Annotated in this window: 59 protein-coding genes (1 of these 59 cut by a window edge); 30 read left to right on the forward strand and 29 right to left on the reverse strand. The window is 71.4% G+C overall.

Features of this window, described 5'->3' with window-relative positions; genetic code table 11:
* A protein-coding gene (locus ABIA38_RS32130; protein ID WP_424642403.1) for a GNAT family N-acetyltransferase crosses the window boundary here: on the forward strand, positions 1-176 show its end. 253 nt of this gene lie to the left of the window's left edge; the window shows 176 of its 429 coding nt (coding positions 254-429); the start codon falls outside the window, past its left edge; its stop codon occupies positions 174-176.
* Between the two features lie 45 nt (positions 177-221).
* On the opposite strand, the gene ABIA38_RS32135 is transcribed toward ABIA38_RS32130, so the two are convergent.
* Entirely contained in the window at positions 222-719 is a 498-nt protein-coding gene (locus ABIA38_RS32135) for a hypothetical protein (RefSeq protein ID WP_424642404.1), read from the reverse strand.
* Between the two features lie 202 nt (positions 720-921).
* Between ABIA38_RS32135 and ABIA38_RS32140 the strand changes: the two genes are divergently transcribed.
* Positions 922-1,275 carry a hypothetical protein gene (locus ABIA38_RS32140; protein ID WP_424642405.1) on the forward strand — a complete coding sequence of 118 codons (354 nt, stop codon included), beginning with the start codon at positions 922-924 and terminating at the stop codon, positions 1,273-1,275.
* A 100-nt stretch (positions 1,276-1,375) separates the two neighbouring features.
* Here the strand turns inward: ABIA38_RS32140 and ABIA38_RS32145 are convergent, their stop codons facing one another.
* Positions 1,376-1,861 carry a carboxymuconolactone decarboxylase family protein gene (locus ABIA38_RS32145; protein ID WP_424642406.1) on the reverse strand — a complete coding sequence of 162 codons (486 nt, stop codon included), beginning with the start codon at positions 1,859-1,861 and terminating at the stop codon, positions 1,376-1,378.
* A 185-nt stretch (positions 1,862-2,046) separates the two neighbouring features.
* Here ABIA38_RS32145 and ABIA38_RS32150 point away from each other — a divergent pair, with 185 nt between their 5' ends.
* Positions 2,047-3,111: an RNA polymerase sigma-70 factor gene (locus tag ABIA38_RS32150; RefSeq protein ID WP_424642407.1), complete on the forward strand. Its 1,065-nt coding sequence runs from the start codon at positions 2,047-2,049 to the stop codon at positions 3,109-3,111.
* 159 nt (positions 3,112-3,270) lie between these two features.
* On the opposite strand, the gene ABIA38_RS32155 is transcribed toward ABIA38_RS32150, so the two are convergent.
* Positions 3,271-3,978: a TetR/AcrR family transcriptional regulator gene (locus tag ABIA38_RS32155; RefSeq protein ID WP_424642408.1), complete on the reverse strand. Its 708-nt coding sequence runs from the start codon at positions 3,976-3,978 to the stop codon at positions 3,271-3,273.
* 236 nt (positions 3,979-4,214) lie between these two features.
* On the opposite strand from ABIA38_RS32155, the gene ABIA38_RS32160 reads away from it, so the two are divergent.
* Positions 4,215-4,508, forward strand: coding sequence for a hypothetical protein (locus tag ABIA38_RS32160; protein WP_424642409.1), 294 nt, complete (start codon positions 4,215-4,217; stop codon positions 4,506-4,508).
* A gap of 88 nt (positions 4,509-4,596) precedes the next feature.
* Here ABIA38_RS32160 and ABIA38_RS32165 read toward each other — a convergent pair whose 3' ends face one another.
* On the reverse strand, positions 4,597-5,334 hold the full coding sequence (locus ABIA38_RS32165; RefSeq protein WP_424642410.1) for a TetR family transcriptional regulator: 738 nt from the start codon (positions 5,332-5,334) through the stop codon (positions 4,597-4,599).
* Positions 5,335-5,467: 133 nt separating this feature from the next.
* Here ABIA38_RS32165 and ABIA38_RS32170 point away from each other — a divergent pair, with 133 nt between their 5' ends.
* The gene (locus tag ABIA38_RS32170) at positions 5,468-6,361 is read left to right on the forward strand and encodes an SDR family NAD(P)-dependent oxidoreductase (RefSeq protein WP_424642411.1); all 894 of its coding nucleotides are present in this window, start codon (positions 5,468-5,470) and stop codon (positions 6,359-6,361) included.
* A gap of 221 nt (positions 6,362-6,582) precedes the next feature.
* Here ABIA38_RS32170 and ABIA38_RS32175 read toward each other — a convergent pair whose 3' ends face one another.
* The 3 genes from ABIA38_RS32175 to ABIA38_RS32185 all read right to left on the reverse strand — a co-directional run bounded on the left by ABIA38_RS32175 (position 6,583) and on the right by ABIA38_RS32185 (position 9,138).
* On the reverse strand, positions 6,583-7,758 hold the full coding sequence (locus tag ABIA38_RS32175; RefSeq protein ID WP_424642412.1) for a serine hydrolase domain-containing protein: 1,176 nt from the start codon (positions 7,756-7,758) through the stop codon (positions 6,583-6,585).
* Between the two features lie 100 nt (positions 7,759-7,858).
* Positions 7,859-8,014 carry a hypothetical protein gene (locus ABIA38_RS32180; protein ID WP_424642413.1) on the reverse strand — a complete coding sequence of 52 codons (156 nt, stop codon included), beginning with the start codon at positions 8,012-8,014 and terminating at the stop codon, positions 7,859-7,861.
* 209 nt (positions 8,015-8,223) lie between these two features.
* Positions 8,224-9,138: an SDR family oxidoreductase gene (locus tag ABIA38_RS32185; protein WP_424642414.1), complete on the reverse strand. Its 915-nt coding sequence runs from the start codon at positions 9,136-9,138 to the stop codon at positions 8,224-8,226.
* A gap of 743 nt (positions 9,139-9,881) precedes the next feature.
* Here ABIA38_RS32185 and ABIA38_RS32190 point away from each other — a divergent pair.
* From ABIA38_RS32190 to ABIA38_RS32200, 3 genes are all read left to right on the forward strand, one after another.
* Positions 9,882-10,346: a hypothetical protein gene (locus ABIA38_RS32190; protein ID WP_424642415.1), complete on the forward strand. Its 465-nt coding sequence runs from the start codon at positions 9,882-9,884 to the stop codon at positions 10,344-10,346.
* 129 nt (positions 10,347-10,475) lie between these two features.
* Positions 10,476-11,594, forward strand: coding sequence for a PLP-dependent cysteine synthase family protein (locus ABIA38_RS32195; protein ID WP_424642416.1), 1,119 nt, complete (start codon positions 10,476-10,478; stop codon positions 11,592-11,594).
* 110 nt (positions 11,595-11,704) lie between these two features.
* A complete protein-coding gene (locus ABIA38_RS32200) occupies positions 11,705-12,937 on the forward strand; it encodes an MDR family MFS transporter (protein ID WP_424642464.1) in 1,233 nt (410 codons plus the stop codon).
* On the opposite strand, the gene ABIA38_RS32205 is transcribed toward ABIA38_RS32200, so the two are convergent.
* From ABIA38_RS32205 to ABIA38_RS32215, 3 genes are all read right to left on the reverse strand, one after another.
* Positions 12,921-13,370, reverse strand: a complete 450-nt coding sequence (locus ABIA38_RS32205) for a phospholipase (RefSeq protein WP_424642417.1) — start codon at positions 13,368-13,370, stop codon at positions 12,921-12,923. The genes ABIA38_RS32200 and ABIA38_RS32205 overlap by 17 nt on opposite strands.
* Positions 13,371-13,800: 430 nt before the next feature.
* Positions 13,801-15,219 (reverse strand): glycoside hydrolase family 25 protein, encoded by a 1,419-nt coding sequence (locus ABIA38_RS32210; RefSeq protein WP_424642418.1) that lies wholly within the window; start codon positions 15,217-15,219, stop codon positions 13,801-13,803.
* Positions 15,220-15,896: 677 nt separating this feature from the next.
* Complete coding sequence (locus tag ABIA38_RS32215) at positions 15,897-16,469, reverse strand: exonuclease domain-containing protein (protein ID WP_424642419.1); 573 nt, start codon at positions 16,467-16,469, stop codon at positions 15,897-15,899.
* A 509-nt stretch (positions 16,470-16,978) separates the two neighbouring features.
* Between ABIA38_RS32215 and ABIA38_RS32220 the strand changes: the two genes are divergently transcribed.
* The gene (locus tag ABIA38_RS32220; RefSeq protein ID WP_424642420.1) at positions 16,979-17,824 is read left to right on the forward strand and encodes a M55 family metallopeptidase; all 846 of its coding nucleotides are present in this window, start codon (positions 16,979-16,981) and stop codon (positions 17,822-17,824) included.
* 126 nt (positions 17,825-17,950) lie between these two features.
* Here the strand turns inward: ABIA38_RS32220 and ABIA38_RS32225 are convergent, their stop codons facing one another.
* Positions 17,951-18,634: a heme oxygenase (biliverdin-producing) gene (locus ABIA38_RS32225; protein WP_424642465.1), complete on the reverse strand. Its 684-nt coding sequence runs from the start codon at positions 18,632-18,634 to the stop codon at positions 17,951-17,953.
* A 675-nt stretch (positions 18,635-19,309) separates the two neighbouring features.
* Between ABIA38_RS32225 and ABIA38_RS32230 the strand changes: the two genes are divergently transcribed.
* From ABIA38_RS32230 to ABIA38_RS32245, 4 genes are all read left to right on the forward strand, one after another.
* Positions 19,310-19,516, forward strand: coding sequence for a cold-shock protein (locus ABIA38_RS32230; RefSeq protein WP_020554951.1), 207 nt, complete (start codon positions 19,310-19,312; stop codon positions 19,514-19,516).
* A 431-nt stretch (positions 19,517-19,947) separates the two neighbouring features.
* The gene (locus tag ABIA38_RS32235) at positions 19,948-20,355 is read left to right on the forward strand and encodes a GntR family transcriptional regulator (RefSeq protein ID WP_424642421.1); all 408 of its coding nucleotides are present in this window, start codon (positions 19,948-19,950) and stop codon (positions 20,353-20,355) included.
* The gene (locus ABIA38_RS32240; protein ID WP_424642422.1) at positions 20,352-21,233 is read left to right on the forward strand and encodes an ATP-binding cassette domain-containing protein; all 882 of its coding nucleotides are present in this window, start codon (positions 20,352-20,354) and stop codon (positions 21,231-21,233) included. Before ABIA38_RS32235 ends, ABIA38_RS32240 begins: the two co-directional genes overlap by 4 nt.
* Complete coding sequence (locus ABIA38_RS32245) at positions 21,230-21,973, forward strand: hypothetical protein (RefSeq protein WP_424642423.1); 744 nt, start codon at positions 21,230-21,232, stop codon at positions 21,971-21,973. The genes ABIA38_RS32240 and ABIA38_RS32245 overlap by 4 nt, the downstream gene beginning before the upstream one ends.
* Before the next feature lie 144 nt (positions 21,974-22,117).
* Here the strand turns inward: ABIA38_RS32245 and ABIA38_RS32250 are convergent, their stop codons facing one another.
* Positions 22,118-23,323: an acyl-CoA dehydrogenase family protein gene (locus ABIA38_RS32250; RefSeq protein WP_424642424.1), complete on the reverse strand. Its 1,206-nt coding sequence runs from the start codon at positions 23,321-23,323 to the stop codon at positions 22,118-22,120.
* 669 nt (positions 23,324-23,992) lie between these two features.
* Between ABIA38_RS32250 and ABIA38_RS32255 the strand changes: the two genes are divergently transcribed.
* Together ABIA38_RS32255 and ABIA38_RS32260 are read left to right on the forward strand one after the other, a co-directional pair.
* Positions 23,993-24,142 carry a hypothetical protein gene (locus ABIA38_RS32255; RefSeq protein WP_424642425.1) on the forward strand — a complete coding sequence of 50 codons (150 nt, stop codon included), beginning with the start codon at positions 23,993-23,995 and terminating at the stop codon, positions 24,140-24,142.
* Positions 24,139-24,384, forward strand: a complete 246-nt coding sequence (locus tag ABIA38_RS32260; RefSeq protein ID WP_424642426.1) for a hypothetical protein — start codon at positions 24,139-24,141, stop codon at positions 24,382-24,384. Before ABIA38_RS32255 ends, ABIA38_RS32260 begins: the two co-directional genes overlap by 4 nt.
* 107 nt (positions 24,385-24,491) lie before the next feature.
* Here ABIA38_RS32260 and ABIA38_RS32265 read toward each other — a convergent pair whose 3' ends face one another.
* The gene (locus tag ABIA38_RS32265; RefSeq protein ID WP_424642427.1) at positions 24,492-25,229 is read right to left on the reverse strand and encodes a chitinase; all 738 of its coding nucleotides are present in this window, start codon (positions 25,227-25,229) and stop codon (positions 24,492-24,494) included.
* Positions 25,230-25,583: 354 nt separating this feature from the next.
* On the opposite strand from ABIA38_RS32265, the gene ABIA38_RS32270 reads away from it, so the two are divergent.
* From ABIA38_RS32270 to ABIA38_RS32285, 4 genes are all read left to right on the forward strand, one after another.
* On the forward strand, positions 25,584-26,090 hold the full coding sequence (locus ABIA38_RS32270) for a hypothetical protein (protein ID WP_424642428.1): 507 nt from the start codon (positions 25,584-25,586) through the stop codon (positions 26,088-26,090).
* Positions 26,083-26,820 (forward strand): class F sortase, encoded by a 738-nt coding sequence (locus tag ABIA38_RS32275; protein WP_424642429.1) that lies wholly within the window; start codon positions 26,083-26,085, stop codon positions 26,818-26,820. The genes ABIA38_RS32270 and ABIA38_RS32275 overlap by 8 nt, the downstream gene beginning before the upstream one ends.
* A gap of 161 nt (positions 26,821-26,981) precedes the next feature.
* Positions 26,982-27,908: a LysR family transcriptional regulator gene (locus ABIA38_RS32280; protein ID WP_424642430.1), complete on the forward strand. Its 927-nt coding sequence runs from the start codon at positions 26,982-26,984 to the stop codon at positions 27,906-27,908.
* Between the two features lie 410 nt (positions 27,909-28,318).
* A complete protein-coding gene (locus tag ABIA38_RS32285; RefSeq protein WP_424642431.1) occupies positions 28,319-29,167 on the forward strand; it encodes an inositol monophosphatase family protein in 849 nt (282 codons plus the stop codon).
* A 36-nt stretch (positions 29,168-29,203) separates the two neighbouring features.
* On the opposite strand, the gene ABIA38_RS32290 is transcribed toward ABIA38_RS32285, so the two are convergent.
* Both ABIA38_RS32290 and ABIA38_RS32295 read right to left on the reverse strand, forming a co-directional pair.
* On the reverse strand, positions 29,204-29,743 hold the full coding sequence (locus tag ABIA38_RS32290; RefSeq protein ID WP_424642432.1) for a hypothetical protein: 540 nt from the start codon (positions 29,741-29,743) through the stop codon (positions 29,204-29,206).
* A gap of 135 nt (positions 29,744-29,878) precedes the next feature.
* On the reverse strand, positions 29,879-30,835 hold the full coding sequence (locus tag ABIA38_RS32295; protein ID WP_424642433.1) for an AraC family transcriptional regulator: 957 nt from the start codon (positions 30,833-30,835) through the stop codon (positions 29,879-29,881).
* A 91-nt stretch (positions 30,836-30,926) separates the two neighbouring features.
* Between ABIA38_RS32295 and ABIA38_RS32300 the strand changes: the two genes are divergently transcribed.
* Positions 30,927-31,874 carry an NAD(P)H-binding protein gene (locus tag ABIA38_RS32300; protein WP_424642434.1) on the forward strand — a complete coding sequence of 316 codons (948 nt, stop codon included), beginning with the start codon at positions 30,927-30,929 and terminating at the stop codon, positions 31,872-31,874.
* 23 nt (positions 31,875-31,897) lie between these two features.
* Here ABIA38_RS32300 and ABIA38_RS32305 read toward each other — a convergent pair whose 3' ends face one another.
* Complete coding sequence (locus tag ABIA38_RS32305) at positions 31,898-33,052, reverse strand: isochorismate synthase (protein WP_424642435.1); 1,155 nt, start codon at positions 33,050-33,052, stop codon at positions 31,898-31,900.
* A 502-nt stretch (positions 33,053-33,554) separates the two neighbouring features.
* Between ABIA38_RS32305 and ABIA38_RS32310 the strand changes: the two genes are divergently transcribed.
* Positions 33,555-35,369, forward strand: coding sequence for a hypothetical protein (locus ABIA38_RS32310; RefSeq protein WP_424642436.1), 1,815 nt, complete (start codon positions 33,555-33,557; stop codon positions 35,367-35,369).
* An 80-nt stretch (positions 35,370-35,449) separates the two neighbouring features.
* Positions 35,450-35,803, forward strand: a complete 354-nt coding sequence (locus ABIA38_RS32315) for a VOC family protein (protein ID WP_424642437.1) — start codon at positions 35,450-35,452, stop codon at positions 35,801-35,803.
* A 464-nt stretch (positions 35,804-36,267) separates the two neighbouring features.
* Here the strand turns inward: ABIA38_RS32315 and ABIA38_RS32320 are convergent, their stop codons facing one another.
* The 3 genes from ABIA38_RS32320 to ABIA38_RS32330 all read right to left on the reverse strand — a co-directional run bounded on the left by ABIA38_RS32320 (position 36,268) and on the right by ABIA38_RS32330 (position 39,832).
* Positions 36,268-37,533 carry a GDSL-type esterase/lipase family protein gene (locus ABIA38_RS32320; RefSeq protein ID WP_424642438.1) on the reverse strand — a complete coding sequence of 422 codons (1,266 nt, stop codon included), beginning with the start codon at positions 37,531-37,533 and terminating at the stop codon, positions 36,268-36,270.
* 94 nt (positions 37,534-37,627) lie between these two features.
* On the reverse strand, positions 37,628-38,572 hold the full coding sequence (locus ABIA38_RS32325; RefSeq protein WP_424642439.1) for a phytoene/squalene synthase family protein: 945 nt from the start codon (positions 38,570-38,572) through the stop codon (positions 37,628-37,630).
* A gap of 18 nt (positions 38,573-38,590) precedes the next feature.
* On the reverse strand, positions 38,591-39,832 hold the full coding sequence (locus ABIA38_RS32330; protein ID WP_424642440.1) for a sensor histidine kinase: 1,242 nt from the start codon (positions 39,830-39,832) through the stop codon (positions 38,591-38,593).
* A 504-nt stretch (positions 39,833-40,336) separates the two neighbouring features.
* Here ABIA38_RS32330 and ABIA38_RS32335 point away from each other — a divergent pair.
* Both ABIA38_RS32335 and ABIA38_RS32340 read left to right on the forward strand, forming a co-directional pair.
* On the forward strand, positions 40,337-41,563 hold the full coding sequence (locus ABIA38_RS32335; RefSeq protein WP_424642441.1) for an MFS transporter: 1,227 nt from the start codon (positions 40,337-40,339) through the stop codon (positions 41,561-41,563).
* 138 nt (positions 41,564-41,701) lie between these two features.
* Positions 41,702-42,385 carry a FadR/GntR family transcriptional regulator gene (locus ABIA38_RS32340; protein ID WP_424642442.1) on the forward strand — a complete coding sequence of 228 codons (684 nt, stop codon included), beginning with the start codon at positions 41,702-41,704 and terminating at the stop codon, positions 42,383-42,385.
* A 27-nt stretch (positions 42,386-42,412) separates the two neighbouring features.
* Here the strand turns inward: ABIA38_RS32340 and ABIA38_RS32345 are convergent, their stop codons facing one another.
* From ABIA38_RS32345 to ABIA38_RS32365, 5 genes are all read right to left on the reverse strand, one after another.
* A complete protein-coding gene (locus ABIA38_RS32345; protein ID WP_424642443.1) occupies positions 42,413-43,210 on the reverse strand; it encodes a GNAT family N-acetyltransferase in 798 nt (265 codons plus the stop codon).
* Between the two features lie 53 nt (positions 43,211-43,263).
* Positions 43,264-44,337, reverse strand: coding sequence for a terpene synthase family protein (locus tag ABIA38_RS32350; protein ID WP_424642444.1), 1,074 nt, complete (start codon positions 44,335-44,337; stop codon positions 43,264-43,266).
* Positions 44,338-44,480: 143 nt separating this feature from the next.
* Positions 44,481-45,425, reverse strand: a complete 945-nt coding sequence (locus tag ABIA38_RS32355; RefSeq protein ID WP_424642445.1) for a ribosome-inactivating family protein — start codon at positions 45,423-45,425, stop codon at positions 44,481-44,483.
* Positions 45,426-45,618: 193 nt separating this feature from the next.
* Positions 45,619-46,173: a PadR family transcriptional regulator gene (locus tag ABIA38_RS32360; RefSeq protein WP_424642446.1), complete on the reverse strand. Its 555-nt coding sequence runs from the start codon at positions 46,171-46,173 to the stop codon at positions 45,619-45,621.
* 159 nt (positions 46,174-46,332) lie between these two features.
* Positions 46,333-46,707 (reverse strand): STAS domain-containing protein, encoded by a 375-nt coding sequence (locus ABIA38_RS32365; RefSeq protein ID WP_424642447.1) that lies wholly within the window; start codon positions 46,705-46,707, stop codon positions 46,333-46,335.
* Between the two features lie 251 nt (positions 46,708-46,958).
* Here ABIA38_RS32365 and ABIA38_RS32370 point away from each other — a divergent pair, with 251 nt between their 5' ends.
* The 3 genes from ABIA38_RS32370 to ABIA38_RS32380 all read left to right on the forward strand — a co-directional run bounded on the left by ABIA38_RS32370 (position 46,959) and on the right by ABIA38_RS32380 (position 48,802).
* Entirely contained in the window at positions 46,959-47,369 is a 411-nt protein-coding gene (locus ABIA38_RS32370) for a helix-turn-helix transcriptional regulator (RefSeq protein WP_424642448.1), read from the forward strand.
* Positions 47,370-47,477: 108 nt separating this feature from the next.
* Positions 47,478-48,314, forward strand: coding sequence for an MOSC domain-containing protein (locus ABIA38_RS32375; RefSeq protein WP_424642449.1), 837 nt, complete (start codon positions 47,478-47,480; stop codon positions 48,312-48,314).
* A gap of 308 nt (positions 48,315-48,622) precedes the next feature.
* A complete protein-coding gene (locus ABIA38_RS32380; RefSeq protein ID WP_424642450.1) occupies positions 48,623-48,802 on the forward strand; it encodes a hypothetical protein in 180 nt (59 codons plus the stop codon).
* Positions 48,803-48,878: 76 nt separating this feature from the next.
* Here ABIA38_RS32380 and ABIA38_RS32385 read toward each other — a convergent pair whose 3' ends face one another.
* The gene (locus tag ABIA38_RS32385; RefSeq protein WP_424642451.1) at positions 48,879-49,430 is read right to left on the reverse strand and encodes a cysteine hydrolase family protein; all 552 of its coding nucleotides are present in this window, start codon (positions 49,428-49,430) and stop codon (positions 48,879-48,881) included.
* 106 nt (positions 49,431-49,536) lie between these two features.
* Complete coding sequence (locus tag ABIA38_RS32390) at positions 49,537-49,896, reverse strand: MarR family winged helix-turn-helix transcriptional regulator (protein WP_424642452.1); 360 nt, start codon at positions 49,894-49,896, stop codon at positions 49,537-49,539.
* A gap of 19 nt (positions 49,897-49,915) precedes the next feature.
* On the opposite strand from ABIA38_RS32390, the gene ABIA38_RS32395 reads away from it, so the two are divergent.
* Both ABIA38_RS32395 and ABIA38_RS32400 read left to right on the forward strand, forming a co-directional pair.
* A complete protein-coding gene (locus ABIA38_RS32395) occupies positions 49,916-50,038 on the forward strand; it encodes a hypothetical protein (protein ID WP_424642453.1) in 123 nt (40 codons plus the stop codon).
* A gap of 86 nt (positions 50,039-50,124) precedes the next feature.
* Positions 50,125-50,550: a hypothetical protein gene (locus ABIA38_RS32400; RefSeq protein WP_424642454.1), complete on the forward strand. Its 426-nt coding sequence runs from the start codon at positions 50,125-50,127 to the stop codon at positions 50,548-50,550.
* Between the two features lie 9 nt (positions 50,551-50,559).
* Here ABIA38_RS32400 and ABIA38_RS32405 read toward each other — a convergent pair whose 3' ends face one another.
* The 3 genes from ABIA38_RS32405 to ABIA38_RS32415 form a co-directional block, all read right to left on the reverse strand.
* Positions 50,560-50,796 (reverse strand): hypothetical protein, encoded by a 237-nt coding sequence (locus ABIA38_RS32405; RefSeq protein WP_424642455.1) that lies wholly within the window; start codon positions 50,794-50,796, stop codon positions 50,560-50,562.
* A 129-nt stretch (positions 50,797-50,925) separates the two neighbouring features.
* Complete coding sequence (locus ABIA38_RS32410; RefSeq protein ID WP_424642456.1) at positions 50,926-51,345, reverse strand: MarR family winged helix-turn-helix transcriptional regulator; 420 nt, start codon at positions 51,343-51,345, stop codon at positions 50,926-50,928.
* Complete coding sequence (locus tag ABIA38_RS32415) at positions 51,342-52,775, reverse strand: MFS transporter (protein ID WP_424642457.1); 1,434 nt, start codon at positions 52,773-52,775, stop codon at positions 51,342-51,344. The genes ABIA38_RS32410 and ABIA38_RS32415 overlap by 4 nt, the downstream gene beginning before the upstream one ends.
* A gap of 102 nt (positions 52,776-52,877) precedes the next feature.
* Here ABIA38_RS32415 and ABIA38_RS32420 point away from each other — a divergent pair.
* Positions 52,878-53,114 (forward strand): hypothetical protein (locus ABIA38_RS32420; RefSeq protein WP_424642458.1); only part of this gene is annotated, 237 nt, incomplete at its 3' end.

The following is a 53,114-nucleotide window of genomic DNA, read 5'->3' on the forward strand; positions in this document are numbered from 1 at the left end:
GCGGCGGGATCGGCGCCGCGCTGGTCGCGGTGGCGGTGCGCGAGGCGCGGGCGGCGGGGTGCGAGTGGTTGCACGTCGACTTCGAAGGCCACCTGAAACGCTTCTACTTCGACGCCTGCGGCTTCGCGCCGACGGACGCGGGCCTGATCCCGTTGCATGGGGCCGGCGGCGAATAGCCGCCCGTCGGGCAAGCGTTCCGCCGCCCCATCCCCTGCGCCGGGTCAGTTCGTCCGGAAGCCCCGCCGGTGCCCCCACCGGACCAGCGCGGCGAACTCCCGGTAGGCGCGGCGGTGTCGCTCCCACGCGTCGGGATCGTGTCGGTATTGGCTCCCGGTCACGGCCACCCGGCCGGCGAGTTCGTCGCGCAGACCCCACCAGGTCAGCAACTCCAGTCGGCCGTGCCGCTCCCAGGCGAGCCGTTCCTCGCGAGTCTGACCGATCATGAACGCGCTGCCCGAACCACGGGCCTGGGCCTCGGCTTCGGCCAGGTAGCGCGGGATCAGCACATTGGCGATCGCCTCGTCGGCGAAGGCGATCATCACCTGTTCGGGAGTGGGCGTTCGGTACGCCCACGCCGCGCCCGCCGGGCGACGCGCCTCGGCCGGGCCGTCGCCCACGCGCGCCGCCGGGACGGTGGTGTCGGCCACCGCCGAGCGGGCCGGCGGGCGGCGCCGCCGGCGCGGCAACCAACCCATCCAGCGCATCAGTTGCCGAGTCATCACGCCTCCGCTTCTCGGCGCGCGTCGGCCGTGGCGCACCGCACGGCCAGCGTCTCACTGCCGGGGGGCGCCGTTCCAGTCGCCCCCGCGACCGCCGTCACCCACTCGTGGCACGCCACGCGCGATCTTCCGGAAATGCCATCTCTTCCAGGTGGATTGACCCTAAGGTCGGGACAAGTTGCCTTTTGGAAGGGATTTCGATTTGAAGCTCCGCAATGCGGCCGGTGCCGCCGTGGCCGCCGTCGCGCTGGTCCTGTCGCTGCCCGGCACGTCCGTGGCCGCCCAAGGCGCGTTCCACTACAAGTACGTCGACGACGACGGCCACGAGCGGCACGCAACCCTGCACGACCCGCACAGCGGCAGGTGCATCAACCTCTACGGCGTCGGCTCCGACAAACTTGAGCCGGGCTACGCGCCGCACAACGACACGGACAACTGGGCGAAGGTCTACGTGGGCGCCGACTGCAAGGGCGCCGAATGGCGCCTGAAGCCGCACGGCAAGCCGGCCACGGACGCGCTCAAGCTGCGCTCCGTCCGCTTCGGCGACGCCGACTGACCCTGCTCTTGCCACGAGCGTGCGCCACGGCGACCGCCGCCGTGCCCGGCCCGGATCGAACGATCCGGGCCGGGCCGATGTGCAAAAGTTCATCCACCGCTCAGCTCGTCAGGCCCGCGAACATGCCGGGCTCGTAGGAACCGCCCCGCTGATGCACCGTCACCGCAAGCCGGTTGGCCGCGTTGACCAGGGCCACCAGGGCGACCAGCGCGGCGATGCGGTCGTCGTCGTAGTGCTCGCGCACCTGGGCCCAGGTCTCGTCGGACACGCCGTGGTGGGCGTCGGCAAGCCGGGTGCCCTCCTCGGCGAACGCGAACGCGGCCTGCTCGGCCTCGGTGAACACGGTGGACTCGCGCCAGGCGGCGACCAGGTTGATCCGGGTCGTGCTCTCCCCGGCGGCGGCGGCCTCCTTGGCGTGCGCGTCGATGCACCAGCCGCAGCCGTTGATCTGGCTGACCCGCAGCGACACCAGCTCCTGCGTGCCAGTCGGCAGCGGCGACTGGGAGATCACCTGACTGGCATTGAAGAATCGTTTGCTGAACCTGGCGCTGATCTCGTTCTCGAACAGGTTGAAACGGGGTTCCATGACGTCGTCCTCAATCGTGGTGGTGCACTTGGTCCGGCACCGGACGAACAAGAGATGCCGGCGACCCGCCGCCTGTGACGGAGCTGCGGTGTGACCTGCGCCACCGCTCCCGGGTGTCACAAATCCGCGCGGACCGGCGTCTTGTGCGCGGGGCACCGCCGAGAGCGAACAGGCAGGAGCAACTGGTGAAGAGCGAGCACGACGAACGCAATGAGCGCGGCGAACACGACGAACACGGCGAGCACAACGAACGCGGCGAACACGGCGAGCACGACGAACGCAATGAGCACGGCGAGAGCGGCGAACCCGGCGAGAACAGCGAGCCCGCAGCGGACCCGGCCGGGCAGCCGCCCGCCGCCGATGGTGGGCGCACCGACCCCGCCACCGAGACCTTCGTCGCCCATCGCAACCTGCTGTTCACCGTCGCCTACGAAATGCTCGGCTCGGCCGTCGACGCGGAGGACGTCCTGCAGGAGACCTGGCTGCGCTGGGTGGGTGTCGATCTCGACGCGGTCCGGGATCGGCGTGCGTACCTGGTCCGGATCACCACTCGCCAGGCGCTGAGCCGGCTGCGTACGCTCGGCCGCCGCAAGGAGTCCTACGTCGGCCCCTGGTTGCCCGAACCGCTGCTGACCGCCCCGGACGTGGCCGAGGACGTCGAACTGGCCGACAGCGTCTCGATGGCGATGTTGCTGGTGTTGGAGACGCTCACGCCGACCGAGCGGGCGGTGTTCGTGCTGCGCGAGGTGTTCGACCTCGGGTACGACGAGATCGCCGAAGCCGTCGACAAGAGCCCGGCCGCGGTCCGCCAGATCGCCCATCGGGCCCGGGCCCACGTCGCGGCACGTCGACCGCGCGGGTTGGTTTCGCCGGCCGAGACCCGGGACGCACTCGACGCGTTCCGACGGGCGGCCGAGACGGGTGACCTCCAGGGCCTGCTCGACATCCTCGCGCCGGATGTCGTCTTCCTGGGCGACGGCGGCGGCATCAGGCAGGCCGTTCTGCACCCGGTCGTGGGGGCCGACAAGGTGGCCCGCCTGCTGACCGCCGGGCTGGGTCGGATGGCCGCCGTCGGCACGCTGCGGCCGGCCCACGTCAACGGCTACCCGGCGCTGATTCTCGGGCACGACGGCGCGATCGACACCGTCGTGGCGGTGCGCATCGACGACGGGCTCATCACCGGGCTCTACGCCCTGCGCAACCCCGAGAAGATGTCGCACCTGCGACAGGAGACGACGCTGCGCCGCTGAGGCCGGGGCGCTCGGGAACGAATCGGGCACGAACACGACGTGCCCGGCGCACGATCGGGCGGGCTCGGCGCTTCGGCGCTTCGGCGCTTCGGCGCTTCGGCGCTTCGGCGCTTCGGCGCTTCGGCGCTTCGGCGCTTCGGCGCTTCGGCGCTTCGGCGCTCACCGGTGGCGATCGGCGAACAGGTCCTCCAGTTCGGCCGCGTACAACAGGGCGGCGTCGAAGGCCATTCCGGTGAAGTGTCCGGCGAGTTCCAGGGACAGGACGCCGTGCAGCCGGGTCCAGAAGACCAGGGCCCGATGCAGGACGGCGGGCGACGCGGGATGCTCGCGCGCCCACTGCCGGTGGTCCGCGAGGTCCGCGAGGTGTGCGTCGAGCGGCGACGCGGCGGACTCCGCCAGGCCATCTGCGAGGCCATCCGCAGGGCCGTCGGCAGGCATCACGGCGGTGCAGGCGTCGAGCATGATCGCCATGATCCCGTCGGCGATCGCGGTGACGTCGTCGGGCGCGTGGTAGCCGGGAACGGGCGTGCCGAAGATGAGGAGATATCGCTGCGGATCCGCCAGGGCCCAGTCGCGCAGGGCGTACGCGAGCGCGGCCGGATCCGGGCCGGCCGACGCGCCGGCCGCGCGGAGGGTGTCGGCGAGGCTGCGGTAGGCGTCGGTGACCAGCTCCGTGATCAGCTCGTCGCGGCCGGCGTAGTAGCGGTAGAGGGCGGGTCCGCTCAGGCCCATCCGCTTGGCGATCGCGTTGAGCGAGAGCGCGGAGGCTCCGTCGGTGGCGATCTGCGCCCAGGCGTGTTCCTTGATCTCCGCGCGCACCTGGGCGCGATAACGCTCGCGCGGGGTCGCCGTATCGGTCTCCGCCATGCCATACCCCTCGTCGAACCTCGGCAGCTACACACTCAAGTTCCAGTGAGAAGGTATCACGAAAGTTCTTGACGATGGCCAATCACGAGCGCTACAACTTATAACGAACGGCAAAGCACCTAAGCATGCACGGGAAGCATGCACAGGAAGCCCGCACAAGAAGCAAAAACAAGGAGAAGGTCATGTCAGTCTCGACAACATCCCCCGCACGGACCGACCGGCGTATCCCTCGGGCGGTGACCATCTCCGCCTGGGCGGTCCCCGTCATGGTCCTCGCCCAGTTCGCCCTCCTCGCCGTGGTGCCGGTGGCCATCGCCCTGTACGGCGCCCTCACCCGAGTCCACGACCGAACGATCCGCGCGACGGCCGCCCTCGTGGCCGTCGCCTTCGCGATCCCGCTCACCGTGTGGCTGGTACGACCCGACGGCGCGCAAAGCCTGTCCAAGGACATCCACCCGGCGTTCGTCGCCCTGATCGTCGCCGCGTCCGCCGCCCTCCTCTTCACCATCCACCGGCCCCGCCGACCCTGAAGACTGTGCCGACGCGGTACACGACCGGTTACTGGTTATGCGCACGTCTACGTCTACGTGTACGTGTACGTGTACGTGCTCAGCGCCGCTACAACTCCGCGTAGCCGGTGAGCAGTGCGGTCAGGATGTCGGCCAGCCTGGGTTCGACGTCGACGATGCAGTGGGACAGTTCGGGATCGGTCTCGTAGAAGGCGCGCAGCCGGGTGCCGGGGGCGGCCATCTGCCACAGGGCACCGGCCATCGACGTGGCGGTCACCACCACACCCTGCGCCTGTTCGGGATCCAGCGGCGCGATCGTGCCCAGCGTGGCGCCGATCGCCGCGACCTCCGCGATGGCGACACGCTTGAAGGCCCGGACGGTGTCGGTGGAGACGTTGCGTTCCAGATTCAGCGGGGTGTGGGCCAGCAGGTCGCAGAAGAGCGGGCGGGCCACCAGCGACCGGGCCAGTGTGTCGGCGATCGAGCGGGCGGTGCGATCCCACTCCGGCCCACCGGTGGAGGCGGGGCGAGGCGTACCGACTTCCAGGCGCCTGTCTTCCAGGCGCCTGTCTTCCAGGCGCCTGTCCTCCAGGCGGCTGCGCACCTCGGCCGACCAGTCCCGCCAGGCGTTCGCCGCCAAGCGCAGGAAGATGTCCTCGCGTGTCTCGAAGTAACGCAACATCGCGGATTTGTGCATGCCGACCTCGTCGGCGATGGCGGTCACGGTCACCTCCCGCACCCCATCCCTGGTCGCCAGGCGCGCCGCCGCCGCGAGGATCGCCTCCTCGCGGAAGCGCTTGGCCTCGGGGCTGCGAGCGCGCAGGAAGTCGGCATCGGCGTTGGTCACCACCCCAGCATAACGAAACGGGGTTTCGGTAATACGGCGACCCCGTTGCGCGATTGGTGCGGCGACACGCGCGGGTACGCCCAATTACCACAACAAGGTTGCACTAATAACAAAACTGTGTTGCGCTAGAAGCATGACTGCAGAAACCCTCACCTGGTTCATCACCGGCTCCTCGCGCGGCTTCGGCCGCTCCCTCACCGGCGCCGCGCTGGCGGCCGGCGACCGAGTCGTCGCGACCGCCCGCCGGCCCGAGCAACTGGCCGACCTGGTCGAGCAGTACGGCGACCGGGTGTTCCCCGTGGCGCTCGACGTCACCGACCGGCCGGCCGCCGTGGCCGCCCTACAGGCGGCGGTCGACCACTTCGGCGGGGTCGACGTGGTGGTCAACAACGCCGGATACGCGAACACCTCGGCGATCGAGACCACGCCCGAGGACGACTTCCGCCGTCAGTTCGACACCAACTTCTGGGGGGTCTACAACGTCTCGACGGCGGCGCTCCCGGTCCTCCGGGCCCAGGGGGGCGGCACGATGGTGCAGTTCTCCTCGATCGGCGGCCGGGTCGGCAGCACGCCGGGGCTCGGGTCGTACCAGGCGGCCAAGTTCGCCGTGGACGGCTTCACCCGAGTGCTCGCGGCCGAGACGGCGCCGTTCGGCATCAGGTGCCTGGTGGTGGAGCCGGGCGGCTTCGCCACGGACTGGGCCGGAGCCTCGATGCAGGTCCCGGAGGTCGCGCCCGAGTACGAGTCGACGGTCGGGGAGATGGTGCGCCTGTTCCAGAGCGAGGTGTCCTCCCAGGGCGACCCCGAGCGGGCCGGTGAGATCCTGGTCCGACTCGTCAGGCAGCCGGCCCTCCCCTCCCACCTCATCCTCGGGGCCGGTGCCGTCGAGATGGCGCAGGGCTACTCGCGCAGCCAACTGGAGGAGGCGGCCAGGTGGGAACCGGTGAGCCGGTCGGCCGACTTCGGTCAGGATTACCCGGCCGACCCCGCCGACCCGGCCGCCGTCGCGCGGGAAGCCGGGGCGTAATAGGGCAGTTCGCGGTCAAGGCCACGCTCTTGACCGGCGCCGCCGGCGGCCGGGCCGCTGCGCCGACACGACTGTGACCGAGCGGAACAGCGGAACACCGGAATCGGGGTCGGACCGCCACAGCCCGCACCGGGAAGTGGCGGTGCGGGCGGGCGGGGGGGCACTCGTTTCGGTCTCGCGCGCGATGGGGAGCGGGGGCGTTGTCGTGGCCTGACTCGGCGTCAGCCGGAAGGCGTGGCGCAGTACTCGGCGTTCAGGATGGGGAGGAGGGTCTCCGCTCCCCACGTGGCGTTGTAGTTGAACGCGAGTTGGTGGCGGCCGTCCTCGGTGGTGGCGACCGCGGAGATCCACCCCACGGCACCTCCGTCGTGGAACCACAGCGTGGTGCCGCAGCCCAGCGTGAACCGTTCGATGCCGAGCCCGTAGGTCGCGCCCGGGAACTCGGGGTTGTCGACGGTCGTCTTCATTTCCGCCAACTGCCGCGCCGGCAGCAGCTTCCCACGCATCAGAGCCCCGTAGAACCGGTTCAGATCGGCTGCGCTGGAGACGATGTCGCCGTTGCCCCAGCCCTGCGACCCGTTCATCTCGGTGACATCGTCGATCCGGTCCGGCTGCGCCGCGAAGAGCTTGGAGTAGCCTCGGCTGCTCGGCTTGGGCAGGCGGATCCGGTCGCCGGGGTTGGACGTCGCCTCGAGCCCGAGGGGTTCGATGATGCGGTCGTGTACCTCGTCCTCGTACGACCTGCCGCCGGCCTCCTCGATGATCAGCGCGGCCAGGACGTCGTTGGTGGCGGAGAACGCGTGCCTGGCACCGGGCTTGAACGACGGTTCGTGGGAAAGGGCCACGTCCACGCGCCGCTCGGGCGTCAGGGTGTCGTACCGGTGCCGGAGGTAGCCGTCGCCTTCCAGGTACGTCTCGCCGTATTCCTTGTCGGCAAGGTAGTTGAACAGGCCGCTGGTGTGGTTGAGCAGCTGCCGTACGGTGATCTCGCGGCCGTCGTTGCCGTTGCCCCGCACCAGGCCGGGCAGATGGCGCTCCACGGTGTCGTCGAGCGCGAGCCGGTTCTCCGCCTCCAGCTGGAGAAGGACGGTTGCCACGAATGTATTGGTGAGGTTGCCGACCCGGAATCGGTCGTTCTTGCCGCGCGGCGCACCCGTCTTCAGGTTGCCCACGCCCGACGCCGACTTCCAGACTCCGTCGGCATCTCGTGCCGCGGCGGTGACGCCGGGGACCCCGGCCCGTACAGCCGCGTCCATCGCACGTTGCGTCCCCTGGTGGCCGACCGTCGCGGCAGCCGGATCCCCCGATGCCCGGGCGGGACCCGCGAAGGCGGTGGCCACCAGCGCGACCGCCGCCAAACCGACCACGGCGGCCCTTGATCTCTTGCGTATCGCCATTCCCCGCTCCGCTCCTGAGAGTCGTCTGTACTCGGCGCCATGCCGTAGAGCTGTGCCGTAGCTGTGCGGTACTCGTGCGGTCCTTCGGCGGCAGCGTAGGTCACCGGTGTTGCGCGTGGGGCGCTTGCGCCGCAAGAGCAAAGGCGACGACGAAGACAATGACAACGGCGAAGACGAAGACAAAGACAAAGACAAAGACGACGGAGTGATCGAACAGCACGCCCGGAAGCTCGCGGGACCGGCGGGCGCGGGTCACCCGGCGGTGGCTTTCCCGGTGGCGGCTCTCCGCACGGGACGGCCGGCGAGCGGCGGAACGTGATGGGTCACGCTCGCCGCCGGCGCCCACGGTTGAACAGTGGTGCGGGTGTGCCGAGGCGTCGCTCCCGTGTCTCGGCGCCGGGACACCCCGACCCGCGGCGTGTTGCGGCCGTTCAGCCTATCCGGGCTCGGCCCCGGCCTCGGCCGTCAGCGGTAGCCCGTCGTGTCGGCCGGCTTGCCCGGGTCCTGTACCTCGACGATGTATCGCCACGCGTCCGGGCGGCTGCCGTCGACGTCGGTGAACCCGTACTCCCTCGCCATTTGCCCGCTCGACAACGAACTGCCGTTCCAGCGTGCCACGTTGGGGTCCGAGGCCAGCGCCGCGACCGCACGGCCGACGTAGGTCGGACTCTCCGAGATGGCGAAGTGCGGCTCCTTGGTGAGCGCGTCCCGCCAGGTCTCCTCGGTGACGCCGAACAGGTCCAGCATCAACTCGGACCGCATCCACCCCGGCGTCACCACCACCGCGGTCCCGCCATACGACGCCAATTCCTGCGACTGCGCGAACGCCAACCGGATCACCGAAGTCTTCGCCAGGTCATAGAACATCGAGTTCCGGTAGTGCTCGGCGTTGTACTCGGCCGTACCGTCCGTCATCTCCACCACGAGCCCACCCGGCCGCCGAATCAGCAGCGGGAGCGCGTAGTGACTGGTGATCAGATGCGTATCGATCGCCAACCGAAGGATCCGCAGTCCCTTATCCAGCGAGTGCTCCCACAATTTCTCGTTCCACCCGAACAGCCCCTCGCCGCCCCAGATGTTGTTGATCAGGACGTCCAACCGGCCCTGTTCACGGTCGATCCGCGCCACCAACGCCTCGACCTCGCCCGGCACGAGATGATCCACGCAGACCGCGATCCCACGCCCCCCGGCGGCATCCACGAGTTCCGCGGTCTCTTCGATGGTCTCGACCCGATCGATCTCCGAGCGCTGCTCCCGCGTGCTTCGTCCCGTCACGTAGACGGTCGCCCCGGCACCCCCCAACTCCACCGCGATAGCCCGCCCGGCCCCCCGAGTCGCCCCCGCAACCAACGCAACCTTGCCACTCAATGCCTTCGTCATGCGCCCATCCTCACCCCCAATCCCTGACAACCTACGTCAACAATTCCCGGCGAGTCGGCGCGCGAATGGGTGGGGTGGAGAGCGGGTGAGCGGGCGAGCGGACGGGCAGGCGAGCGGACGAGCGGGCGAGCGGGCGAGCGGGCGAGCGGGCGAGCGGGCGAGCGGGCGGACGAGCGGGCGGACGAGCGGACGAGCGAGCGGACGAGCGGACGGACGAGCGGACGAGCGAGCGAGCGAGCGGGCGAGCGGGCGAGCGGGCAGGCGAGCGGACGAGCAGGCGAGCGGACGAGCAGGCGGGCGAGCAGGCGGACGGGCCAGCGAGCGGACGAGCGGGCGGGCGGGCGGACGAGCGAGCGGACGGGCGAGCGGACGAGCGGACGAGCGGGCGAGCGGACGGGCGAGCGGACGAGCGGGCGAGCGGACGAGCGAGCGGGCGGACGGGCCAGCGAGCGGACGAGCAGGCGGACGGACGGACGGGCGGACGGACGGACGGACGGACGGGCGGACGGGCAGGCGGACGGGCGGACGGGCGGACGGGCGGACGGCCGTACGGGCAGTCGATCAGGCGGGCGCGCGGCCAGGTACGCGTGTGGGTGGCCGGGCGAGGGGCGCGGGCGGGTGGGCGCGCGGACGGGTCGAGGGGGTGACTCGGTTGTCGGCTGCGGTGGTTCCCGGGGTCGGGCAGAACCATCCGAATGAGTGCGTTGCGTTAGCCTTCGTCACTTTGTGCTTACACTCTGGCCATGGCGTGGCGCGTGGATGTGGGTCGGCGAGGCGTGTGGGCGGTGGTCGTGCTGCTCGCCGCCGCGCTGCTGGCCCATGGGCATCTCGTCTCGGCCGCCGGGCATGCGTCGGACGGCCCTCCGTCCGTGGCAACCGCCGCCATCGTGCCCGCCGTCGCCGAGGATGTAGCGGCGATTCCCACCCTGCACGCCGATGCCCCCGAACACGCGGCAAGGCACGTCGTCGACGGTGACGCCGACGTCAACGCCGCAGCCGATCAGGCCCGGGCTGGGCACCCCCTCGCGCCCGATCCGCTCGGTCCCGCAGAGGCGTTGGCCCTGTTGCTCTTCGTCCTGGGCCTGCTCCCCGCCATCGCCCACACCCCACGGACCGAAGGCCCACCAGGCACGCCCCTCGGCCGACCCGCCCCCACCCCTCCGCACGGGCGATCCCGCAGCGAACTGGTCTGCGTCAGCCGTACGTGAGCGGCCCACCGTACGCACGCGTCGCCCGTCGAAGGCGCGCGCGTACGGCGCCGCGCCCCGCGCACACCCGCTCACGTACGCCGATCCGCGCCCTCCCCCGGGACGGATCGCGGGAAGACCAGGCAGGCCATGTACACATCACCCGCCCACACCCCACACGCGACATACACGACATACGCGACCGCGCTCCACCCCGGACCCGTCGCCGAACTCGTCGGCAACACCCCAACCCTCTGGATCGGCGCACCCTTCGCCACCCACGGACGCGGCTTCCACGCCAAGTTGGAGGGTCACAACCCCGGCGGCATCAAGGACCGTCCCGCGCTGCACATGGTCGCCCGCGCCCGTGAACGCGGCGAGCTCGCCCCGGGCGCCCGAATCGTCGAGTCGACCTCCGGCACCCTGGGTCTGGGCCTGGCCCTGGCCGGGATCACCTACGGCCACCCGGTGACCCTGGTCACCGATCCCGGCCTGGAACCGTCCCTGCACCACCAGCTCCGCGCCCACGGCGCCGCCGTCGAAGTCGTCGACGCACCCCACGAGTTCGGCGGTTGGCAGCAGGCCCGTCGGGACCGGGTCCGGCAACTGCTTTCGGACCACCCGGATTCGTGGTGTCCGGACCAGTACAACAACCCCGACAACACCGCCGCGTACACCGGCCTCGGCCTGGAACTGACCGTACAGCTGGGCCGCGTGGACATCCTGGTCGCCGCCGTGGGCACCGGCGGACACTCGGCCGGCGTCGCCCGCACGCTGCGCGCGCTGCACCCGGACACCCGCCTGGTCGGCGTCGACTCGGTACGCTCCACCATCTTCGGCCAACCCGCCGGCCCCCGACTGATGCGCGGCCTCGGCAGCAGCATCCACCCGGGCAACGTGGACCACGCCGCGTTCGACGAGGTGCACTGGGTCGCCCCGGCCGAGGCGGTCTGGGCCTGCCGCACGCTGGCCGCACACCACTACGCCGCCGGCGGCTGGTCGGTCGGCGCGGTCGCCCTGGTCGCGGGCTGGGCGGCCCGTACCCACCCCGCCGGTACGCGCATCGCGGCGATCTTCCCCGACGGCATCCACCGCTACGTCGACACCATCTACAACGACACCTACTGCCGCACCCACCACCTGCTCGACCACACCCCCGAGCCCGAACCCGACACACTCACCCACCCCCGGGAACGCCCCGTGCAACGCTGGACCCGCTGCCCCCTCGACCGCGGGACGGCGCTCACGAGCAGGGCGGGTGCGCGGTGAACCCCCAGACCCCCCAGGCCCCCCAGACCCCCGAAACCTCCCCGACCCGGCGGTGGCAGCGGCGGCAGCAACGGCAGCGACGGCAGCGACGGCAGCGACGGCGACCCAGCCTGCGCTCCTTCAGCCCAGCGGTACGGCTGTTGATGCTGCAACAGTTCACGATCAACACCGCGTTCTACATGCTCATGCCGTTCCTCGCCACGCACCTGGCCGACGACCTGGGCCTGGCCGCGTGGTCGGTGGGCCTGGTCCTGGGCACGCGCAACCTGTGCCAGCAGGGGCTGTTCCTGGTCGGCGGCGCGCTCGCCGACCGCCTCGGCTGTAAACCGGTCATGCTGGCGGGCTGTGCGTTGCGGACGGCGGGGTTCGCGTTGCTGGGCTTCGGGGTCACCCTGCCGACGCTCCTCGTCGCCGCGGCACTGACCGGGTTCGCGGGTGCGCTGTTCAACCCCGCCGTACGCGCCCACCTCGCCGCCGAGGCGGGCGAGCGCCGGGTGGACGCCTTCGCCCTGTTCAACATCGCGTACCAGGCCGGGATGTTGCTCGGCCCGGTGGTCGGCATCGCGCTGCTCAACGTCGACTTCCGGCTGGTGTGTACGGTCGCCGCCGTACTGTTCGCCGGACTCACGGTCGCACAGGCATACGGTCTGCGCCGCACGGTGCCGACGCGGACCCCGGGCGCGGAAGGCGGCAACTGGCGGGTGGTGGTGGCCAATCGGCCGTTCCTGCTCTTCTCCGCGGCGATGACCGGCGCATACGTCCTGACCTTCCAGCTCTACCTGGCCCTCCCCCTCCGGGCCGGCGCCGCCGCGCCCGGCCACGAACAGGCCCTCACCAGTGCCCTGTTCGCCACCTCGGCACTGGTCGCCGTGGCCGGTCAAACGCGCATCACCACCTGGATCAAATCCCACTGGACCCGCGAACAGGCCCTGCACCGCGGCCTGATGCTGACCGCCGGCGCCTTCACCCCGCTCCTGCTCCCAGCCATGCCGACCGGCGGCGGGGCGCTACGCCTGGCCCCGCTGTTCGTGACCACCATCGTGCTGGCGATCGGGACGGTGGTGATCTACCCGTTCGAGATGGACACCGTCGTATCGCTGGCCCGCAACCGCCTGGTGGCCACGCATTACGGCCTGTACAACACCATCTGCGGCATCGGCATCACCCTCGGCAACCTCGCCATCGGGGCGCTGTGGGACACCGGCCACCCTGCTCTTTCGTGGCTCGCCCTGACCGCAACGGGCCTGCTCTCGGCCCTCGCGGTCGCCGGGTTGAGCCGCCGGGGCCTGCTACGGCCGACCCCGGCACCCACGATCGGGATCGGGATCAGCCAAGAAGCTTGACCGCCTGGTAGTAGGTCCACGCCGTGCCGTTGCACGTGGCCCGGGCCACCGCACCGTACGGGGCACACACCCGCTTCAGGTCCTCGTACAACGCACTGTCGAGCCGCGCCTTGTTGGCGGGAAAGGCGCCGGCCGCCTTGTAGTTGCGGTATCCGAAGTCATGGCGAGCGCAGGAGTTGGCGAACGGAAAGCCGAGCGGGTTGTCCGGCGAGAAACTGCAATAGTCCGTCGACCAGTCGAAGGCGTATGCAGTCCACGAACCCTGGTGCTGCCGGGCGGAGTTCCATGCGTTGTAGCTACTCGCGCTGGTCTGCGTCCAGTTGGACAGGACCTGCGCCTTGTCCGCCGGCACAGCGTTGACGGGCGACCCCACGGCCACACCGGCGACAACCGTCATTGCAGCGGCAGCAAGGGTTGTGCTCAGCCGACGCATCAATTACCTCCAGGTTTCCGACGCACCCGGATACGGGCCGCCGCAGCACAGGGGTGTACAGCCGAACTCCGAACTCCCGCTCCCGACCCCGCAGATGCGAACCGGAACCAGGCAACGCCAGCCATCCCACAGCACCAACGACCCACGCGTCTATGGGCCACGACACCAACTCGGGGACGGGGAGGTCCAAGGCGGGTTCGCGCCGGCGGGGCGGATAAACGCGAGTTGAGGCAGGGCCCGGGCGTGGGTGGGGACATCCCCGCACGCGTGGGGCAGATCGCCATGTTCGTGGCGGCCCGCCCTCCCCCTGGGGGCATCCCCGCACGCGTGGGGCAGATACTGCCTGACCTGGGGCTCTACCGGTGAGTAACAGCGTTCCCCATCGCTTGCACCTCGCCACCGGCACGTGCTCCCTCGCCCCAGCCCTACCTCACTGCTTCAACCGCGCCGCCGCCTCCGCCAGTAACGCCTGGGCCAGGGCGGAAATTACCGTTGGGTCCTTGAGTGCGGCCACCAACGCCGCCGTGTCCACCTGCACCGGGGTCGGCGCGGCGATCTTCCCGTCGATCTCGGCCACCTTCGCCGTCAGTGCAGCCAGGGCCGGCTCCAGGTACGAGCTTCCCGAACGCAGCAATTCCCAGACCTCCGGCACGTAGCCGGACGGCAGCGCCGCCGCCGGGACCTTCGTGTGGAGCAGTTCGTCGGGTGTCACTTCGGCCTCCTCTGCGGGCGGGGTCGCACGCCCCGCGCGATAGTCGTTCGGGTCGGCGGTCGGCGGGCAGCCGTCCGGAAAGTTCGGAGCGAAGTAGCCGACGATCTTGGGGTCGTGGCGGAGGTTGCGGTGCGCGTACACGCCGTTGCCCTGGCCGCCGTCGCCGCCCGTCGGCAGCGTGTTGCCGCCCTTGGTCCATACGTACGTGTCGTCGAACCGCAGTACCAGCTCGGTGTGCGCGCCGTTCGAGAAGTTCACCCACGCCCCGACCGACGGATACTCCGACCACTGGCCACGAGCGCGCGCCCAGTCGCTGAACACGTCCACGTTGTCGACCTTGGGCACCAGGTCCGCGAGCCCGACGTCGTCGTACATGCACCAGTCGAAGATCACGCACCACGGGACGCCGTCCTCGCCGAACCGCCGCCCCCACTCGGTGTGGTTGTCCCAGCCGTCGGTGTCGTTGTGGCCCTCGTAGATGCCCTCCGGGATCGACTGCACATGGTCGACGAGCCGCTCCCACGACCGGGGCCCGGACGCGGGCGGCGGTGGTGGCGGCGGCGCGGACGGCGCGGAACCCGCCCCGAGCCAGGCCCGCAGGTCGTCGGCCGAGCCGTTGTAGACGTCGACGTCGAGCGGCGATTCGGCGTACTGGTGAAACTTCCACGGCGCCTGAACGGCCGGGTTCCCGGCGGCCCGCTGATAGTCCGCGATCCACAGGAAGTCGCCGAACGTGTCGTTCGTCCGATGCCACCAGTCCAGGTTCGTGTACATCCCCACCAGGCGGCCGGGATAGCGCCCCTTGACAGCGGCGAGCCACGTGTCCTTCCACGCCGTGCAGGCCGCGTCGCTCCGCCCCTGGTTGTAGGGCTCGAAGTCCAGCACCAGGAATTCGCCCGCCGGCAGGTCCCCGACCGTGCCGCAGAAGAAGTCGACCTCATCGCCTACGGGGTTCTCGCTGTGCATGAAGTGGTAGTGGCCGAGCGCCAGTCCGCGCCGCCGCGCCGCCGCGACCTTCGCGTGATAGGTGTGCTGGGCCGTTCGCCGGCCCTCGGTGGCCTTGACGATTACGAAGTCGGCGTCGTCCGGAATGGACGACTGGTAGTCGGAGACGTCATATCCCCTGGCCAGTGCCATACGCGGCCCTCCTCGAGCCATGAGTCGTCGCGCACCCGCCACACCATGCTAGTGAACACGTGTCGCATTGGGGCCCAAAGTCCGAAAGCACCATTGCGAACAGGCAGTTGGCACGACATCGGACCGGACCCGCCGCCACCGCCTCGAGCACGGGTCCACCTGGCCGCCGTCAGTCGCAGCCGTTCACCGTGAATGAGCATGTGCCTTTTCCCGTCGGTGGATGGTTCGAGGACAGTCGGCGCGAGCTGCGGCGATCAGGATCTCGCCGACCGACGTGCGTCGGTCGGTCGGTCGTCCGTCCGGCGTGGATCGAGGTGGACCCGCACGTGCCGGGAGAGCAGGTCGAGTGCATGGGCGATTTCCGGGCCGGTCCGGCGCCGTTCAGCGTATCGGTCTCGGCCCAGCAGGCAGTGGGAGTCCGGCATGCTGCGCGCGTACAAGAGGTTGGGCCAGGGCGCCATTTCGGCGAGCGCGCACGTGTCACCCGGTGGGCCACCGCACCGTTGGAGACGCGGACGATGAGGTGGCTGCCGATCGCCCCGGGGGATCGTGCCGGGCGCGCAGCGATGGACCGGCCTGCTCGATCTGCTGCGTCAGGGCGGCGTGATGGTCCCGCGGCAGTGCCCCGGCCCCGATCTGCTGTTCGGCCTCCGCGTGCAGAGGGATGCCCGGCGCGGTCAGCACGGATCCGGCCAGACGCCCCGCTCGGACAGGTGGAGAACGAGGGCGGCGATGTTCCAGGCGTCGTCGTCGCCCCGGTGGTGACGGCCTTCGAGTCGCCGCCCGGCGATCTCCAGGGCCCGCGCCATGCCGGGGCGTTTGCGCAGGCCGAATGCCTCGGTGAAGGCCGCTTTGGCGTTGGTGTGCTGCCGGCCGAAGGGATAGGGCGTCCCGGTGTCCTGGCACTGCCGGGTGAACTGGTTGCGGTCGTAGTCGCCCCAACTGGCCCACGGGCGGGACCCGGCGTGGTGTTCGGCCGCCAGCAGCCGACACGCCTCGGCGAAGTCGACCCCGCCGTCCACCTCGTCCTGCGTGAGGCCGGTCAACTCCGTGCAGAACTCGCCGACCGTGGACCGGACGGGACGTACCAGGATCCGGTGCCGGGCGAGGCGCGCCGCGGTGGCCAGGTCGACGACGGTCAGCCCGATCTCGATGATCTCGCTGACCGCGCCCGGCGGTTCGCCGCGGGCCCAGCAGGTGGCTTCGACATCCACGACGTTCAGGAGCCGCTCGGCGCCGGTGTTGTCCATGGCGGGAAGCGTAGGGACGAGTGGCGGCCGGAGCACCTGGGTTTTCCTGCTGCGGTGCGGATGCGGCGGTGCCGCCACCCCCGGGCGGCGCACGGCGGGGGTCGCCACCGGGAGGGACTTGGCGAGTTGAGCCACGAGGCGGGACTGGGCGGTGTGGTATTCGATCGCCACCCTGCCCTTGCCGGTGCGACAGGGCGAGCCCGCGTAGCCAGTAGCTATACGAGCGCAGGCCCATGAGTCCAATTGGACTCGTACCGGCCGGCATTCGCGGAGATCGCACCGGAAGGGCCGTCCATCGGGCCCGCCCGATCCACCCGATCCCGCCCGCCCCCGGTTGTCGTCCCCGACGAAGAAGCGCCGCCGAACCTGTCCGGATCGCCGACGCCCGCCGGGGGCGATGTGGGTGACCCTCGGCAGGGTGCCGCGCGCACCCCGCCGACCAGCCGACCAGCCGAGCAGCCGAGCAGCCGACCGGCCGACCGAGCAGGGCAACGAAAGGGAGAACCCACATGGACGTATACATCTCCATCGACATGGAAGGCGTGGCGGGCATCGCCACCATCGACCAGATCGTGCGCGGAGGCGGCGGCTACACCCGGGCGCAGGAGATGATGACCGGCGAGGCGAACGCGGCGATCGAGGGCGCGTTCGCGGCGGGCGCGGACAACGTACTGATCAACGACAGCCACGGCACGATGGACAACCTGATCGCGCGCGACCTGGACCGGCGGGCCCGGGTGATCCAGGGCAGTCCCAAGGCCCAGTGTATGGCGCACGGCCTCGGCGACAACCATTCGGTGGCGCTGTTCATCGGCTATCACGCGGCGGCCGGCGCGCCGGGCGTCCTCGCGCATACCTTCTCCTCCGACTTCGCGTCGGTACGCCTGAACAATCGTCCCGTCACCGAGGCCGAGGTCAACGCCCTGCTCGCGGCGCAGCACGGCGTCCCGGTCGGCCTGGTCACCGGGGACAACGAGGTCTGCGCGGCGACGGCGCAGGCGTTCCCCGGGGTGATCACCGTCCCGGTCAAGACGGCCGAGGGAATCACCGCGGCGAACAGCGTGCATCCGGCCGTGGCGCAGGATCTGATCCGGGCCGGCGCCGCGGCGGCGGTGGAGAAGTCCGCGAAGGTCGAACCGTTGCCGCTCCCCGAGAAGTTCCTCTTCGAGGTGGGCTTCCAGATCCCGCTGGCCGCCGAACTCGCGGCGTCCGTGCCGGGCGCGGAACGGGTGAACCCGCTGACCGTGCGCTATGCGGCGGCCGGGCCGGACGAGGTGATCGGCCTGATCAACGTCTGGGCCACGATCGCGGCCCACTCGGCGCGGTCACGGCTGCCGATGATGGCCGCGCGGTAGTAGCCGGGGTCGAGCAGTGGCGGTATGGCCGGCCGTTGATGGCGAGAGCAATCTCGGTCCGCCGGCGCCGAGTTCGCGTGTTCGCCGCCTCGGTCACCGCGGGGTGGGCTCTGCTCGGCGCACCGGCTACGCGAGTCCTGCGCGAGTCGAACCTTTTCCGGTCCCGTCCGAGGACGCGGCGGGAGCGGCGCCGGCGGCGGGGGCATGGCGCGCGGCCAGATCGCGGAACAGCGCGTTGTTGAGGTGGAAGGCGTGGGTGACCTCGCCTGCGACGCGGTGGGCGTCGTCCTCGCCCACCGGCAGGGTGTCCAGGGCGGCGCGGTAGCGGCGGCGGTACGCGCCAGGGTCCCGGATGTGTTCGAAGTGGTAGAACAGCGCGCCTTCGTGGGTATGGCCCCAGGCTGTGGCGGCGAAGCCCCGGACGATCTGGCCGCCGGCCAGGTCGCCCATGTACCGGGTGTAGTGGTGGGCCACATAGCCGGCCGGCCACTCCCGCGCGACCTCGCGTACCCGCGCACAGTAGACGCGGGTCGCCGGGAGCGGAACCAGGGCTCGGTCCCAGTGCGGCCCGTCCAGATACGCCAGGTCGCGCTCCAACGCGGGGACCCGCAGCAGCACGGGGTCCAACAGCGGGCGCACCAACGGATGATCGGCCAGGGACTCGGCGGCGGCCTCCAACTCACGGTAGACGAAGAAGAGTTGGCGCGACAGCGCGGCGAAGGACACCGCATCCAACCGACCACCGAGCAGGTTGGCCATGAACGGCGACTGCCGGGTGCTCTCATGTTCGGCCCGCATCGCAATCCGCATCCGCTCGGACAGGCACGCCGAACCCTCGGCACGACCCGCTGCGGGCCACCTCGGCTCCACGGCAACCTCCTCCAAAGTCTTCGCATACCGCGGCGTCCGGTCGGGACGCGCACACCAGTCGTACGTCCATCCGGGCCCGCGACTCGGCATTGTCACCCGACCGTCGGCGTGTCCAGACCTCGCCGACACGAACCCCCCGGCGGGCCGGCGATGTCGTGACCTCGCCCCGGAGTCTGCGATCCCGACCACCCGGGCCGGCTCACGCCCGCCAAATCGACGCGGCCCAAGCGGCCTGGCCGCCCTGGCCGGCGCGGCCGGCCTGACCGGCGCGGTCCTGCCGCAGCCGCTCGTCGCCGATCGCGGCGTTCCTCGGCCGAGCTCCCGTCGGCTTCCCCGTCGACTCGGCGTGGTTCCGGGTTGGTTCCGGGTTGGTTCCGGGTTGGTTCCGGTGCGGAGTCGGCGTGTCTGCCGACATCCGTCCCGGTCTTCGTCGCTATCCGTGCTACCTTGAACCCAGTTGCAGTTGTGGTACCCATGAACTTTGTGTGCACCTGACGGGCGTGATCCGTGGGTGCATTTTTTGTTTTACCGGTCATCTCCGGATGGGCTCCGTGCGGCGACGCGGAATCGCACGACGTGGATTCCGGTACTGCTTCCCACATGAAGGAGAACGACATGGCGACCACTGGCACCGTGAAGTGGTTCAACGCGGAAAAGGGCTTCGGCTTCATCGAGCAGGACGGCGGCGGCCCGGACGTCTTCGCCCACTACTCGAACATCGCCGCCCAGGGCTTCCGTGAGCTCCAGGAGGGCCAGAAGGTCTCCTTCGACGTCACCCAGGGCCAGAAGGGCCCGCAGGCGGAGAACATCGTCCCCGCCTGAGGTCCCACGCACCGCACACCGTGCGGGGCTCGCGCCTTTGGGCGACGGGCCCCGCACGGTGTTTTTTTGTACGCGGGCGTCACGACGCCCGGCCTCTCCGCCGGTGGTGACCGCCGCACCGCCGCCGGCCCGCCCCCGCCGCCCGGGGCCCACATCGCGAGGCCGCCGTAACACCTCGGCCCGGGCCCGAGCCCGGGCCCACCGTTCGGCCTCGGCTCCGCGTACGAAGACCCCTGACCGACCCCTGCCCGACCTATCCCGGCCCCGAAGCCGCCGGCCACCACCGCTCCCCCGTCGAGCGGCAACGTGGCCGCGCCTCGGGGCCGTTGGCATGTCCACGACCACCGCATCGGGACACCTCGGCAGAACCCTTGCCTCCAGACCTTCACTTCCCTACTCTTCTAGTACTTTGGTTCTTCGGGGAGGTGGGCGTGTTTCGACTCGATGCCGGGTCCGGGGTGCCGATCTATCGGCAGCTCATGCAACAGGTGCGGCAGGAGGTGTTGCTCGGGCGGTTGGGGCCGGGTGACCAGTTGCCGACGGTCAAGGAGGTGGTGGACGCGCTGGCGGTGAATCCGAACACGGTGGCGAAGGCGTATCGCGAGCTCGAACACGAGGGCGTGGTACACAGCCAGCAGGGGCGCGGCACGTTCGTCGCGGCCTCGCCCGCGACCCGGCCGATGGACCTGCCGCCGGCGTTGTTGGCGTCGCTGAGCCGGTGGGTGGGCAAGGCCCGCGCACAGGGCTTGACGGCCGAGCAGATGCGGTCGTTGTTGGCGGTCGCGCTCGACGAACCCGACACTCGTACCGACGATCTGGCCCGCGGGGGTGTGGCATGACGGCCATCCTGGAATGCGCCGACCTCGGGCACGGCTACCGGCGCAACACCTGGGCGCTGCGCGAGTGTGCGCTCGAAGTTCCGGCCGGGAGCGTGGTCGCACTGGTCGGGCCGAACGGCTCGGGCAAGACCACCCTGCTGCACGCGGTGGCCGGCCTGCTGCAACCCACCACCGGCACCGTGCGGATCGCCGGCGCGCCGCCGGGACAGCGGCTGGACCGGATCGGGTTCGTCGCCCAGGACTCGCCGCTGTGGCCGAGGTTGCGGGTGGCGGAGGTATTGGAGATCGGCCGGCAGCTGAACCCGCGCTGGGACATGGCGATGGCCACCGCGCGGATCCGCCGCCTCGACATCCCGCCCCGCGCCCGGATCGCCGCACTCTCCGGCGGCCAGCGGGCCCAGGTCGCACTCACCATGGTGCTCGCCAAACGTCCCGAACTGCTGCTCCTGGACGAGCCGTTGGCCAATCTCGATCCGCTCGCCCGACGCGAGTTCCTGGCCTCGATGTTCGACGCGTGTGCCGAATCGGGCGCCGCGGTGGTGTTCTCCTCGCACGTGGTCGCCGAACTGGAGCGGATCTGCGACCACTTGGTGGTGCTGCGCGACGGTCGGATCCGGCTCGCCGGGGACATCGACGACCTGCGTGACGAACACCGCGTGGTCAGCGGGCCGGCGGGGTGGGTGGTCCCCGAACCCGGAGACGGGCAGTGGCAGGTGGTCAGCGCGTACGCGGGCGCCGGCCGCAGCAGCGCGCTGATCCGACCGGGCAGCGCGACGCTGAGCGGGCCCGGATTGCAGGACAGCGAGCCGACGTTCGAGGAACTGGTCCTCGGCTACCTGGACAACACCCGCGGCGACGCGACGGAGGCGCTCACATGAATCGGCTGATCTGGCTCCAACACCGCGGCCAGGTGCTCTGGTTGCTGGCCACGCTCGTCGCGCTGGCGGGCTGGTTGTTGTTCCTCGACCACCTCGCCGACGGCGACCTGAGCGCCGTGGCCGTCCAGTGCGACCTGGGCAGCGGGCAGGTGCGTCACGTGTGCGGGCCCTTCGTCGACGACTACCGCACGCTGATGAATACGCTCGCCACGGGGCTGCCCGCTTTCGCGGTCGTCTGCGGTGCGTTGCTCGGCGCGCCGCTGGTGGCTCGGGAGATCGAGCAGCGCACCCATTTGGTGGCGTGGTCACAGTCGGTGTCCCGGCGACGTTGGTACACGACCAAGGTCGCCGCCGTCGGCGGGTGCCTGGTCCTGGCCGGGGCGGTGACCGGCACGGTGGCCTACCGGTTGGAGGGCACGTTCGGCCGCGGCGGCTCGATCACCCGGTGGCCGTGGTTCCACGCGATGGGATTCTCCCCGGCCGTCGACGCACTGGTCGCGTTCGCGTTCGGGGTGACCGCCGGCGCCGTGTTGCGGCGTACGCTCCCGGCGCTGGCGGTGTCCCTGGTCGGCACGTTGGCGGTGATCCTCGGGATCGGCGGACCGTTCGTCGCGGCCGGCTCGGACGACGACTCCGACCCGTTCTGGCTCTACCAGTTCGGGTACGCCGGGATCGGCACCGCCGTAGCGGTGGCGACCCTCGTCGCGGGCTGGTTCGCGACCCGCCGGCAGACCCCTTGACGATCCGCCGGCGTCCGATGGGTCGGACGATGGGTCGGACGATGGGTCGGACGATGGGTCAAATCAGGGGCCGAGCGGTGAGCCGGATCATGGGTCGCGAACGATGAGCCGGACGATGAGCCGGACGATGGCTCGGACCACACGTCAGATCAGCGGCGTGATCTGGTCGTCGCGGCCGAGCAGGGCCTTGCCGTAGATCTCGTAGTTGACGGCCGGCAGCGTCACCGCATGCCGCGCGGCCACCGCCGAATCGCGCCAGATCCGTTGCAGCGGGCTGGTGTCGGCGAAGCCGGCGGCGCCGTGGGCGGACATCAGCAGGTCGATCGCCTTCGTGACGTGCTCGATCGCCCACGCACTGTCCGCGCGGACCCGGGCCCGGCGCAGTACGTCGAGCCGACCGCCCTCCCGCGCGGCCCGGTCGATGTCGTCGGCCGCGCGGTAGGCGTGCAGGTGGGCGGTGTCCAACAACAGGGCGGCCTCGGCGAGTTGCAGTTGGAACGCCACCGAGTCGGCCTGCGCGGTGAATTGGGTGTAGGCGATCCCCTTCGTCGCGGCGCTGCTCTCGACCAGGCGCAACGCCTGGCGGCCCAGGCCGAGTTGGGGGCCGACCAGGGGCAGTACGAGCATCGGGACGAGGGCGGCGCGATACAGCGCCTCCTCGGGGTTCTCGACGGGGTATCGCCCGTCCAGCGCGGCGGGCAGCGACAGGATCCGGTGGTCGGGGACGAACACGTCGTCTGCGGTGAGGCAGTTGGATCCGGTCGAGGACATCCCGGCGACGAACCAGGTCTCCTCGATGCCGAGATCCGCCCGTGGGATCAGCATCATGACCTGGTCGACGACGGTGCCCTGCTCGTCCGGGACGAGGGCGCCCAATACGGCCCAATCGGCGTGCCAGGAGCCGGAGTTGTAGAACCAGCGTCCGCTCACCCGCAGGCCGCCGGCGACCTTGACGGTCTGCTCGGTGGGGACCAGCGCGCCGGCCACCCTGGCATCGGGGTTGTCCGCCCACACCTCACGTTGGGCCCGCTCGGGGAACAGCCCGGCGGCCCACGCGCAGATGTTGCACAGGGCCACCACCCACGCGGTGCCGCCGTCGGCCTCGCCGACGGCGGCGGAGACGTCGAGCATCCGGCGGACGGTACCGGCGTTGCCGCCGTGCCGGCGGGGCTGGCCGAGCTTGAAGGCGCCGGCCGCGGTGAGCGCGGTGATGCTCTCCTCGACGACGCGGCGATCCTGTTCGCCGCGCGCGCTGTTCGCGGCCAGGAGGGGTTGTAAGTCCCTGATCCGGGCCAGGAGTTCCTCGGGCGTGGGCGCGGTGTCCGAGGCCTGAGCGGGGCTGATGGTCACAGCCTGCTCCCTTCCGGGTGGAGGGTGGTGGGCATGGGACGCGGGTCCGGCTACGAGCGGATTGCGCAGTCTGCCGCCACCGGTGAGCAGCTGCCGGCGACCGGGTGTCAGCCTGCGCCGCCGGCGAGCACACCGTCAAGAGCGAATCCATTTCCGGCGGGAAAGCGTCCCTGGGCCGAACCGATGGTTCCGGTCCGGCGACCGAACCGGCCCCGACGGTGCGGCACGGTGTGCAGGCCGGCCCACCCGGGCCGGCTCGCCGGGCCTCCTCCGGACCGGAATCACCACGTCCGGCGGAGGCGCCCCTCGCCCGACCTGCCGGACGTGCCTGAACGTGTGTGGCGCCATGATCGAGAACTCGGCCGCGTCAAGAACTCGGCCGCGTCGCCCGCGCCCGACCGGGATCGTGCACTCGCCCACTCCCAGTCGGGCCGTGCGTGCCGTGCCGTGCCGTGCCGAAATGCGCGGTGAACCACTCACGGCCAGGATGTACCGCCGGGTGCGGCACGGCGCCCCTGAATCCCACCCACCCGACGCCGGAACCAAAGCCCCCGTTCGGGGAGATCGCCGCGGCCGGTCCGTGACCACTCGGATGGCAAGTCGTTGGAAGACTGTCACGGCCGCCGCACCCAACCCCTGACGGCCCGGCCCGCGAAGAACGGAACACCCATGACAAGCGCGGCAGCACAGTTCCCCGCCCAGGCGACGCCCGAACCGCACGCACCGGCATCGCGCGGCGAACGCCGCACCGGGCGCTCCGACGAAACCGCCTTCGACGACACCGCCTTCGACCACACCGCCGCGGACCGGTCCGCATGACCCACGACACCACCGCGACCCCCGGTACCGGCGACCAACGAGCCGGTCTGGCCTGCGCGGCCTGCGGCGCCGACCTGCGCGCCGCCCAGGACGCCGTGGTCACCGGAGGCACCCCGGCGGCCCAACTCCTCGCCTGCCCGGGTCCCTGCGCCGAACTCCTCACCGGCGACCCCCAGGGCCTCCCCCAGGCCCCGACCCCCTTGGCCATCCGCATCGGCCGCCACGAAGGATGGTCCTGGTAACCCCCGCCGCCCGCACCGGGTTCGCCGACGTCGCACACCGCCGAGCCCCGGCGCCGGCGGCCGGATACGATCCGGTGGCCGTGCGCCGGGGCCCGTTCCCCATGGGGTCAGCAGGAGAGGTTGCCGCCGCCCACGTCGGTGCCGAGGACGCCGACGAACTTCTTGTAGAGGTTGATGCGGTCGTTGCGCTGGTCGGGGTTCTTGCCGTTGCATTCGAGGTCGCCGTTGATGCTGCGGATGGTCTCGCCGAAGCCCTTGTTGTTGACCATCGCGTCGTGCCCGGTCATCGAGCCCGCGCCGCGCTGGCTGTTCCAGAACCACAGGCCGGTCTTCCAGGACACGGCGGCGTTCCTCTCGACCTGGTACGGGTCGTGCAGCAGGTCGATGTGCAGCGCGTCGCCGGCGGCCTTGTAGTTGAAGTTCCAGCTCAGTTGCAGCGGGCCGCGGCCGTAGTAGGCGCTCTCGCCGGCCGGACAGCCGTACGGTTGGGACTTGTCGCAGTAGTGCGGGTAGTTGGCCTTGTTCTGTTCGACGACGTACTTCAGACCGCCGGTCTCGTGGCTGACGTTGGCCAGGAAGGCGGCGGCCTCGCGCTTCCTGGTGTTCGTGTCACCCGTGTTGGCGAACGCGGGATAGGCGCTCAGCGCGTCGGTCAGACCCTGGTACGTGTAGAAGGAGTTCCGCCCCGGGAACATGTTGTCGAACTGCGACTGGCTGACCACGAACGAAGCGGTGGCGCCGGTCTCCGCGCCGATGGCGGTCGAGGCGTTCGTCTGCGCGACGGCGGCGAGCGCCGCCACGGCGGCGGCCGAGGTGGCGACGGCCAGAACACGACGTACGGACATGCTGGTCTCCCTACGCGACAGGAGGGACCGCGAGACGCGGTCGGGACCGGCCAAGTCCACCAGCCGGCCGACCGAATCGATGGCGGATCTCGGCCGTTCACCCGAACGAGCCCATAAGTCATACGAGTTGGCCTCGAACCGACGGTCCGATCGACCCGAGCCGCGCGCCCGGTCCGGGACATCGCCAAAGCCCCGCGCCGGCGGCCGGATAGCCCTACCCAATCCTCCATAAGTGTCATATAAAGCCTCAACACGTGATTTTCCGAGCACTTCAGGCAACCCTTTCGTTTGCCGTCGCGTTCCTCATCGGGTTGCCGATCACGTGCCGGCTCTGCGAAGGAGAGACAAACGCTGATGCGTACCACTCGTGTTTTCTGCACCGCCGTGGCCACGGGCCTGCTCGCCGTGGCGATGGGTGGCGTCGCCACTGCCACTGAAGGTCCCGGCCCGCAGACCAAGGACGTCAAGGGCGGCGAGGGATTGTCCGGCATCATCGCCGGACACCACGAGGAGTCGGTCGCCAAGATCGGGTCCGGGCACCACCACTGCCGGCACGAATGTGACGTCGAGAAGCCGGTCAAGCCGGCCCACCACCACCACGAGAAGCCGGTCATCAACAACATCACCAACGTGACCCACATCCACCACCACGTGCACAACCACAAGGCGGAGCCGGTCAAGCACAAGCCCGCGCCGGTGGTCGGCAAGCAGACCAGGCGGCACCCGGTCGGCGCGGTCGCCGCCGGCTCCGGCGGCAGCACCCACAACGACAACACCCTGATGGGAATGGGTGCCGCGCTGGCCGTCGCGGGCGCGGGGGCCGGTGCGTTCGCGCTGCGTCGGGGCAGCCTGCGTGGCTGACGCACCCTTCGTTCGCCGCTTCGGCCGTCGCCTCGTCCTGGCGGCGGCCGTTGCGGCGATGGTGTGCGGCGTCTACCTCGCCGTACTCGGCTACCAGGAGCAACGCCCGCCCGCGGCGGCCACCGCAGCGCCCCGGGCCAAGGCCACCGCCACGGCGCCGGCTTCCGCACCCGCCGCGCCGGCCCCCCTCGCCGACGGCGGCACCAACGCGCCCCCCGCCGACGCCGGCGCATCGGCACCTGCCTCGCCGGCCCCGCAGGGCCCGATCCTGCCCCGTGCCGAACCGGTCGGTGTGGACGTCGCGGAGATCAACCTCCACGCACCGGTGACCGCGGTCGGCCTCGACGACGACGGCGCCGTCAAGGTGCCGCCGGCCGACGGCGACCGCAGGTCCGGCTGGTACGACCAGGGGCCCACCCCCGGCGAACTCGGCCCCGCCGTGATCGTCGGCCACCTCGACTCGTCCTCCGGCCCGGCGGTGTTCTTCGACGTGGGCACGCTGCGCGCCGGCGCCATCGTCGAGATCCGCCGCGCCGACCAGAGCACGGCGATCTTCACCGTCGACGCCGTCGAGCGCTTCACCAAGTCCGACTTCCCGACCGAGCGGATCTACGGGGACGTGGCCAGGGCCGAACTGCGCCTGATCACCTGCGGCGGCGACTACGACCGCGCCCACGGCGGCTACCAGGACAACACCGTCCTGTTCGCCCACCTGACCGGCTCCCGCTGACCGGCGTCGCCGACATCCACCGCGATGTCGGCGACCGGCCGTTCCCCCGCCCGGAAGCCCGCCGCCGCACCCATTGTTCAGCGTCCGTGAACGATAGGGCAGGATCCTGCACACCACGTGTCGGATCGGCGGGAATGGGCGGAATGATGGAACGGGCCGAAATGGAGATATTCCTGACGCTCGCGGAGGAATTGCACTTCGGTCGTACCGCCGCCCGACTGCACATCTCGCCCGCGCTGGTCACCCAGACCGTCAAGAAGACCGAACGACGGCTCGGCGTCACCCTGTTCGCCCGCACCAGCAGACGGGTGGCGCTGACCGAGGTCGGCCGGTGCCTGCGGGACGACCTGCTGCCGCTGTACCAGGGCATCCGCGTCGCCCTGGACCGCGCCGAACTCGCCGGGCGCGGCATCACCGGCACCCTCACCGTCGGTTTCATGGGCACCCAGGCCGGCCGCTTCGTGTCCGCCGCGCACAACGTCTTCGAACGCCGGAACCCGGACTGCGCGGTACGCGTGATCGAGGCCCAACTGCACCACCACGCGACGCAGTTGCCCGACGGTACCGCCGACCTGCTGTTGCTCCCGCTGCCCATCGAGGAGCCGGACCTGACGGTGGGTCCGGTGATCACCCGCAGCCCCAGGTACATGTGCCTGCCGACCGGCCACCGCCTCGCCGAGCGGGCCGAGATCTCGGCCGAGGAACTCGCGGGCGAAACCTTCGTCGGCCTGCCCGGCTCCGTCCCCGCCTACTGGACCGACTTCCACATGCCCCGCCACACCCCCGGCGGCCGGGAGTTCCATCGATACCCCGAACCGTGCGGCACCTACGCCGAAGTCCTGACCCTGGTCGCGGCCGGTCGCGCCATCGCCCCGGGCGACGCCCAACTCCCGCTCCTCTACCAGCGCCCGGACGTGGTGTTCGCCAAGGTCACCGACCTGCCACCGGTCGAACACGCCCTGGTGTGGCGCACCTCCGACGACCCCGACAAACGTATCCGAGCCTTCGCCGACGTGGTCGTGGAAATCGCCCCGGCCCTCACCCCACCGAATGCGACCCTCACCGGAGCGAGCCCGAGGACCGGATGACACCGGCCTGAACCGGCCCCAACAGGTCGGCTCGGCGCGCCGATCGGCGGCGACTTCGAGCCTCCGGCCTCGGGCCGCCGAATTCGGGTGCGGCCCGGCGCCCGGACGGGGGGCCGGGCGCAGGGCCGCTCGTGGGGACCGACCACGGGGGGAGTCGGCGCCCACGGGAACCACTTTTCACCGTGCAAGTGCCGCCGCACAACCCCCGGTTGGAGTACAACAACGCGGGCTCCCGGGTACTTGGCGTACGCATGGCCGTGCGGAGAGCAACCGGTGTCGGCGGATGATGTCCATCGTCGCGGCATCGAACGTCCCGCGATCCCCGGTCGGCGGCGGTCGTGGCCGCGATATCGACAGCCGCACCGGAATCACTGGAATAGGCCACTGGTTGTTCTTCGTTGCTGGTGATCATGACCACGGATCCCACGGACAAGACGGATACCGACGCCCGATCGGCCCTGACCGACGCCGGATTGGCCCTGACCGCAGCCCGGGCCGGCGCGGCCGTGGTCCGCGACATGTACGGGACGTCGCCCACGCGGTTCGCCAAGTCCGCCGGCGACTTCGCGACGGCCGCCGATCTCGCGGCGGAGGAGACGATCCTCGACATCCTGCGCGATGCCCGCCCCGACGATGCGGTGACCGGCGAGGAGAGCGGGCAGTCCGGCGCGGCCGACGCGCGGCGCCGGTGGCTGGTGGATCCGCTGTGCGGCACCTTGAACTACGCCGTACACAACATGCTGGTCGCGGTGAACGTCGCGCTGCGGGTCGGCCCGGACGTCACCGCCGCCGCGGTGGCCGACCCGTTCAACGACGAGGTGTTCTGGACCGACGGCAGCCGCGCCCACGTCCGCCGCAACGGCGTGGACGAGCAGCTCGCCCCGTCCGCCGACGCACGCCTGGTGGACCTCAATCTCGACCCGCCGTTCCCGAACGCGCCCGGCTTCCTGGCGGCCCGCCTGCTGACCGAGCCGGAGTTCATCGAGCAGCACTTCCGCCCGCGCGTGGTCTCCAGCACGCTCGCGGTGGCGTGGGTCGCGGCCGGCCGCCGGGCCGCCTATGTCACCGACGGCCCGTTGCGGGACAGCGTGCACTTCGCCGCCGGCCTCGCGCTGTGCGAGGCGGCCGGCTGTGTGGTGACCGACCTTCGGGGCGAGCCGCTGCACTCCGGCGCGGGCGGGCTGATCGCGGCGGCCGACCAGGAGACGCATGCCAGGCTGCTGGCGATGGTCGCGAACCAGACGGCGGCCGACCGGTAGGCCCGGACGCGGCGTCACGTCGAGGTCGGGTCGAGGTCAGGTCGAGGTCAGGTCGAGGATCGCGGTGTCGTCGTGGGCGGCCAGTACGCGTAGGTAGCTACCGGGGCCCTGGTCCCGGAAGTTCGGGCCGGTGGAGCCGGCGCAGGCCGACATGAACCCGCCCGGATAGATGTACGCCACGCAGCCGACCCCGAGATCGCCGGCCACGTAGGCGCCCGGCCCCTCGTCGACGCGGAAGCCCACCTTGCCCGCCGTCACCGACTGCACGGAGATCACGTACGGCTTGCCGTCGATCGGCAGCGTGACCGGGCCGAAGACGGAGATCCGGCAGGTGCCGTCGCGGCACGCGTCGAGGTCGGTGCCGTCGTCGGCGGTGATCGAGGGGGACGACGGAGCGGACGGGGACCACGGCGACGACGGGTCGGCCGTCGGCATGGTGTCCGGTGTCGGGAACGCCGGGGCCGTGGCGCGGGCCCTACTGGGTGTGGCGGCGACCAGGTCGGACCCCGAGGAGTCGCAGCCGGCGGCGGACAACAGGACCAACCCGGCCACTACGGCGGTCGGTAGGCGGCGCATGGCATCCCCCCTGGGGTCGGCCGGTCGGCCGAATCGTCCCGAGGCTAGGCACCGCGCCCCGGGCCGGTCCGGCGTTTCCCGCACGAGCACCCGAAGAGGTGAATCCGCGGCCCGGGATCCGGCGCGCGCCGGCGTTCACCCCACGGTGCCGACGCTCGCCTGCGCACCCGCCTGTGCGCCCGCCGGCGCCGTGCCGGCCCGGTGCGCGCTCGGGCTCACTCCGCGCACCCGCTTGAACGCCGCGCTGAACCCGAACGCGTCCGCGTAGCCGACCCGGCGGGCCACCGCGGCCACCGTCGCGTCGGGCTCGGTCAGCAGGTCGGCGGCCAGGGTCATCCGCCACTCGGCCAGGTAGGCGCCGGGGGTCGCGCCCACCAGGCCGTGGAAACGTTTCGCGAAGGTGGTCCGGGACACGCCCGCCTCGGCGGCCAACGTGGCCAGCGTCCACGGGCGTTGCGGCGCCGCGTGTACCGCGCGCAGCGCCGTGCCCACGATGTCGTCGCCCAGCGCGCGGTACCACGCGGGCGAGCCCGCCTGCGGGCGGTCGAACCAGTCGCGCAGCGTGCAGACCAACAACCAGTCGAGCAGCCGGTCGCGGACGATCTGCCGGCCTGCCGGAACCGCGAGGACCTGCGCCTCGAGGTAGCCGAGCAGCGCGCCGCAGTCCTCGCTGTCGGCGACCACGGCCACCGGCGGCAGTACGCGCAACAGGCGCTGCGGCACCTCGCCGCCGACGTGGTAGGTCCCGGCCAGGACGACCGTCCGTCCCGCCGCCGGCGCCGGACTCTCCGCTCCCGGCGGGGAATCCGCGCACACGTCGCAGATCAGCTCCGGCCGGTCGAGCGCGGCGAGGTCGTCGGTGAACACGAACGGCTCGGGTCCGCGGACCACCGCCGTCTCGCCCACGCCGACCCGGTAGGGGCGGCCGTCGCCCGGCCCGACGATCCAGCCCGCGCCGCGCAGCGGGATGAACAGGGTCAGCGGCGCGCCCGCGGTGAAGCGCATCGCGCACGGCGGCTCCAGTACCGATCGGGCGAGCACGGCGCCGTTGGCACGCACGCCGCGCAGCAGATCGTCGAGCGGGTCGTTCATGCGCACCACGATAGGCGGTCCGGACGAACGCACATGCGTGCCGTACGCGCGCCCATGTCCGCCGCCGCCGAGCGGGAGTTGACTGTGGTGCATGACGACGGAACAGCCGACCTCGACGACGCATGCCAACCCCGCGAGCCTTGCGGGCCCGGCGAACCCCACGCACCCAACGCACCCCACGCAGCACCCCGCGCACTCCACGCGCTCCGCGCACCTCGCGGACGAGATCCTCCTCCTGGCCGCCACCGGCAAGACCGGTCGCCGCCTGGTCGCCCGACTGCGCGCCGAGGGGCGCACGGTACGGGCCGCCTCCCGCTCCGGCGACACCCGGTTCGACTGGACCGAGCCCGCCTCGTGGCCGGCCGCGACCAAGGGCGCCAAGGCGGTCTACCTGGTGGCGCCGGAGGACCCCGCGCCGGTGGCCGACTTCGTCGCGCAGGCGACGGCGGCGGGCGTCGCTCGTTTCGTGGTGCTCTCCGGGCGGGGCATGGACCACGTCTCGGCCGAGTTCGGCGCGGGGATGATCGCCGCGGAGCGGGCGGTTCGCGAGTCCGGCGCACAGTGGTCGATCATCCGGGCGAACAACTTCGATCAGAACTTCACCGAGGACCTGTGGCGGGAGCCGCTGAGGTCGGGCCGGCTCGCACTGCCGATCGGGGCCACCCCGGAGCCGTTCGTCGACGTCGAGGACGTCGCCGAGGTCGCGGCGGCGCTACTGACCCGGGACGGCCACACGGGTCGGGTCGTCGACGTGTCCGGGCCCGAGGCGCTCACCTTCGGCGCGGCCGTCGAGACGATCGCGCGGGCGAGCGGACGGTCGATCCGGTACGTGGAGCTGACGTCCGAGGAGTACGAGGCCGAACTCGTCGCCGAGGGCTGGCGACCGGCCGACGCGGCCGGGATCGGCGCGATGTTCACCACGATGCGCGCCGGTCATCTGGCGGCCCCCGCCGACGGTGTGCGTAGGGTCCTCGGCCGCGAGGCGACGGACTTCACCACCTTCGCGATCCGCGCGGCGGCGGCGGGCGCCTGGGCCTGACCCGGGCCGACGCCGAGGGCGCGCTACGACGCACCGTGGTTCAGCGGCGCGCCCCGGGCGTTGCGGGGTCTGTTGGCGACCGGCGTGAGCGCGTCGAGCATGGTGGCCAAGTTGGCGCCGGTGCGGGCGAGTTCGGTGCGCGGGTCGGATTCGGCCAGGATGCCGGCGCCGGCCCAGAGCCGGATGCCGTGCGGGCCGGCCTCGGCGCAGCGCAGCGCGATCACCCAGCGACCGTCGCCGTGTCGGTCCATCCAGCCGATCAGGCCGCCGTAGTAGCCGCGCGGGTGGGTTTCGAGGCGGTTGATCAGTGTGCGGGCGGCGGTGCGGGGCAGGCCGCAGACGGCGGGGCTCGGGTGCAGGAGCGCGGCCAGGGTCAGTGCGTTGGGGGCGGGTGGGCGCAGTTGGGCGCGGATCCGGGTGGACAGGTGCCACAGCCGGGGGCCGGCCTCGACCAGGGGCTGTTCGGGGATTTCGAGCAGGCCGCAGATCGGCGTCAGCCGGTGGCGCAACTCGTCGACGAGCAGGCGGTGTTCGCGCAGGTCCTTGGTCGAGTTCAGGAGCGCCGTGGCCTGGGCGCGGTCGCGGATCGGGTCGTGGTGGCGTGGGGCGCTGCCGGCGAGGGGGTTGAGCAGGAGGTGGTTGCCGTGCCGGGCCAGGAGCAGTTCGGCGGAGGCGCCGAGCAGGATGCGTCGGTGTTGTTGTTGGCGGCCGGGTTCGAGGTCGACGTGGAAGACGTGCGCGGTGGGGTTGTTGCGATGCAGCCGGTGCAGCGTGGTGGTGGGGTCGACGTGGCCGGTCAGGGTGAGGCTGCGGGCCAGGACGACCTTCTCCGCGTCGCCCGCGCGGAGTCGGCGGATCGCCTCGCCGACCGCGGCCAGGTAGCCGGGGTCGGCGATGGGCGGCCGGGCGGTGCGGGCGGCGGGCGCGACGGCGACGGTGGTGCGGGCGGAGCTGCGCAGCCGGCCGATGGCCAGGACGGCCGGGGTGCTCTCGTCGAACGGGAGCGCGCCGACCACACATTGCCCCGGACCGGCGTGCCGCAGCGCCCGTTCGGCGGTGAGCGCGGCGCGGGTGAACTGGCCGGGCCCGGGCCGGATCGCGAGTGGTGGGCCGGGGTGGGCGCGCAGGATGTAGCGCGGCGTGGCGAGCAGGAAGGCGGCCGGACCGTGGTGGCGCATCGTCGACTCCTGGTGTGCGCGAAGGGGTCAGCCGCGGGGCAGCGCGCCGGCGACCTCGGTCATGGCGAAACGTTCGTCGTCGTCCGGGCCGGCCACGAGCCGGGTCGCCCATACCGCTGTCCCACGTCGTCCCTCGATCCCGACCACCCACACATCCCCGACCCTTCCCCGCCTCCGAGACACCGCCGTCCGCCAGTAGTCCAACACCCGAAGCCCCCCACCGACAGGGCGCACAGAGGTGGTGCACTCACGTCAGGGCGCACGACAACACCGTCCGCACGCCGCACGACTCGCCCCGGGGGGCACCCGAAACCCCACCCCGACCGAGCGCCACACCCACCACCCCGACCCGCCCCGACGCACCCCGGCGAGGTCGGGAATCGCCTCGGCGGGCACGACGCCGATCGCCGTCGATCGATGGACTCCCCCACGCTTTCCGGCGCCAGGTGCGCCAGGATCGTTCTCGGAGATCCGATCGACACCGATCCGAGGCGGGAGCCCGATGCACGACTTGCCTGCCGCCGCCGATGTCGATCCCGGCGAGGTCGCCCGCCGGCGACTCGCCTTCGCCGAACTTGCCACCGCCGAGCTGCGCGAGCAACTACGCCGACACGGGCGGGCGTTCGCCACCGAGGGCGACCCCACCGCGCTCCCCGACTTCCTGGCTGCGGCAATCGAGGCGCTGTCCCGTCGCACGGACGGGGAGTTCGGTACGGACGGGGAGTTCGGTACGGACTTCACCGTCTCCGTCGCCGCGATGATCGACGGCGCGGTCCTCGATCGCACCGAAATCCACCGGGGCCTCGACTTCGCCATCGCCTCGATCGTCGCGATCCACGCCCACGTCCGGTCCGGCCGCCGGGTACACGTCTTCGCCCTGGACGACGACCGCGCCTCGCGATACCACCGAATCGCCCGGGAATACCTCGACTTCGCTGGAATCACCGCCGTGCACCTGACCCCGCGCGAACCGGGGCGGTCCACGACGTCCCTCGCGGACGAGATGCGGCACAGATACTCGACGGATGTGGTGTACGCGGCGCGGGACACCTTCCTCGGGGACGCACTGCTCCTGCGCCACCTCGGCCACGACCGCTTCCCGAACGATCGACATGTGGCGTTCGTGGACGAGGTCGACACCATGGTCATCGAGTCCGGTGGTGTCGAGGTGTGCCACACCTGGTCGCCGACCGTGGACGAAGCCAGATACGCGGCGCTCGCCGAGTGGGCCGAGAAGATCGTCCGGGTCACCGACTACACGGTCTCCGATTCGCTCGAGCGTGTGGTTCGCCCGACGCCGCACGCCCTCGCCGAGTTGGCCGACCGCTTCGGCCTCACCGACCTCAGCTCGCCGACCGCACGCACGGCGCTGGCCATCGACGCGGAGTTGGCCCTTCGGGCGCTCGTCTGCTTCCACGACGGCGTCGACTACGACATCGTCGAGGAACGCGTCGAGCCGAGGCCGGAGATCGACGCATTCGGTGGTGTGGCGTTCAAGGGCGCGCTGGTCCTGGCGTTGACGGCCAAGGAGGGTTTGCCGATCCACGGCGCGGAACGGATCCACACCGTGGTCAACATCCGCGATCACCTGCGCAAGTACGCGGTGATCCGGGGCCATTGCCGGCTGATCGCGTCCTTCCGGGCCGAGTTGGCGTCGTTGTACGGGATCCCCGTCGTCGATCTTCGGCCGATGGCTTTTCGTGGCATCGACGAACAGCACGCCGAGTACATCGAGTCTGTGCGAATCCACGACGCGGGCCGGCTGCGCTGGTGGGCCGGGCTGGGCGAGCAGGAGGACAGGTATCGGGCCGAGCGGGCCAGGACATCCGCCTCGGCCGGCCTGCCACCCGCCGATGTCGCCCGGTTGCTCGAACCGGCCGCGCCCGGCCTGGCCCGGGCCGGGCGCCCGCTCCGCCGTCCGGTCACGGTGGATACGCTCGCCCTCTCCTACGCGGACGCGTACGCAGGAGCCGACCAGGCATGGCGTACGCGCTCGGCGGGCCTGTTCCGCGAGGAACTCGACCGATCCTGGTATGGACACGTCGACTTCACGGCGCGGCTCATGGAGACGTATCCGGATCGCGACGTCGACGAACTCGTGGCGCACACGGTCACGGCATTCGAGGTGTGTCTGGCGGAGGCGGCCCTTCGTGGGGTCGGGCGGGTTCTCGGGGTTCGAAGCGTCACGAGCCACACCCGTCACAGCAGACGTGCCCAGGCCCAATCACGCGGACTGCTCGAGCACTTGGAAAGCCGCAACACACTCCTCTCGGAGCAAAACACTCTTGAGGTGTCAAGTCTCAGGTTGGCGCCCTGAGGCGACCGCGGAGGACCGGGTGGATTGGGAAGAGAGGCGGCTTTGCGGGGCGGGCCGCCGCTCCGTCTATGCTCGGGCCCATGGCACTGGAGTGGGAACAGATTATCGTCGACTCTGCCGACCCCGTCGCTCTCGGGCGCTGGTGGGCCGAGGCTCTCGGCTGGGTCGTGGTCGACGAATCCGAGGAGATCATCGAGATCCGGCCTGAGCCGGACCGGATGCCGGGCCTGCTCTTCGTGCCTGTTCCCGAGGGCAAGACGTCGAAGAACCGGCTCCACCCCGACTTCCGCCCGGACGACCAGGAGGCCGAGGTCGTCCGGCTGCTGTCCCTCGGTGCCCGGCGCGCCGACACCGCGCAGGACGGGCAGCACTGGGTGACCCTCCTCGACCCGGAGGGCAACGAGTTCTGCGTCTTGAGCAAACGCAAGAGTTGAGCGGAGATCGGGCAGTTGTCCGGGCCCCGACGTCCCACACGACAACACGGACAGAATGGGCTGCCGCCCGCCGCCGAGGCGGTACCAACCTCATGCGACAGCGCAGCCAAGCAGTGCGGCAGCTCCTGATCTCGACACCGAACTCCCGCCCAAGGCGTTCGCCGCGTTGACCCGACGACGCGACTGAGGACCCCGGCTCACGCTGGGGCCCTCAGTCGCGATTCGACATCTGAACCGGGCCAACGCTGCTGAGCGTTGCCTTTCCCGCAAGAACTACCGGGATCCCTCTGCTCGGCGCGGCGCTGGTCCAGCCGGGCCAGGGCCGCCACGATCTGCGGCGCGATGAGCCCGGACTCCTGCTCCGGCTCGCGCGGCGCGAGCGGCCGCTGATGCGTTGCCACCGCCCGCCGGATCTTCCCCGCCCACAAGTACCCGCCGCCGGAGGCCAAACGGCAAGCTGAGGTTCAGGCGGTTGTGCTCGTGAACGGCCCGGCCGGGCCGAAGGACTCGGTCGCGAAGCGTTCGGCGATGCGGTGGTGGGTGGCCGGGTCCGGGTGCAGGGCGTCGGGGAGGGGGAGTTCGGCGAAGTCGGCGTCGCCGTAGAGGGTGCGGCCGTCGAGGTAGTGCAGGTTGGGGTCGTCGGCCGCACGTTGGGCGACGATGCGGGCCAGTTCGTCGCGGATGACGGTGAGCGTGAGCTTCCCGGCGGCCCGCTCGGCGGGGTCGCCCGTGGCCCGGAAGCGGATCTTGCCGGCAGCCAGGTCGGTGAGGTCCGGGGCGCTGGGGCCGGGGATGTCCTCGTGGATCGGGCACAACACCGGCGAGACGACCAGCAGCGGGGTGGTGGGATGCCCCTCCCGGATCGTGTCCAGGAATCCGTGTACGGCCGGGGTGAACGCCCGCAGCCGCATCACGTCGGTGTTGACCAGATTGATCCCGATCTTGACGCTGAGCAGATCCGCCGGCGTGTCCCGGATCGCCCGCGCGGTGCACGGATCGAGCAGCGCACTGCCGCCGAAGCCCAGGTTGACCAGCTCCACCCCGCCGAGCGAGGCGGCCAACGCCGGCCACGTCGTACTGGGACTCGCCGCGTCGGAGCCCTGGCTGATCGAACTGCCGTGGTGCACCCACACCCTGCGGCCGGTCGCGGGCAGCGGTTCGACAGGGGCATCGGTGCGCAGCGCGACCAGCCGGGTGATCTCGTTGTGCGGCAGCCAGATCTCGACGTGCTTCGCCCGATCGCCGAGCCCGTCGAACCGAACGGTGCCGACCGGCCCGGGTCGCGTCTCGACCGCGCCGGTGGCCATGTCCACCACGCACACATTGCCGCCGGCGACCCGGCCGTGCCCGACCGGCCGGCCGTCGACGAGCAGGTCGTAGACCCCATCGGGGCGCGGCGGAGCCCCCACGTACGACATCTTGGTCGGCAGCGTGTCCAGCTCGACCACGCTCGCCCGGGTCCGGAACACGACCCGCACCCCCGACGGCTGCGCCTCCGCCATCGCCAACTGCCCGTCGGCGAGCTGCGCCCGGGCCCGGGCGGGCAGGCGGTGTGGCAGGATCCCGTCCCCGGTCCACTCCAGTTCGAGCGCGCCACGCACGAGCTCGGCGGCGATGGGCGTGGTGACCCAGCCGGTTTCCGGGGACGGGGTGGCGGAGCGGGAGGCGGTATCGGGACCGAGGGCGGGACCGGGGCCGGGGTCGGGGTCGGGGTCGGGCGCGGGGTTCATGTGCCCACCTTCTCAACCCGTATAGGTGAAACGCACACGCATTTTCCTGGCGCCGCGGCCGATCAGCCGACGAACAGCCGACGATCAGCCCCGGTCAGCCGCCGACCGACGTGCCCGCCGGCACCGCGGCGGGCCGTTCGGAGGCGCCGGGCCGGCGGGCGCCGAGCAGGAGGCGGGCGCATTCCACCGGGTTGTCCCGGGCCGGGCGGCGGGTGATGGCCGGGCCCAGGGCGCAGACGTTGTCGAGGCGGTGGTGGCTGATCGCCAGCACGCTGCGGGTCAACGGGCGGTACTCGGGGCCGACCTGATCGATCAACAGGTCACCGACATCGAGCGAGGCCCGGGCCCGGGACGTGGTCTCCACGAGCAGGGCGCGGATCGCCGGGGTGTCCCGACCGGCGACCAGGTCGGCCGTGCTGACGCCGTATCGGTCCAGGTCGGCCCGCGGCAGCCAGTTCCGTCCCTCGGCCAGGTCCTCGGCCAAGTCGCAGAGCAGGTCGGTGCGTTGGAAGCCGTCGGCGAACGCCCGCACGGTGGCCGCGAATTCCTCGTCCGAGACCAGATGCGGCGTCATCCCGGTGCTGAGCATCGCGCCGGGCCAGGTGAACGTGTCGATGTAGCGCTGATATTCGGCCTCGTCCGCGAACTCGGGAGAGTCCAGTTGGGCGCGGCTGCCCACCAGGTAGTCGTCCGCCCACCGGCGCGGCAGCCCGTACTCGTGGGCCGCGTGCAGATAGGCCCGCAGCAGCGGATGCGTCGCGGTCCCGGTGTCCAACGCCGCCCGCACCCGCGTCGCCCACGCCTCGAACCGCGCCCGCCGGCCCGCCGCGTCACCGCGATCGCAGACGTCGTCGGTCAGGTACGCCATCGCGGCGCCGACCAGCGCGTGCGGCAGGAAGTGCGCCGGTGCCAATACCCGCAACGCGCCCCAACCCGCCGTCTCCCGGCGGCGCATGAACACCGCGGCGGCGGTGTAGTCGGCCCGCAGCGTACGCTCGCGCACGCCCGCCGCGTCCAGGCAATACCGCCACGACCGCATGAGTCTCCCCGCCGAATCTCACCGGCGAGTATCACCGGAAATCTTCCGATCTTCATCACGGAGAGTATCAGTCCCCATCTCGTCGGGGCCGGACCCGTACGGCAGTACCGCGCACACCGTCCAGCCGCCGTCCGGGTCGGGGCCGATGTCGAGGCGGCCGTCGAGCATCGCGACCCGTTCGCGCATCCCGATCAGGCCGTGCCCCATCCCGTCGCCGGGCGCCTGCGCGCCGCGCCCGTCGTCGCCGATCCGCAGTTCCAGCGCGTCCTCGCGATAGCGGACCACGACCTTCGCGGTGGCCTGGGGGCCGCCGTGCTTGCGGGTGTTGGTCAAGGCCTCCTGGATGATCCGGTACGCGGTGAGCGCGACGGTGCGCGACGGGTCCACCGGGACACCCTCCACCGCCAGGCCCACCGACATCCCCGCGCGGCCGACCTGGTCGACCAGGTCGGCCAGGTGCCGCAGGGTCGGCTGCGGGACCAGGCCCTCGGTGTCGCTCTGCGCGCGCAACACCCCCAACAGGCGCCGCATTTCGACGAGCGCCTCACGGCCGGTACGGGCGATCGTGTCCAGCGCCTCGCGGGCCTTGTCCGGCGCGCTGTCGATGGTCCGCGACGCGCCGTCGGCCTGGACCACGATCACCGACACGTTGTGCGCCACCACGTCGTGCAACTCCCGGGCGATCCGGGCTCGTTCGGCGGCTGCGGCGATCTGCGCCTGCTGGTCGCGCTCGAACTCGAGCCGGGTGGCCCGCTCTTCCAGTTCCGCGTAGTAGGCGCGGCGGGTGCGCATCGAGTCGCCCAGCACCCACGCGATGCCGAGCGAGACGGTCAGGAACGTGTACCCGAGCAGGCCGTCGCGCAGGCCCACGTCCAACACCGAGGACCATCGGATGTAGTAGAGCGTCGGCCCGGCGAACACGCAGGCCAACGCGATCCGCGCACCGCGCCGCGAACCGGACTTGGCCGTCGTGTACAGCACCATCAACACCGCGTAACCCGCCAGGGTGATCGCCTGGGTCACCACGAGCTGACCGGCCCCGGCGAGCATCACCACGCCGTACGCGGTCCGCGGCAACACCCGGCGCAACACCGCGCCGACGCAGTAGACCACGACAAGAATCCACGCCCACTGCAGGGCGAACCCGCTCGGCGCGTCGTCCGCCCGCAACTGGGTGTAGCTCAACAGCAGCAGCGGAGCCGTGAACACCGCGTCCACCACCACGGGATGGTCGCGCAGCCAAGCGTAGATTCTTTGCACACCCGGACGCTACGCGCGCAACCTCCCCGCAGGCGTCATCCGGGGCGGCGACCACACCCCTCCTTCCCAGGTCTCACCCCCACACATCCTTCGCCCTCCGCGCGGCCGGCGGAGATCGCACGGAAGGCTGACGACAACCAATCGGCGCTCCACCGAAGGTGGTTACCTCACCCACAACCGACGGCCGGCAGCACCGGACCAAGCCGCATCCGCATCCGCATCCGCATCCGCACATAGTCGGCCCCGCCCGGCCCCGGCCGCCGAGGCCCGAGGCACGGGCGCGGCCGTCGGTGTCGGCGGTCGCGCCGGGCGCAGGTTAGGCAAGCCTTGCTTCGAGAGTCGATCTCTGCTTGAGTTCACTCCTCAGAGGACCTGAGAAGCTGAGAAGCCGAGAACAGGAGTCGTGATGTTCCCCGAACACATACCGATGCCGACGCGAACGCGAACGCGGATGTCGCCGCCGATGCCGACGCCGACCGCCGTGCGCCCCGCCGGGGAGGGCCGGTGAAGAAGGGGCAGCTGGGTTTCCTGACCGGCAGTCACGTCGTCAACGACCTCTACCAGGGCGCCGTCCCGGCGCTGCTGCCGTTCCTGATGTCGGAGCGCGGCTACAGCTACTCCGCCGTCTCCGGGATCGCCCTCGCCGCGACCGGCCTGTCCAGCGTGGTGCAGCCCGTGTTCGGCATGCTGGTCGACCGCGCCGCCCGCGACTGGCTGGCCCCGGCGGGCTTCCTCACCGCGGCCGGTGGGATCGCCGCGGCCGGGGTCGCCGACAGCTACCTGCTCACCTGGCTGTGCGTGGCCATCGCCGGCATCGGCATCGCCGCCTACCACCCGGCCGCCACCAACCAGGCCCGCGCGGCCGGCGGGCGATCGCAGCGCGCGATGAGCCTGTTCTCGGTCGGCGGCACCCTCGGCGCCTCGCTCGCGCCGGCCCTGGTCACCCTGGTGATCGGCTCGCTCGGGCTGTCCGGTGCCTACCTGCTGGCCGTACCGGCTGTGGTGATGGCGCTGTTGTGGGCGGTCCGCGGCCCCTGGATGCGCAGCCGCGGCCACACCCCGGCGCAGCCCCTGACGGCAGCCGCCCGCACCGGCTCCGGCGGGCCGCAACTCGTGGACGACTGGCGGGCGTTCGGCACCCTGGTGACCGCGACGGTGGGGTGGTCCATCCCCTACGTCACCGTCGTCTCGCTGCTCTCCCTGCATGTGCAACGCGACCTGCACGCCTCCTCCGGCGCGGGCGCCGCGGCGCTGACCTCGTTCACCCTCGGCGGCGCGGCCGGCACCCTGCTCGGCGGCTGGCTCGGCGACCACCACGGGCGCACGATGCCCGTGCGCACCGGCTATCTCCTCGGCCTGCCGGCCCTGGCCGCGCTCGTCTTCGCGCCGACGTTCTGGACCGCCGAGATCGCCGTGGTGGTGTGCGGGATCGCGCTGTTCCTGCCCTTCGCGCCGCAGGTGACGCTGGCCCAGGACTACCTGCCCACCCGACCCGGCACCGCGAGCGGCCTCACCCTCGGCCTGGCCATGTCGGTCGGCGGTCTGGCCTCGCCGCTGTTCGGCCGGCTGGCCGACGCCCACGGGCTGCGCACCGCACTCGGGGTCGGCCTGGCCGTATTCGTCATCGCCGTCGTCGCCGGCCTGCGACTGCGCGACCGCACCCTGCCCACCGGCGAGCCGCCGACCCCAAAGCCCGAACCGGAGCCGGAGCCGGAACCGGCCACGGTGTAGCCGATCCCCACTCGCCCCCGAGCGGCCGGGCGCGGAGCGGTGACCCACCGACGCCGCCCCGGCCATGGCCCGTCCCGTAACCTCTCTGATGACCTGAGCAGGCAGGTGGGACGGGGACAGCGGAAACGGAGCACGGGCGTGACGGTTCGAGCGGTACGACGTACCTCACTGGTGGAGCAGGCCGTCACCGAGCTGCGCCGCCTGGTCGAGGGCGGCGAGTGGCCGGTGGGCAGCCGGCTGCCCGGCGAGGTCGAACTCAGCCGGCTGCTCGGGGTCGGCCGCTCCACCTCCCGCGAGGCGGTCCGGGCACTGATCGCCGCCGGTCAGCTGCACTCGCGACAGGGCCTCGGCACGTTCGTCGCCTCGATCGCCCCGGTCACCGATTTCGACCGGCAACTGCGCCGCGCCGAACTCGCGCACATCTACGAGGTACGCGTGGCCCTGGAGGTCGAGGCGGGACGACTGGCGGCGCTGCGCCGGACCCGCGCCGACATCAGCGCGCTGCGCGACGCCTTGGCCGCCCGCGAACAGGCCCGGGGCGCGGCCGAACTCGTGGACGTGGACCTGGAGTTCCACCGCGCCGTGGTCACCGCCGCGCACAACCCGGTACTCACCGACCTGTTCGCCACGTTCCTCGACGCGGTCCGCGATGCCTCCACCGAGATGGTGGCCGACCAGGGCCCGAGCCCCGAGGACCACAAACACGACGCACACGCCGCCCTGGTCCAAGCCATCGAGGACAGTGACCCCCAGGCCGCCATGGCAGCCACCCGCCACAACGTCGAACACACCCTCGCCCAACTCCGCCCCGAACGCCCCTGACAAAGCGGGCCGTGCGGCCACGACCCACTACCGGGCGCCGCTCGGTCCCGCGTCGGCCCGGGCCTCGGCCCCGGGCAGGCGGAGGGACACGAAGGTTTCGGTGCGGTGGAAGCCCAACGCCGCGTAGCGGAGGGCGGCCGGGTTGCCGGCGGTGACCGTCAGACCGAGGGCCTTGGCGCCGTCGCGTTCGGCGAGGGCCAGGGCTCGGCGGATCAGGAACGTACCGAGGCCCGCGTAGCGGGGGGCCGGGTCGCGGAAGACCTGGGTCAACCACGGCCCGCGCGGGTCGTGGTCGTTGACCAGGGCCGCCGCGACCGCCCGAGCGCCGTCCAGGACCACCGAACTGCACGGCAGCAGTGGGCCGACCACCGTGCCGTCGAAGAGCGGATCCAGGCTCTCCGGCGACGCCTCGGCATGGTCGATGTGCCCGGGCGGATAGGCCGCCGCGCACGCCGCGTACAGCGCCTTCGGCCCGACCTCGGCGGCCGGCCGCACCACAGGGCCGCGCGTCGGCGGCGGGCGCACCCAGTCGGCCCGGGTCGGGGTGCTCGCCGTGGGCCCGAACTCCCAGCGGTAGTTGTGGCTTTGCCGCCCGGCCACCGCCCCGGCCGCGACCAATGCCGCGCTCGTCACCGGATCGGTACTCACCGCCCACCCGGGCAGCACGGCCACCACCACCTCGGCCGCCCGCTCCGTTGTCGCATCGCGCACTCGCAGGTCCAGCGCCACCGCCGACCCGGGCATCGGCAGCGGTCGGTAGTCGGCGACCACCCGCCCGTCCGGATCCTCGATGGCCACCCGCCCGTTCGCCGGCCGCTCCGTCATCGACGACATCCCATCCCTCGGGTCCGGCCGAGAGCATACCGAGGCGGCGGGCGTCACCGTGGGTCGTCGTCGCGGTGGTCGGCGTGGCGGATCCGGTCCTGGTAGGTCGGGCCGAAGAAGACGGGTGACGGGCAGACGTCGGCGACGGTCAGTTCGACGTAGCGGCTCGACTCGGGATACCAGCGGATGTGGCCGCCCATCCAGTTCTCCATGCCGCGCACGTAGGTGTCGGCGTCCGTCCGCTCCTGCTCCGAAAGATCCAATCTGCGGTAGATCCCCGGGAGTTCGCCCTTGATCCGGAGGAATCGCGCCAGGCTGTCGTCGGCCATCGTGTAGGCCCGCTTCCTGGCCTCGAACCACGTGTAGTCCTGCGGCTCCTCCAACACCGGTACCAGGTTGTAGCGTTGCCCGGCCGTGAACAGCTCGCGGTTGGCGGAGAACACGTCGTTCACCCACCCGATGTGCCGAACCCCCTGCTCGCACAGCTCACCGAACCGCGCGTCGGCGACCAGGGATTCCGCCAAGGTGAACCGCCCCGCCCGCTCGATGAGGTCGAACGCCGGGCGCACGCCCGAGGAATCCAGCCGCAACTCGACGAACTCGTCGACCCCGGGCGTGCGTCCGCTCTCCCGGACGACCGCCTCCGCCACGACCGCTTCGTAGTAGTCCCGGAACGAGGCCGCACACCGGCGCACCCACGATCGTGGCATGCCCTGGCACAGCCGGTGCCACAGATCGGCCCAGGCCCGCACCCCGGGCGGCTCCTTGGCGAAGTCCGCGGTGGTATCCCAGTCGAGCACCTCCAACAGCGGGTCGATCAACTCCCGCACCGCCGCACTGCTCAACTCCGGGTGGCAGTCGAACTGGTCGTCGACCACGAAGGTGAAGCCGACGTAGTCGGCCATCAGCGTCAACTGCGTGGCGTCGCACTCCGGGTAGGTACGCGCGGCGAGCCGGCTCATCCGCCACGAGAGGTACGCGGGCATCGCCTCCTCGCCGGCGACGAGGCGGAAGGCGCGGATCCATTCGAGATGCGGTTCCTCGGTCGCGGCCAGATGCGGATTGACCCGCTCCGGGAAGGGACAGTCGAATCCGCCGACCTGCGCCTGGGCGCCGATGGTGTCCATGGCAGCCGTGCCTCCCGGAGTCGTCGAGTCGTCACGAGTGGGTGGGTAGGTGGGTGGTACGCGGGACTGAGGGAAGGCTTCCCAAAGTCCCGCGCACCTGAACCAACCGGACGGCACCGGTGGCGCAACCGGCCGGGATTTCCTCAGAGTTCGTCGTGGGAGGGATTCGGGTACTGCCAGTTGGTGTTGAACGTGTGCAGGACCCGGACGTAGCGCCGGACCTGGTCCGCGTTCTGGATCGTGCCGACGCCGGGGATGTACGGCACGGTCGGCGTCGTGGTGTTGCCCATCCCCTGGAGGTTCCAGTAGAAGTTGGACAACACGCCCCAGTTGTTCTCCAGGTTCTGCTGCCACGCGGGCAGCCCGGTCTGCCCCCAGCTCCAATCGCCGAGCGCGGCGCGGAAGACGCCCTCGAGGTCGTTGAACCTGGCCGCCTCCGAGGTCATCTGGATGAGCAACATCAGCGAGCGCGCGGTGTTCTGCGTGTTGGTGTTCGCCGAGGTCTGGTTGGCGAGTTGCAGGATCGACGCCCGGATGTCGTTCCAGTAGACCGGCAGGCTGGAGCGGTCCCGATTGGCCATGCCGACGAGGGCGTTGTAGTTGCCGCCGAACGGCAGATTGGCGTTGGCCGTGCCCAGCGGGTTCCGGTTGAAGGACGCGTCGTTGAAGAGGTACGAAACGCCGCTGCCCTGCGGGGAATACCCCACCACGTACAGGTTGTCCGGCTGGACCCACAGGTCCACGGCCCGCCGGTTGCCTGCGTCGTCGTGAGCCGACAGCGAGACCCGGACGATCCCCTCCGACTGCGACGCGTTCTGCGTGTACTGCGTGCCGTCCGGCCGGGTGTCGCCGACCGCGGCCCGCAGGCTGGCCAGGAACGTCGAGTAGGCGATGGTCTGTTGGCTGCTGGGCGCGTCGCCCAGGTCCAGCCAGACGTGGTTGACGGAACCGTCGGGGGTGTGCGCGCCGGCCGGCCCGGCGGCGGAGAACAGGCCGGCCGCGACGGCCAGCGACATGCCGAGACCGAGCAGCGTCCGACGGATCCGGCCGGGCCGCCTCGCGGCGGGTCCGGGGTGGTGGTGGGTCATGCGTCGTCTCCTTGACCGTGGTGCGGTTCGGATGGAGCAGGACTCCACGACTGTGCTCCGCCCTCAACTCACCTGTCAAGACTGACATGTCAGAACTCGCCGATGGATTCGCCGACTTGACCGACTCGATCGCCCCGACCGACCCGATGGACCCGATGGACCCGATGGACCGATTGCCCCGGCGGATCCCGGCTCACTCCGACACCGGCCCCCCGCCCTGCTCCTGACGACGCATCAACCGCTCGGCGGCCCACAACGTCCAACTGTGCAACGCCTCGAACTGGCGCAGTCCGAACTCGGCGGCCAACTGGCCGAGCGCGTCCCGCCCTTCCGGCACATCACGATCGTGCCGTTCGCGAATGCGGCGCAGTTCCTCGATCCGGCACGTCGCGTCCTCGGCGATCCGGCGCAACATCCGCAGCCCGTCGGCCGGTTCCAGCGCGTCCAGCAGAAAGACCCGCAGCACGTGCTCGTTGCGCACCTTGCCCCCGGTCGGCGGGGCGAGCAACCAGGCCTGCAACTCCGCGCGGCCGAGCGCGGTCACCGCGTATGTACGACTGTTGCGGGCACCCTCACCGGTCACCTCGACCAGGCCGCGCTCGGTCATCCGGATCAACTCGGGATAGATCCCGGAGTGTCCGGCATGCCACGCGTAGCGTCCGAGATCACGCTCGAACTCGCGAGCGAGCTGATATCCGCTGGCCGGCTCGGCCGCCAACAACCCCAAAAGCGCCATCGTCAACGACATTCGGCCAGCGTATGGACCTCATCGTTGTGACAGGTCGAATCCGTCATGTCGATGTCGTAACGGGTCGATGTCGTAGCCGGGTCGACGTCGTAGCCGGGTCGACGTCGTAACGGGTCGGTGTCGCGGCCCGCCGACATCCCGCCCGGCCCTCGTTCCCGGTCAGGCGGGCTCGGGTTCGGGGCCGGGGTCGGCCGCCGGGCTCGCGGTCGGCGTCGGGCGCAGCGTGAACAGGTGTTTGGTACCGGTGAGTTCCAGCAGCCGACGCGGCCATCCGCCCGGGGCCAGGCTGAGCGCCGCGCCGTACGAGTGTGCCCGGCTGCGGGCGCGCAGCAGGGTGTGCACGAGGGTGCTGTCGCAGAACGTCACCTCGGCCAGGTCCACGTGCACGTGCCGCGCGCCGCCCACGATCACGTCGGCGAGGGCGTGATCCAGCCGCGGCCCGGTGACCAGGTCGACCTCGCCGTGGATGTACAACAACGCCCGGTCGCCGTCGACGGCGGTATGGATCAACAGCAGCTCCGGCAGCGGTACCACGTGCCGGCGGTCCTCGCCTCGGTGTGGGCGCGCACGCGACGGCGCCGGGGTCGCGCCGCAACGGGGCTCGGGCCGGGGACGCGGTCGTCGAGTCATGTCCGACTCCCTCGCGTACCGATAGCTTGGTTCATCCACATCTGCCGGGTTGGTACTGCTCCCAGCATCGGACGCGAACCAACGGCCGTCAAGGAATTCAGGAAGACCGATTCAGGTGTCTCATTGCCGGAATGGATCGTCCTACGATGATGGGCATGAGCGACTCGGACGACACCCGTCCCTCGTGGACGTTCTTCACGAATCACGCGCGCGTGCTCTCGGCGATCGCCCGTGACCCCGAGACGCGGGTACGCGACATCGCCGCCACGTGTCTGCTCACCGAGCGCACGGTGCAGGGCATCCTGGCCGACCTGGAGAAGGCCGGCTATCTGACCCGCACCCGCACCGGGCGCCGCAACGCCTACCGGGTCATCCCCGACACGGTGGTCAGACACCCGGCCGACCGCGGCCGACCGGTCGCGGAGGCGCTCAATCTGCCGGGGAGCAGCGGCAATGGCAGAAGTGCCCATTCACTGAACGGCGCCGGCGCCGGCGCCGATCGCAAGCACCCGACCGCCGACACCGAAGAGATCGGTTCGGTCACGCGCCGCCCGCGCCGTCGATGAGTTCGCGGAACATGCCGAACCAGCCGACCGGGCCGACGACGGCTGCCCGCCCCGACGGTAGCGTGAGCGCGGGAACCGGGATCGGCATCGACGCAGGACGGGGTTCGGGTGGAGAACGTGCTCGGGACGGTGGACGCGCTGCGGCGCTATCCGGTCAAGTCGATGCTGGGCGAACGCGTTTCCGCCGTCGAGGTGACCGAGCGCGGACTCGCCGGTGACCGGCGGCTCGCCGTACTGGACCGGCAGACCGGCAAGGTGGCCAGCGCGAAGAACCCACGCCTGTGGCGGGCCCTGCTCACCTGTACCGCCGCTCTCGGCGCCGCCGCGACCACGATCACCGGACCGGACACCCGCACCCGGTGGAGCACCGACGCCGACCTCGACGAGGCCCTGTCCGCGCTCGTCGGCCGCGATGTCACGCTGATCGACACCCCGCCGCCGGACGCCGAGCTCGATCGCTCGCGGCCCGAACGGGTGTTGGCGGAGGGGCTCGACGCGGACGTACCGGCCGATGTGGTCCGGTTCGGCTCGGCCTCCCCGGCGGGCACCTTCTTCGACTTCGCCCCCGTACACCTGGTGTCCACCGCGACGCTGCGCCGAGCCGCCGCGTTGAACCCGCGCGGTGTGGTCGAGGTGGAGCGCTACCGGCCGAACCTGGTGCTGGACACACCCGATACCGGATTCGTCGACCACTCCTGGCTGGGCCGGCAGTTGCGCATCGGCGACCGACTCACGCTGCGCGTGGTCGCCTCGACGCCGCGCTGCGCGGTGCCCACCCTCGCGCACGGCGCACTGCCCCGAGACACCGCCGCGCTGCGCGCCCTGGCCGAACACAACCGGGTGCCCGCGCTGCCCGGGCGCGACCCCGAACCGTGCGCCGGGGTCTATGCCGAGGTACTGCGCGGCGGCCGGGTCCGCGCGGGCGACGTGGTCCGGATCGACTGACCGGGCAGGTCACGGACCCGACGCCGCAAACTCGTTCGAACCCCGCCCCGACCGCCGGAACACGGCACCGGCTCGCCTCGATTCGCTTCGATTCGCCTCGATTGCCGTCGAAGTTCACCGGGATTCCGTTGACCTTGACGCACGGGTCCTGCACGCTCGGGCGGGGATCTTCGCAAGGGGGCACGGTGGGGAACTGCGGGAGCTGCAACGGTGGCGGCTGGGTACCGATGGACACGAACTGCGGCGGTTGCGGCGGATCGGGCCAGGGCATCGGGATGTCCTGCTCGGGCTGCGGTGGAAGTGGCCGGATGCAGGCGATGCACCCGTGCCCGAACTGCGGTGGGTCGGGCGGGAATTACGACGGCGGCGGCCCGACGTACGCGCCGCCGCGCGCGCCGCGCACCGGGGGTGCCCGGCTGAAGTACACGCTGGGCAACATGATCTGCGTCGGCGGCCTGGCGGCGTACCTCTACTACCGGGCGAAGTAGGCCGGCCCGCGAGCCGTTGGCGTGACCCGGCCCGCACCGGGTGCCTCCCGGCCCGGAAGGCACCCGGGATCGCCGGTCAGGCGAGGGACTTGGCCCAGTCGTCGATCGTGCTGATCTCGGCCTGGCGCGGGAAGACCTTGTCCAGCAGTACCCGATGCACCTCGGGGTCGGCATCGGCGCAGCCGTCGGACAGTACGGTCAACCGGTAGTCCAGGTCGGCGGCCTGACGCACGGTGGACAGCACCACGCCACTGGTGGCGATGCCGGCCAGGACCAGGTGCTCGATGCGGCCGGAACGCAGGAGCAGTTCCAGGTCGCTGCCGGCGAACGCGCTGACCCGCTTCTTGGTGACGACGCTCTCCCCGGGCAGCGGCACGACGTCGGGATGGATGGCCGCGTTGGCGTCGTCGGCGGTGAAGGCGCCGGTCGGCAGTGCGGCGAAGAGCGAGTTGGCCGGGTGGATGTCGGGATGTCCGGCGCGGAACCCGATCACGACATGGAGCACCGGGATCCCGGCGTCCCGGGCGGCGGCGATCGCGCGGGCCACACGGGGGACGTAGTCGGGGTCGGGGACGCGGGCGACGGTGGCGTGTTGCACGTCCATTACGAGCAGGGCCGAGTCGGTCATGGGTGGTGAACCTTTCCACGTTGGATGGTTGAACCGTTCCGGGGTTCGGTGCGTGGCCTCCGCTGCCCCCCGGGAAGCCCCGGGGTCGGCCCGGTGGCAGACGGCCTCAGCGGGCGACCCGTTCCAGCAGGGCCATCGCCTCGATCACCGTCTGCCGCTCGGTCTCGGTGAGTTGTTCCTCCAGTGCCCGGCTGAGCCATTCGTCCCCGGCGCGCCGGCGGTCCGCGTGGAACCTGTGGCCTGCCTCGCTCGTCGACACCACCTGCCGGCGCCCATCGGCCGGATCGGCCCGACGCGAGACCAACCCGCGCTGCTCGAGTGCGGCGACGGTGGCCGCCATGGACTGATGTCGCACCCGCTCGACGACCGCGAGTTCGCCGACGGAGGCGTCCCCCTCCTGCTCCAGCCGGCCGAGCACCGACATCTGCGACGCGGTCAGGTCGGTCGGGTCGGCGGTTCCCCGCATCCGCCGGACGATCCGCCGAATGGCAACCCGCATATCCCGCGCCGCCCGCGCGGCCGACTCCGAAACCGGCGCCGGCGCCGATGTCGACGCGGACACGGACGCCGACGCCGTACCGCTGACCTCATCCATACCCTCACCCTAAGTCCCGCAGTTCAGACTGCGCAATAGCAGATGCGCAGGTTGGACTGTAGAAATCAACCGGGATCCCATATGCGATAATTCGAACGTATGAACGAACAGGACGGCGTCACTCCCATCCGGACGCAGCAGCCCGGCCGGCCCGGCACGCCCGTTGCGGTCATGTTCGACCCGCGTGCGGCCGAAGAGCTGTACGAGCTGTGCCCACCCGGCTACCGGAACCACGAGGTGCTGCGGCGTTACCCCCTGCTGCTGGTCCGCCTGGCCCGCCACCACCTCCAGGCCGAGCTCGCGGAACTGCGTCAGGAGTACTCCGACCTGCGCCGCGAACTGAGCGAGCATCTTCCGGTACACGCGATCCCGCAGGCGCTCGCCGTGTATCGGGCCGAGGCGGCCGAGATCCACCGCGCCTTCGACCGGGTCGCCGTCCTCGAACGGGCCCTGTACGCCGCAGGCCCGCCACGCACACCCGCCGTCGAGCCGGAGCAGGATCGGCCGACGCCGCCCACGCGGTAGCGCGTCGCCCTATGCGGAGCCGGCCTCGGCCCGCCGCCGATGAATCGCCCGGGCGAGTTCCCGCTGCTCGGCCCACAACCGGGCCCACTCGGCACGCCACGCCGTCCGCTCGGTGCGCCACTGCTCGCGCGAGGCTTCGTCGGCCGGCTCGTCCCGGCCGGGATATCGAGCCGCGTGTTCGCGGATCGCCTCGGTCAGCCCGTCGAACCGCCGCCGCAACTCGTCGAGTTCAAGATCGTCGTGCACCCCTGCGACGCTACGCGCGCGCCCCGATCCGGCCCCGGCGGACGCGGCCGGCATCCGGGTGGCGCGCGGTGCGACCGGTCGGCCGACGGCCCGGCGTCGGGAACGAACTCGGGCCGCCGGGGCGTGCGTTCAGTTGCTCGGGAGGGTGCTCAGGATGCGGTGGAGGGTGGCCCGATCGGCCGGGGAGAGCGCGGCGAGCACCGCCGGGGGGCGCATGAGGATCGCGTCGGCGCGTTCGGCGACCGCTCGGCCGGACTCGGTCAGCGTGACGATCCGCCGGCGCCGGTCCTCCGCGCTGACGCTGCGGACGACCAGGTCCAGCTTTTCCAGGGAGTCCACGATCTGGGTGACATACGGCTTCTCGGTGACCATCGCGGTGGCCAGTTCGTGCATGGCGAGCGGTCCGGGGAGCAGCCTGCGCAGCGCCCGCACCTTGACGAAGCTGAGCCCCAGGGCCTCGGTGACCTCGACGCGGGCGTTGTTTCCGAGCACCAGCGTCTGGAGCCGGCTCCAGACCTCGACCAGTTCGTCCTGCTCGCCCACCGTCACCGCACCGCCGTATCCCTCGTCGTCTCGGCGGCGCCCACGGCGAAACCCGCCGCCAGACGATCGGCGCCGGCCCGGGCCTTCGGCCCGGTCGTGATGATACCGAGCGCGCCGATCACCACGGCGCAGCCCACGACCAGCCACCAGCAGATCCGGCTCGCGTCGGTGAACCCGCCGCCGGAGGCCAGGATCGAGCCGAACACGGCCACCCCGAGCGAAGTGCCGGTCTGCCGGCTGGTGGAGACGACGGCTGCGGCGACCCCGGCCTGTGCGCGGGGCATCCCGGATACGGCGGCGTTCGTGATCGGCGCGTTGACCAGGCCGGAGGCAAGGCCGATCAGAACGTAGCCGGCGGCGACCACGTACAGCGAGGTGGTCGCGGTGAACGTGGTCATCAACAGCCCGCCCACGACCATGAACCCCGACGCGGCCAGCACGGGCAACCGCGCGCCGTGGGCGGCGACCAGTCGCCCGGACAGCGGCGAGGCGATCACGTTGGCCGCCGCCATCGGCAGGGTGAGCAACCCGGCGTGCAGCGTGCTGAAGCCGCGTTCGTCCTGGAGGTACAGCGCGTTGAGGAACAGGAACCCGCCCATGGCCAGGAACGCGCAGACCGCCATCACGGTGGCGCCGGCGAACGGGGCCGAGCGGAAGAAGCGCGGATCGAGGAGCGGCTCCGCGTGCCTGCCCTCGTACCGCACCAGGGCCACCACGGCCACGGCCGCCACCGCGAACAGCGCGACGATCGGCGGGCTGCCCCAACCGCGGTGCGGGCCCTCGATGATGGCGTAGATCGCGGCGGCGAGCAGGACGATGATCAACACCTGGCCGACCGGGTCGAAGCGGCGCGGGCGGGCCGCCTTGGACTCGGGTATGAAGCGGCCGGCCAGGATCATCGCCACGATGCCCACCGGCACGTTCACCCAGAAGATCCCGCGCCACCCGATACCGGCGACCAGCACGCCGCCGAGCACCGGGCCAAGGGCCAGGGACAACCCGAACACCGCGCTCCACACCCCGATCGCCCGGGCGCGCGCCTTCGGCTCGGTGAACGTGTTGGTGATGATCGACATCGCCACGGGGTTGAGCATGCTGCCACCGACCGCCTGCAACGCCCGCGCGGCGACCAGCCAGCCGAGGGACGGCGCGAGCGAGCACATCAACGACCCGAGGGTGAACACGGCCAGCCCGGTCTGGAAGACCCGGCGCCGACCGATCCGATCGCCGGTGGATCCGGCGAGCATCAGCAGCGACGCGAGCACCAACGTGTAGGCGTCCATGATCCATTGCAGCCCGGACAGCGGGGCATCGATGTCCTTCGAGATGGCCGGCAGCGCGATGTTGACGATCGTGCTGTCCAGGCCGACGACGAACAGACTCATACAACAGATCGCCAGCACCAGGTTGTTGCGGCGACGGGAGAATTCGGGCACGACGCCTCCAGGCAGGGTCAATTATTTGCTTAAGCGCTTAGAACTATTAACAAGCTACAACTATCAACGGGGCATGCCAAGCCCTAGGCAGCGGCGGTACGGGTGGCCGGATGGCGCGGGGGTGGGCGGGTCGACGGGCGCCGCGAGCGGGCGGACGCGCGGACGGACGGGCGGGCGGGCGCGGGCGGACGGGCGGGCGCGGGCGCGGGCGGACGGGCGAGCGCGGGCGGACCGGCGGGCGGGCGCGGGCGGACCGGCGGGCGGGCGCGGGCGGACCGGCGGGCGGGCGCGGACGAACGGACGGGCACGGGCGCGGGCAGACGGGCGGACGGGCAGGCG

The organism is Embleya sp. AB8 (genome assembly GCF_049739465.1).
Lineage (GTDB): Bacteria > Actinomycetota > Actinomycetes > Streptomycetales > Streptomycetaceae > Embleya.

Bases quoted from the DNA above. Each gene is read 5' to 3' on its own strand.
- ABIA38_RS32240 (WP_424642422.1), top strand. From the start codon at position 20,352: ATGACGGCCATCCTGGAATGCGCCGACCTCGGGCACGGCTACCGGCGC.
- ABIA38_RS32390 (WP_424642452.1), bottom strand. From the start codon at position 49,896: ATGCGGGGAACCGCCGACCCGACCGACCTGACCGCGTCGCAGATGTCG.
- ABIA38_RS32210 (WP_424642418.1), bottom strand. From the start codon at position 15,219: ATGGCACTGGCCAGGGGATATGACGTCTCCGACTACCAGTCGTCCATT.
- ABIA38_RS32190 (WP_424642415.1), top strand. From the start codon at position 9,882: ATGGCGTGGCGCGTGGATGTGGGTCGGCGAGGCGTGTGGGCGGTGGTC.
- ABIA38_RS32265 (WP_424642427.1), bottom strand. From the start codon at position 25,229: ATGTCCGTACGTCGTGTTCTGGCCGTCGCCACCTCGGCCGCCGCCGTG.
- ABIA38_RS32400 (WP_424642454.1), top strand. From the start codon at position 50,125: ATGAACGAACAGGACGGCGTCACTCCCATCCGGACGCAGCAGCCCGGC.
- ABIA38_RS32205 (WP_424642417.1), bottom strand. From the start codon at position 13,370: ATGCGTCGGCTGAGCACAACCCTTGCTGCCGCTGCAATGACGGTTGTC.
- ABIA38_RS32260 (WP_424642426.1), top strand. From the start codon at position 24,139: ATGACCCACGACACCACCGCGACCCCCGGTACCGGCGACCAACGAGCC.
- ABIA38_RS32380 (WP_424642450.1), top strand. From the start codon at position 48,623: ATGCAGGCGATGCACCCGTGCCCGAACTGCGGTGGGTCGGGCGGGAAT.
- ABIA38_RS32170 (WP_424642411.1), top strand. From the start codon at position 5,468: ATGACTGCAGAAACCCTCACCTGGTTCATCACCGGCTCCTCGCGCGGC.
- ABIA38_RS32395 (WP_424642453.1), top strand. From the start codon at position 49,916: ATGGCAACCCGCATATCCCGCGCCGCCCGCGCGGCCGACTCCGAAACC.
- ABIA38_RS32385 (WP_424642451.1), bottom strand. From the start codon at position 49,430: ATGACCGACTCGGCCCTGCTCGTAATGGACGTGCAACACGCCACCGTC.
- ABIA38_RS32370 (WP_424642448.1), top strand. From the start codon at position 46,959: ATGAGCGACTCGGACGACACCCGTCCCTCGTGGACGTTCTTCACGAAT.
- ABIA38_RS32280 (WP_424642430.1), top strand. From the start codon at position 26,982: ATGGAGATATTCCTGACGCTCGCGGAGGAATTGCACTTCGGTCGTACC.
- ABIA38_RS32285 (WP_424642431.1), top strand. From the start codon at position 28,319: ATGACCACGGATCCCACGGACAAGACGGATACCGACGCCCGATCGGCC.
- ABIA38_RS32155 (WP_424642408.1), bottom strand. From the start codon at position 3,978: ATGGCGGAGACCGATACGGCGACCCCGCGCGAGCGTTATCGCGCCCAG.
- ABIA38_RS32255 (WP_424642425.1), top strand. From the start codon at position 23,993: ATGACAAGCGCGGCAGCACAGTTCCCCGCCCAGGCGACGCCCGAACCG.
- ABIA38_RS32270 (WP_424642428.1), top strand. From the start codon at position 25,584: ATGCGTACCACTCGTGTTTTCTGCACCGCCGTGGCCACGGGCCTGCTC.
- ABIA38_RS32230 (WP_020554951.1), top strand. From the start codon at position 19,310: ATGGCGACCACTGGCACCGTGAAGTGGTTCAACGCGGAAAAGGGCTTC.
- ABIA38_RS32320 (WP_424642438.1), bottom strand. From the start codon at position 37,533: ATGAACCCCGCGCCCGACCCCGACCCCGACCCCGGCCCCGGTCCCGCC.
- ABIA38_RS32215 (WP_424642419.1), bottom strand. From the start codon at position 16,469: ATGGACAACACCGGCGCCGAGCGGCTCCTGAACGTCGTGGATGTCGAA.
- ABIA38_RS32185 (WP_424642414.1), bottom strand. From the start codon at position 9,138: ATGACGAAGGCATTGAGTGGCAAGGTTGCGTTGGTTGCGGGGGCGACT.
- ABIA38_RS32345 (WP_424642443.1), bottom strand. From the start codon at position 43,210: ATGACGGAGCGGCCGGCGAACGGGCGGGTGGCCATCGAGGATCCGGAC.
- ABIA38_RS32315 (WP_424642437.1), top strand. From the start codon at position 35,450: ATGGCACTGGAGTGGGAACAGATTATCGTCGACTCTGCCGACCCCGTC.
- ABIA38_RS32350 (WP_424642444.1), bottom strand. From the start codon at position 44,337: ATGGACACCATCGGCGCCCAGGCGCAGGTCGGCGGATTCGACTGTCCC.
- ABIA38_RS32220 (WP_424642420.1), top strand. From the start codon at position 16,979: ATGGACGTATACATCTCCATCGACATGGAAGGCGTGGCGGGCATCGCC.
- ABIA38_RS32305 (WP_424642435.1), bottom strand. From the start codon at position 33,052: ATGCGCCACCACGGTCCGGCCGCCTTCCTGCTCGCCACGCCGCGCTAC.
- ABIA38_RS32300 (WP_424642434.1), top strand. From the start codon at position 30,927: ATGACGACGGAACAGCCGACCTCGACGACGCATGCCAACCCCGCGAGC.
- ABIA38_RS32325 (WP_424642439.1), bottom strand. From the start codon at position 38,572: ATGCGGTCGTGGCGGTATTGCCTGGACGCGGCGGGCGTGCGCGAGCGT.
- ABIA38_RS32245 (WP_424642423.1), top strand. From the start codon at position 21,230: ATGAATCGGCTGATCTGGCTCCAACACCGCGGCCAGGTGCTCTGGTTG.
- ABIA38_RS32310 (WP_424642436.1), top strand. From the start codon at position 33,555: ATGCACGACTTGCCTGCCGCCGCCGATGTCGATCCCGGCGAGGTCGCC.
- ABIA38_RS32135 (WP_424642404.1), bottom strand. From the start codon at position 719: ATGACTCGGCAACTGATGCGCTGGATGGGTTGGTTGCCGCGCCGGCGG.
- ABIA38_RS32360 (WP_424642446.1), bottom strand. From the start codon at position 46,173: ATGTCGTTGACGATGGCGCTTTTGGGGTTGTTGGCGGCCGAGCCGGCC.
- ABIA38_RS32290 (WP_424642432.1), bottom strand. From the start codon at position 29,743: ATGCGCCGCCTACCGACCGCCGTAGTGGCCGGGTTGGTCCTGTTGTCC.
- ABIA38_RS32175 (WP_424642412.1), bottom strand. From the start codon at position 7,758: ATGGCGATACGCAAGAGATCAAGGGCCGCCGTGGTCGGTTTGGCGGCG.
- ABIA38_RS32145 (WP_424642406.1), bottom strand. From the start codon at position 1,861: ATGGAACCCCGTTTCAACCTGTTCGAGAACGAGATCAGCGCCAGGTTC.
- ABIA38_RS32225 (WP_424642465.1), bottom strand. From the start codon at position 18,634: ATGCGGATTGCGATGCGGGCCGAACATGAGAGCACCCGGCAGTCGCCG.
- ABIA38_RS32355 (WP_424642445.1), bottom strand. From the start codon at position 45,425: ATGACCCACCACCACCCCGGACCCGCCGCGAGGCGGCCCGGCCGGATC.
- ABIA38_RS32295 (WP_424642433.1), bottom strand. From the start codon at position 30,835: ATGAACGACCCGCTCGACGATCTGCTGCGCGGCGTGCGTGCCAACGGC.
- ABIA38_RS32195 (WP_424642416.1), top strand. From the start codon at position 10,476: ATGTACACATCACCCGCCCACACCCCACACGCGACATACACGACATAC.